Raw genomic sequence first — 56,524 nt, 5'->3', positions numbered from 1 at the left:
GATGAGCGCGTAGATGCCAGACCCCAGGACGTCGCCGACGACGTAGAAGAAGAGCAGCCGGCCCGTGATGGACCGCTTGAGGTCCTCGTCGTCCCGCTCGTCCACTGCTGACTCGGTCACTGCCGACCTGCTTCCCGAGAGGGGACCGGCGGTCCCGCGTGCGTGACAGGGAACCCGCGTTCGCCGTGGCTGTCAACGACGGTGGCCTCGTCCGACACGACGATTCGCCGCGCAGTGCCGGTGCCGGTCGCTGCGCCGACGCGGACATCGGCAAAGTCGTTGGCGGCGGCACGACGACCACTGCTAGCGTCCCTCAGGCCGTGCGAGAGAACGAGGAGGTGGTACCCGTGAACGAATCGACGTGGGTGCTCCTCTTCGGGGTCACGGTCGGGCGGTAGGTCGTCCGGGAGCGCCGTTCAACGAGCACTCCCGAAAGGCACGACCATGCACTTCACTTCGCAACAGCGCCTCGCCGACGGCATCCTCGAACGCGAGTTCGACCTCGGCGAGATCCCCGGCGTCCTGTGGACGCCCACCTCGTCCCCAGCGCCGCTGATCCTGCTCGGCCACCCGGGCGGACTGCGCAGGATGTACCCCCGGCTCGCGGGGCGAGCCCGGCAGTCCGCGGCGTACGGCTTCGCCACGGCCACCATCGAGCTCCCCGGGAGCGGTGACCGGACTCCATCGGCCGACGCCGAGCAGGCCCGCACCGATCTGCACCGGGCGCTCGCGGCCGGAGAGCCGGTCGACGAGATCGTCGACCGGCTGGTCCTCCCGCTGGTCGAGAGGGCGGTCCCGGAGTGGCAGACCACCCTGGACGCACTCCTCTCCCTGCCCGAGATCAGCGGTCCGGTCGGGTACTCGGGCGGGGTGATCGCCATCGGAGTCCGGCTGGCGCTGGTCGAGCCGCGCATCGCGGCCGCCGGCCTCTTCGCCGGGAGCTTCGTGCCCCGCGTCATGTTCGACGAGGCCCGTCGGGTCATGATTCCGCTGCACGTCCTGCTGCAGTGGGACGACGAGGGAAACGACCGGCAGCAGGCACTTGACCTGTTCGACGCCTTCGGGTCCCGGGAGAAGACGCTGCACGCCAACATGGGCGGCCACACCGGCGTCCCGCACTTCGCGGGGGACGACGCGGCCAGGTTCTTCGTCCGGCACCTGAGGAGCTAGGGGCTGTGTCGTCCCGCGGGCGTGCCGGCCCCGGTCCGGCGGCGCCGGTACGTCACCGCGGCGAACCCGGCGACCAGCCTCGTCGCCGCCGGAGCGACCTGCCGGACGAGAGCAGATCGTCGTCGCGCTGCCCTACTGGCGGGCAGTCCCGGCAGAAGCACCACACGACACGGCTACGCGACAGCACAGAGTCCACTACTCTCGCCTCATGTCATCGCCCCTGTCGCCCCTGCCGGCGTCCTCGGCGGTGATCGAGACCGAGGGGCTGACCAAGGACTACGGCCAGGTGCTCGCGCTCGACTCCCTCGACGTCCGCGTCGGCGCCGGCGTCACCGGCCTGGTGGGCGCCAACGGTGCCGGCAAGTCGACGCTCATCAAGATCCTGCTGGGCCTGCTCGACCCCACCGCCGGCAACGCCAGGGTGCTGGGCCACGACATCGCGACCGACGGCGCGCAGATCCGGGCGCTGGTGGGCTACATGCCCGAGCACGAGTGCCTGCCCCCTGACGTGAGCGCGAGCGACTTCGTCGTGCACATGGCGCAGATGTCGGGCCTGCCGCACGCGGCGGCACGCGAGCGCGCGGCCGACGTGCTCCGCCACGTCGGGCTGGCGGAGGAGCGCTACCGGCCCATGGGCGGCTACTCCACCGGCATGAAGCAGCGCGCCAAGCTCGCCCAGGCACTCGCCCACGACCCCCGGCTGGTGCTCCTCGACGAGCCCACCAACGGGCTCGACCCCGCAGCCCGCGACGACATGCTCGAGCTGGTCCGCCGGATCGGGCAGGACTTCGGGATCGCGGTGCTCGTCACCTCACACCTCCTCGGCGAGCTCGAGCGGGTCAGCGACCACGTCGTCGTGCTCGACGGCGGCCGGCTGCTGCGCTCCTCGGCGACCAGTGAGTTCCTCGACAACACCGGCACCCTGCTGGTCGAGGTGCTCGGCGGTCCCACCGAGCGCGACCGGCTGGGCAAGGCCCTGTTCGACGCGGGCTTCGCCTGCCAGCCCCGCGGCAACGTGGTCGCCGTCGACCCGCCGCCGTCGGAGGAGAGCCGCAACGTGCACGACACGATCCGCGACACCACGGTCCAGCTCGGCCTGGGGCTCGTGCGCATCCAGCCCGACCACCGCCGCATCGAGGACATCTTCCGGGAGGAGGTCGCCGGTGCCACCCAGCCGCACTGACGGGCCGACCGGTGTCATCCACGACATCGGCTACCGCCCCTACTCCGGCCCGCGCGGCGGGCACGCCGCGATCGCGTGGTCGCTCTACGCCACCGGGTTGCGCAACGTCTTCGGCCTCGGCCGCTCCGGCAAGTCGAAGATCCTGCCCTTCGCCCTGCTCGCGCTGAACATCCTCCCGGCGCTCATCATCGTCGGCGTGGTCACCCTGACCGGGCTCACGGAGCTGCCGCTGGCCTACCCGGAGTACGCCGCCACCACGACCATCCTGCTGGGCACCTTCGCCGCGGCGCAGGGCCCGATCCTCTTCAGCCGCGACCTGCGTCACGGCACGATCTCCCTCTACCTGGCACGGCCACTCTCCGCCACGGCGTACGCCCTGGCGCGGTGGGGCGCCCTGGCGACCGGCATCTTCCTGTTCGTGATGGCACCGCTCCTGGTGATGTACGTCGGCGCGCTCCTCGCCTCGATGGACGCCGGCGAGCAGACGGGCGACTTCCTCACCGCCACCGTCGTCACGGTCCTGCTCGCCGGGATGCTGGCCAGCGTCGCCGGCCTGTTCAGCGCGATCGCGCTGCGCCGCGGCTTCGCGGTGGTAGGCACGATCGGCACCATCCTCTTCGGCTACGGCGTGATCGCGGCGATCCAGGGCATCTCCTTCGATCAGGACCAGCACCGGGTCGGCGAGATCGCCGGCCTCTTCCACCCGATGACGCTCTACGCGGGGGACGTCGCGGCGCTCACCGACTCCGACAGTGCCATCACTCCCCCGACCGGCACGGGCATGGAGCTGCTCTACATCCTCGTGTCCGTCGTGCTGGCGCTGGGCGGCCTGGCCCTGCTTCTGCTCCGCTACCGGAGGTTGGCGACGCGATGACGATCATCACCTTCGACAAGGTCTCTCGCTGGTACGGCAACGTCGTCGCCGTCAATGACGTCTCGATGGAGATCGGCCCCGGCGTGACCGGCCTGCTCGGCCCCAACGGCGCCGGCAAGTCGACGCTCATCGCCCTGATGGCGGGGTTCCTCGCGCCGTCGGCCGGCTCGGTCCGCCTCGACGGCGCACCGGCCTGGCACAACACCGAGATCTTCCGGCAGATCGGGCTGGTGCCGGAGCGCGAGGTCGCGTTCGGCTACCTCACCGGCCGCCAGTTCGTGCTGGCCAACGCCGAGCTGCACGGCCTCTCGGACCCGGGGGCGGCCTGCGAGGCGGCCCTCGACACGGTCGAGATGAGCGACGCCGCGGCGCGCCGCATCGGCACCTACTCCAAGGGCATGCGGCAGCGGGTCAAGCTCGCCTCGGCTCTGGTCCACGACCCCGGGGTGCTGCTGCTCGACGAGCCGTTCAACGGCGTCGACCCACGCCAGCGCATGCACCTGATGAGCCTGCTCACCCGCTTCGGCTCGGAAGGCCGCACCGTGCTTTTCAGCTCCCACATCCTCGAGGAGGTCGAGCAGGTCGCCCGGCACGTCGAGGTGGTCGTCTCCGGACGGCACGCGGCGTCCGGCGACTTCGGCGCGATCCGCCGGCTGATGACCGACCGGCCCAACCGCTACGTCGTACACACCAGCGACGACCGCGCCCTGGCCTCCGCCCTGATCGGCGAGCTGTCGGTCGTGGGAGTGGTGCTCGGCCGCCGCGGCGGGCTCGAGATCGAGGTCGGCGACTTCGGCAGCTTCGCGGTCGCCCTCCCGCGCATCGCTCGGGACCTCGGCGTGCGGCTGCTCGAGGTCTCGCCCACCGACGAGTCCCTGGAGAGCGTGTTCTCCTACCTGGTGTCGTCGTGAACGCCACCATCATGCGGCTGTCAGCCCAGGCGCTCTTCGGCAGGCGCCGTGGGTCGATGATGCTGGTCATCCCCCTGATCCTGCTGGCGCTCGCCCTGATCGTCCGCCTGCTCACCGAGCCCGGCACCGCCTACACCGAGATCGTCGGCGAGCTCGGCCGCGACCTCGCCCTGCCCCTGGTCGCCCTGCTCGCGGCCACCGCCGTGCTCGGCCCTGAGGTCGACGACGGGTCGATCGTCTACCTGCTCGCGAAGCCCGTGAACCGCTACGGCGTGGCGCTGAGCAAGTACGTCGTCGCGCTGGTCGCGGTGCTCGGCTTCGGGGCGCTGCCCGTGCTGCTCGCCGGGCTGATCAACGACGCCGGCAACCCCGGCACCGCCGTGGCGATGCTGGCCGGTGCCGTGCTGGCCGCGGTGGCCTACACGGCCCTCTTCCTGGCTCTGTGCGCGTTCACCCGGCATGCTGTGGTGGTCGGGCTGCTGTTCGTCTTCCTGTGGGAGGGCGCGGTCGGCAACCTGCTCGACGGCGTGCGGTGGCTCAGCGTCAGCGCCTGGGCCCGCGACATCGCCGCGGCCCTGTCGGACCGCATCGACGAGGCGGCGCCGGTCGGGACGGCGTACGCCCTGGTCGCCGCGCTCGTCGTCGTGGTCGGCGGCATCGTCTTCGCCGGCTGGCGGCTCTCCACCTTCTCGCTCACCGGCGAGACCTGAGCCAGGGGCTCGCGCACCGAGACGCCGTCTTGGTCATCGGTCTGGACGAGCGGCGAGTGGGTACTGGAGAGTCTCACCAGGAGGTTCACCCATGCCCGTTCGCCTGTTCATCGGTTCCCTCGCCCTCGGCCTCGCCGTCACCGGGGCGATCGTCTCGACACCGGTCAGTGCAGCGGCCGGGCCTCCCCCACCAGGCGACCGCGGAGCCCGCAGCACCTGGACCGAGGCCGACAAAACCGGTTTCGGGACGGCGCGCACGCGTGGGAGCAACGTCTGGTTCACGCTCCAGGGGGGCCGCACCAGTGAGGTGTTCTACCCCGACCTGTCGACGCCGAGCGTCCGCAGCCTGCAGCTGACCGTGACCGACCTGGCGCGCTCGTTCGTGGACCGGCCGGCGCGCGACATGACGACGACGGTGAGCCGCCCCGACGCGCGCAGCCTGCGTTTCACCCAGGTACACGTGGCGGACTCGGGGCGCTACCGGCTGGTCGAGGAGCACGTGACCGACCCACGGCGCGACGCCTACGTCGTCCGGGTGCGGCTGGTCTCGCTCGACGGCGGCGCCTACCGCGTCCGCGTGCAGTACGACCCCGCGCTCGACAACTCCGGGATGGACGACCGGGGCCGCCGCACCGGCCGGGCCCTGGTCGCCACCGACGGCCGGGTGAGCACCGCCCTGGTGGCGCGACCCGGGCTGGCCGACCTGAAGCCGGGGGGCGACCGGCCGCACAACCTCCGTCAGTCGGCGACCATCCGGGGACTGAACGGGCGTGCCGGGCACCGCACCGCGACGCTGAGCCTGGGGTTCGGCGAGCAGCCGGCCCGCGCGCTGCGCGTCGCCACCCGCGCCCGCACCGCCGGCTGGACCAGGTCGGCCGCCTCCTACGACCGCGGCTGGCACCGGTACGTCGGCTCGCTGCGCGGGGTGCCGGCGAGCGCCGCGGCGGTCCGCACTGAGTACCTCGCCTCGACGCTGGTGCTGGCCGCGGCCGAGGACAAGCTGAACCCCGGCGCGTTCGTCGCCTCCCCGTCCGCGCCGTGGGCGTGGGGCAACGAGCTCAAGGACCTGTCGTCGCCGTCGGATGCCTACCACCTGGTGTGGTCGCGCGACGCCTACGAGTTCGGCACTGCGCTGTGGGCCGCCGGCGACGAGCGGGCAGCCAGGCGCATCGTCGACTGGCTCTTCGAGGTGCAGCAGAGGCCTGACGGGTCCTTCCCGCAGAACTCCGACGTCAGCGGGACGCCGGCGTGGGAGGAGCTGCAGCTCGACGAGGTCGCGCTGCCCATCGTGCTCGCCCGACTGACCGGGCGCACGGGCCCCGCGACCTACCGCGGTGTGAAGAAGGCGGCGAACTTCATCGCCGGCTTCAAGGACGAGGAGACCGGGCACCGCGCCCCGTTCTCGCCGCAGGAGAGGTGGGAGAACCAGTCCGGCTACTCCCCCAACTCCATCGCCGCCCAGGTGGCCGGGCTCGTCAGCGCCGCCGACATCGCGCGGCGCAACGACGACCGGCGGGCAGCCCGCCGCTGGCTCCGGCTCGCCGACCGCTGGGAGGGCCGGCTCCAGGCGTGGACCGTCACCACCACCGGCCCGCTGAGCGCCGCGCCGTACTACCTGCGGATCACCAAGGACGGCAACCCGGACGCCGGCACGACGTACGCCATCGGCGACGGCGGCCCGTCGGCGGTCGACCAGCGCCGCGTCGTCGACCCGAGCTTCCTGACTCTGGTCCGCTGGGGCATCGAGGCCCCGGACGACCCGACGATCCTGAACTCGCTGGCGGTGGTCGACCAGGACCTGAGGGTCGAGACGCCGAACGGGTCGTTCTGGCACCGCTTCAGCTTCGACGGCTACGGCGAGACGCGGACGGGCGGCGAGTGGACGACCAGCGAGGACGACACCTTTCAGACCCTGGGTCGGGCGTGGCCGCTGCTGACCGGTGAGCGCGGGGAGTACGCCGTCGCCGCTGGGCAGGACGGCACTCCCTACCTGGCGGCGATGGCTGCCGCCGCCGGACCCAGCGGGCTGATCGCCGAGCAGCTGTGGGACGGCCGGGAGCCGACGGGCCGGGCCTGCTGCCCGGCCGGCGAGAACACCCGGGCCGCCACCCCGCTGACCTGGTCGCACGCCGGCCTGGTGCGGCTCGCCTGGACCATCCAGCGCGGTCGCCCCGCCGACCGGATGGGTCTGGTCGACGACCGCTACCCCCGTTGAGTCGCGCCCCCGTACCCGTCGAGTTGCGCCCCCGTCCGGCGACGTGGGAGCGCCGGGCCCGAGCCCGGCGCTCCCACAGCGCGGATCAGCGCACGACCACGCGACCGCCCTTGCGCACCAGCAGCCTGCGGACCTCCATCTGCCCCCTGACGCGCACCCGCAGCGAGTAGCTGCCCCGCGTCAACGGGCGTACGGCGCGCAGGTCGCGCAGAGTGCCGCGGGCGTAGACCAGGCCGTCGCGCTTCAGGACGGCGCGTCGGTCGGACTTGCCCTGGGTGACCTTGCACTGGACCTGGGCCTTGCCCTTGGCCTGCCGGATCACGCAGGTCACCTTGGCGTCACGGCCACGGGGACCCTGCGGCCCGACTGCGCCCGGGAGGCCCGGAAGGCCCGGAAGGCCTGGGACACCCTGGGCGCCCTGCGGGCCCTGGGGACCCGTGGCGCCGGGCGTCCCGGACTCCCCACCCGGTCCCTGCGGACCCGCGGGCCCGATGGGCCCGGTCGGCCCGGCCTCGCCGGGCTCACCCTGCTCACCCGTCGGCGGGCCGGTGCTCAGGCCCGTCAGCGAGACCTCGACCTGACCCTCGGGGGTGTTCGCCTGCAGCACCAGCTCCCCGGTCGACGTGCGGTCGGCCTGCGACGGGGAGAACCGGACGAGCGCCTCGCACGAGGCACCCGGGGCGATCTGGACCTCGACACAGGTCTGGCCTGCCAGCACGAACTCCCCGGCCGGGCTCGTCCCGCTCGCTTGCACCGCCAGCTTGGTGATCTCCAGCGGCCGGTCGCCACTGTTGGTCACCGTCACTGTCTGCCCGACCCCCGTCGTGCCGACGGCCTGCGTCGGGAAGACCGGCGCCAGGGCGTCCACACGCGCGCCGGGACCCTGGTAGGCCACGACCTGCACGGTGCGCTCGGCCGTGACCGGAGCCAGCGACGCCTCGTCGACGTACTCGCGCATCGACTCGTTGGTGACCGACAGGGTGACCTGACCGGTGCGTAGGCCCGTCAGCTGCCGGGTCTCCGGGTCGAGGATCGCGACCTTGCGGGCGGCGCGCGCCGCTGCCACGGCAGCCTCACCGGATCCGACGGCCAGCTTCGCGTCACCGGACCAGTGGACCGACATCGGGTAGGCCAGCGGCACGACACGGGTGCCTGCGTCGACCCCTGACGGCTGGATGATGCGCCCGCCCACGGTGGCCGTGCGAGTCACCTCGACGGTCTCGGGGGCGTCGATGACCGTCTCCTGCGAGAACGCCCGCACGTCGGCGGTGAGCCACTGCTGGCCCGCCGCCGCGTCACGGTCGACTCCCCACTGAAGCCAGCCCGTGATCCCGCCACGGTCCGGGGTGCCGTACGGCGCCTTGCCGGACGAGGGGAGCACGACGTACGGCACGCCCTCGATCCGGTGCACGTCGGCGATCTGGGCGTGCGAGCCCACCATCGCGACGCCCTTGTCGCTCTGCTCGCGGAAGTCCGAGAGGAGCTTCTCGACCAGGCGCACCTCGATGCGGTCGTTCAGCTGGCTGGCCTTGGTCTCCGCCGGGTCGTCCACCGGGTGGTGGGCGAACACCATCACGTTGCTGATGGCCGGGTCGGTCGCGGCCGAGGCGAGCGCGTCGCGGAGCATCGGCAGCTGGTCCCACACGGAGCCGCGCAGCGAGCCGATCGCGCTGTTGAGCAGGATGAAGCGGGTGCCCTTGTGGTCGAAGGTGCGGTAGGGCTGGCCGAACTCCGCCGTCCAGTTGTCCAGGGTCGACTGCGTGTTGTTGAGCCCGTAGGACTCGTGGTTGCCCGGGACGTAGTAGCAGGGGACGGTGCCCGTGGATGGGTCCGGGGTGCTGTCGGCGGGCGGCTCCTGACCGACCTCGATCAGGTCGCAGCCGCCGGCCTCGAGGGTCTGGCGAGCGAGGGCGATGTCCTCGGGCAGGCCACGGTCGACGATGTCGCCGTTGAGCACGACGAGGTCGGGGTGCTGCGCCCGGATCCGCGCCAGGGCGGCGACGGCGACCTTGGTGAGGTCCGGCGACGCAGCTGTGAACTGCACGTCCGACAGCGTGGCGAAGCTCCAGTCCTCACCAGCGCCGAGATCGCCGTCGGCCGAGACGAGCGGGTCCGCACGCAGGGGCTCCTGCGCAGGCAGCTCGATCTCGGAGGGTACGTCGGCCTCGATGCCGCCGAAGATGAACCGTCCGGGCTTCTGCTGGTCCGCTGCGGTGTTGATGCCCTGGAACGAGTTGAACTTCAGCGGGAACGTGGCGTTGGACGGGATAGTGAAGGTGACGTACTGCCACCCGCCGGACGGCTCGAGGCCGGTGCCGTAGAGACCCAGGGACTTGCCGGAGCCGTCCCAGAACCCGGCGTAGGTGAGGCCGGAGGGAATGAACACGTCGGACTTCATCTTGAGACGGACACGCAGCGGCTGGCCCGGGATCTCGACCCATCGCGTCGGGACGCTGGCGGCGGTGATGCCCTTGTTGCGGGCCGCGTTGAACTCCAACCGCAGACCCTCGGGGTCCTTCACGATCGCGATCGTGGAGCCCGCCGTCCCGTTGCTGGTCCAGCGGCCGGTGCCGGCGTACTCGTCGTCGAAGGCGTAGGGCCGGACCGTCTGCACGCCGACGGTGATCGGCAGCTTCGCCGTCTGTCCGCCCGCTTTCACGGTGAGAACCGTGCCGCCGTTGGCCAGCGGGGTGATCTCGAGACCGGTGCCCGAGGGGGCGATCCTGATCACGCCGTGGTCGTAGTCGAGGTCGAGGTCGGCCGGGTCGACGGGGGCGGTGAAGCCCTGGCCGTCGCGCCCGGTGACCGAGAGCCGGACGGCGTTGGCCGGGACGGGCTCGGCGATGGACAGCCGGCTGCTGGAGAGCTCCAGGGAGCGCAGCGGGCGCAGCACCTTCACCGTCGCGTCGCCCTGGGCCCCGTCCATGGTGCCCTTGACCCTGATCGTGCCGGCCGCGTCCGTGGGGGCGGCGAGCAGACCGTTGTCGATCGTGCCGGCAGACGTGCTCCACCGGACGTCGCCCCGCGTGAGCGGGACAGGTGCCAGGTGGTCGTCGATCGCCTTGGCCGACAGGGTGCGGTGCAGACCGGGGAAGACGCGAGCGTCACCGGTGCCGGGCTTGATCACCAGCTCCTCGGCCCGGCCGTTGCCCGGCGTGACGAACACGCCGACGCCGTTGGGGTCCAGCCGCTCGCTGCCGTCGGAAGGCTTGTTGCGAAGCGACACCTCGGTCTCACCGAGCGAGCGCGCGACCATGGTGGTCGATCCGCCGCCGTCCAGGTTCCACGCGGTCTCGGCACCCTGCCCGACCATGAACGCGGCGAGCTCGCGCATCGTCATCCCGAGGATCGGGGACTGTCGGCCGTCGTTGGTGACCAGCAGCATCGTCCGGCCACCATCCTTGAAGCCGATGACGGTGCGCGGGTGCAGGTCGTTGTCGAGCTCGGAGTCCGGGCGGGCGACGCCGTCGCGGACCAGCTCCCGGTTGGTGCCGATGGCGAACTTCATCTGCTGGGCGATGCTGTCTCGCAGGTTGTAGCCCAGCGTCGCGGGGTCGCCCGGCGTGAGGGCACGGAGGGCGGCGGCGCCGGCTTCCCGGCCGACCAGGACGAATGCACCAGCGGGGATCGATCCCTCTCCTGCGGAGGCCGGGTCTACAGCGGCGACCGTGCCGTCCTGCACCAGCACCGACGCCACGTCGGTGGCGCCCCTGACCCCGACCGCCCGGTTGGTCTCTCCCCAGACGGAGGTGTAGGCGACGATCGCGTCAACCGGGGAGCCGGCGAGCGCGTTCGCGGAGTTCAGCGATGTGACGACGTGGTCGGTGCCGCCGAAGGTGGCGGTCGCGTCCACCGTCATGTCGACGGCTCGACCGATGCCGTCCATCCCCACCCCGACGTGCGCCCAGTTTCCGTAGTCGGAGGACTTGAGGAGCTCGCCGTTCTTCATGGCCGCCCCCAGGGGCGCGCCCGAGGCGTCGATGTCGAAGAAGTCGCCGTTGACGCCCGCGACGGCGCCGGCGGCATCGGCCTTGGCGGAGATCGCAGCCCGGTCGGTCACGTGCTCGCCCGAGAGCAGGTCGCTGGTGACAGCGGGGTTGGCCAGGTCGACCGACAAGACCTGCTGGTCGTACCAGCCGGTGGGTGTCACGGTGGTGAGCGCGCGAAGCGTGATCCCGGGACCGAGCCTCTCCGTGTCGTCGACCAGCGCGAGGGAGGTGGCGGAGTCCGGGTCGGCGCCCACGGCCTGGGCCGGAGGCACCAAGGCGAGGACGCCGGCCGCGACGGCGGTCGCGGCGACGACGGAGAGCGATGACCTGAGCCGTCGACGGCTCGGTCGGGGGCGGTTGGGGGGCATGCGTGACCTGTTCTACTGGTTCGGTTCACCGCGATCGCGGGGCACGCGTATTTCGGTCAGCGGCGCCCCACCAGCAGATTTCCAGCGCCAACTTCCCGAAGAACTCTGGGTGAAGTCCGGTCTCCGGAGCAGACACGCTCGGGTGGCGACGACGATCCCCCACCGCAGTTTCGGCCGCCGCGCGGCAGCGTGCGGTCACCCGACGCGCACCTTGCCGGGGATCGCGAAAGCGTGATCGCTCACTGATGCCCTACTGTGGTCTTGTTGAAGCGACGGCTCTGTAAGCCGTCCTGGTCGCACTCGATGTCGCGGCTCGTATCTAGTACTCCTGGTTTTCGGTTCGCTGGACATCAGTACAGATGGGTGTCTTCAGCGGCTCGGGGCACAGTGCCCCCGGCACGTGAACGAAGGAAAAGATCATGGCTTCAGGCACCGTCAAGTGGTTCAACGCCGAAAAGGGCTTCGGCTTCATCGCTCAGGATGGCGGCGGCGAGGACGTTTTCGTCCACTACTCCGCCATTCAGTCCAATGGCTACAAGTCGCTCGACGAGAACCAGAAGGTCGAGTTCGACCTCGCTCAGGGCCCCAAGGGTCCGCAGGCGGAGAACGTCACCGTCTCCTGACGTGATCACGAAGAGCCCCGACCGCGTGCGGTCGGGGCTCTTCGTGCGTGGGTCAGACCGTTGCTGCAGCATTGTCGTATCGAAGTCGTCCTGTTCGTTGCACGGGTGAGATGCCGCCCACGACGGCAGCCACGAGCACAGGAGATGATGTAGGTGCCGCATTCGCAGCCGGTCGCCCGCCGCCTCTTCGACCTCACCGAGCCGATCTCGCTCGTCAACTTCTTCGCTCCCGAACCCCACGAATCGATGGTGAGGCTCGGCTTCCTCAATTACTGGGACGGCTACTTCGCAGGACGCGCTGCGCCGCTCGGCGTGGCCCCGGCCGAGGTGGTCCACGCGGCGTTCTACAACTTCGCGGACGGTGAGGTCGCGCGTCACATCCCGAAGGTCTGGGAGGTGACCACACCCGAGGCGGCGCACGCCGCCCGTCAGCGGGGCTGCGTCACGGCGTTGCGGCGGATCCTCGGTGGCCTCGTCGAAACGCCCGAGCTCGCTCGCGTCGCCGACCTCCTGACGAAGGCCTCGATCAGCGCCCCGACCGCCGGACGGGTCATGTACGCCGGCCTACGATCGCTCCCGATGCCCGAGGAGCCCGTGGCCCGGCTCTGGCACGCGGCCAACATGCTGCGCGAACACCGCGGAGACGGCCACATCGTGGCACTGGCGTCCGAGCGCATCGGCGGCACGGAAGCCCACGTCTTGAGCGCCCTCGACAGCGGTATCCACCCCGCTGAGTCGTTCGGCCGGATCCACCACCTGCCCGCATCTCGGCTCGCCGAGGTCATGAGCGGCCTGCGCGACCGAGGCCTCATCGACGCCTCCGGCCACTTCACCGAAGCCGGCCGCGCTACTAAGGCCCGCATCGAGTCGTTGACCGATGCCCTTGCCGAAGCGCCCTATGAGGAGCTGGAGCCGTCGGAGATCGACGAGCTGATCTTCCTGCTCGAGCCGATCTCTGGACGGCTTCAAGCCACCGGATCGCAGTAGCACGCGGCTGCACGGTGCTTGGGCATCCGCGTGGGCTATGTCGACCTCAGTCGTCGAGACCACGAGCAGCGAGGGCGTCGCCCAAGTCGTCGGCGCGATGCAGAGCCCCTACCAGAAGCGGTACGACGAAGGCGCGGGTGCTGAGCTCCAGACCCCTGGCCCGTTGGGCGTCTCGCACCTCTCCGGCCAGGTCGGCCATCAGCGGCACGCATCGGATGGCGAGGTTGAGCACCAGACCCACCCGTAGTGGGTCGACGCCGACGATGCGTAGCGGTCGGCAGGCGGCGACGACCACGTCGATCAGCTCCGTCGTGCGGGTTGTCAGCGTGACCACGTTGGCCAGCAGGACCAGGGCGAGGATGACTCCGACGAGGGCGACGGTGCGGGCCCAGCCGATGAACACGATCTGGAAGACGGCGAGCGGGACGAGCACCCACAGCAGCGGCCGCACCATGTCCAGGAGAACTCGGACCGGCACCCGGCCGACGGGGTAGAGGGCGAGAGCCGATGCTACGAACGCGGCGGCCTGCGCCGGCGTGTCGACGAGAACCGAGCCGGCACCGGCGACGGCCAGCCCGATCAGCTTGACGCCAGCCGGCAGCCGGTGCAGCGGCGACGTACCAGCCCGGTAGAGCCCGAGTGAGCCCGTCATGCCATCAGGTCCCGGTAGATCTTCACCGACTCCTCGGGCGAACCGTCGTGCACCAGCCGCGTCCGGTCGAACACCAGGACCCGGTCGAAGCCGGCGACCATCTCGAGGTGATGGGTCACGAGGACGACCTGCTGGGGCAGCCTGGCCACGGTGTCGGCCACCATGCGGCTGTTGCGGAGGTCGAGCAGGGTGGTCGGCTCGTCCATGACGAGCAGCTCGGGCTCGGTGACGAGGACGGACGCCAGCGCCAGGAGCTGCTTCTGACCTCCCGAGAGCCGGTGCGCGGCGTGGTCGGCATGCGCGTCCAGGCCGTAGGCACGGAGTACCTCGTCGACGCGGGTCGTGGACTCGGCCCTGGACAGACCGCGTCGGCGGAGACCGAAGGCGACATCCTCGGCCACCGTGGGCATCACGATCTGGGAGTCGGGATCGGTGAAGCAGAAGCCCACCTTCCTGCGCACCTCGCGGCCGTCCCGTGCGGTGTCCCATCCGCCCATGCGGACGGTCCCGCGGGAGGGGACGACCAGGCCGTTGAGCAGCCGAGCGAACGTGGACTTGCCCGATCCGTTCGCGCCGATGACGCCGATCCGGTGCTCGTCGAGACGGACGTCGACGTCGGTCAGCGCCGGGTCCTCCCGGCCGGGGTAGACGTGGGAGACACCGGTGACGTCGATCAGCACGACTCCACCACCATCGCCACACCCTGTCCGCCTCCCGCGGCCACGGCGGCCAGGCCCACCGAGCCCTCGCCACGTGCGAGCAGCTGGGAGAAGAGCCTCACCACGAGGATCGCACCCGACGCCCCCCAGGGGTGGCCCAGGGCCAGCGCACCCCCCTGGGTGCACACCCGGTCGGGGTCGAGTCCCAGCTCGTCGCAGCACGCGAGCACCTGCCCGGCGAACGCTTCGTTCAGCTCGATGACGTCGAGCTGCTCCTGGGATGTTCCGGCCCGTTCGAGCGCGAGTCGTACGGCGGGGACCAAGCCCCGCCCCGGGCGCGCGGCCGCGACGCCGGTGGTGGCGCTCGCCAGCACGCGCAGACCGGGGATGCCCGAGCGGCGCTGCACCTCGGCGCTGACGACGGCCACGGCCGCGGCTCCGTCGCTGACGCCGCACGCGTTGCCAGCGGTCACCGTGCCGCCAGGTCTGAAGGCCGCGGGCAGTCGCGAGAGTCGTTGGGGCGTGAGGCCAGCACGCGGTCGCTCGTCCCGCCTAGCGTCTCCCACCGGGATGATCTCCTCGTCGAACACGCCCGCGTCCCTGGCGGACGCGGCCAGCCGGTGCGACCGGGCGGCGTAGGCGTCCTGGCGCGCGCGGGTCACTCCTGCCTCCTCGGCAAGCAGGTCGTTGGCCAGGCCCATGTCGAGGTCCTCGGCGGCCGGGGCGAAGGGAGCGCGCGCGTACCTCACCGGCTCAGCTCCCGCCTCCGGCGGCCAGAACCTCCACGGCGCCGTGCTCGCGGACTCGGCGCCGCCGGCCAGGACGACGCCCGCCCCGTTCCGTACGAGCTGGGCGGCGAGTTCGATGGCGGTGAGCCCGCTTGCGCACTGACGGTCGACGGTGAGTGCCGGGACCGAGGGCGGGAGTCCGGCGGCGAGAGCCGACAGGCGGGCGACGTTCCCGCCGGGACCCATGCAATTGCCGAGCAGCACCTCGTCCACGTCGGCCGCGTCCAGGCCGGCACGAGGTAGCAGCGAGATGAGGACAGGCGCGGCCAGCCGCTCCACCGTGAACTCCTTCAGGGCGTGCCCAGCGGTGCCGATCGGGGTGCGCGCGGCCGCGACGATCACGGGTGCGGCGTCAGCTCTCATGGTCCACGCCTTTCGCCACCGCGCGCACGATGGCCGCCTTGTCCACCTTGCCGTTGCCGGTCAGCGGCAGGGACCGCAGGTGCAACCAGCGCCTCGGCTGCTGCTGGGGAGCCAGGACACGTCGACTCACCTCCTGGAGGTGGGCCACGTCGTCCGGGTGCGTGACCACGGCGGCGACTACCTGCCCGAGGTCGGCGTGCGGGACGCCGACCACCGCCACGTCGCCCGACGCCTCCAGGCGCAAGGCGTGCTCGATGTCAGCCTCGAGGACGGTCGCTCCGGCAGTCGTGACGCCGCCCGAGCGACCGAACACCGTCACGCGACCGCTGTCCTCAGGCTGTACGTCCCCCCGGTCCCCGACGGTCAGCCAACCCTCCGGGTCACCGCGGAGCACGTGCTGCGGCTCGGCGTACCCCTCGCACACGAAGGGCGAGCGGACCCAGAGCTCGCCGTGGCGGGCCGCCACCTCGACGCCCGGGAACGGCCGCAGCGACCCCGCGTGCTCCCCCCAAGCCACGAACGAGAGCTCGGCGGCACCGTAATAGTGGCTCACCCGTGCACCCATGCTCACGGCGGTGGCGCTCAGCGAGCTCGGCAGTCGGTCGCCGGCCACCACGAGATGAAGACCGGACAGGACTGCCGGGTCGTCGGCGAGCTGACGACGCAGCAGCCACGGCGTCAGGTGCGCATGCGTGGCATCCGACGGCTTCGCCACCACCTCCGCCCCAGCCCATGACGCGTGGGCGGCGGCGAAGAGGTTCATCGAGGCACTGAGGGGTCCTGGCACCCACACCCTGCTGGCACGCGTCATGCCCAGCAGGGTGGACACGTGGGGGTACGACGCCGTCCACGAGCGACTGGTCCGCAGGACCGTCCGCACCTGTCCCGCCGTCCCGGACGTGCGGAATGCCAGGAGGTCGTCCGGGGCCGCGGCGGCGAGAACCCTCAGCGGGTCGGGCGCCGCCAGGACGTCGAGGACGTCAGGCGCTGGCATCGGCTGCGGAGCGACGTGAGGTGCCCCGACGTTGGGGGAGCAGATCGGGGTACGCGGCGTGCACGCCGCGGGCCACGACGGCGCACACGACGGCCTTGACCACGTCACCAGGCACGAACACCAGCGCCGCCGCGGTCGCCTCCCTGACGCCGAGGTCCGCCCGGAGCACCAGACCGGTGATGCCCAGCACGTTCACGACGACCACTCCGCCGACCACACTCGCCACGAGGCCCCATGTCAGGCGGTAGGGAGCCCCGAAGGCGTACGTCAACGCGCCCACGGCGTAGGCGGCGACGGGGAATCCCAGCAGGTAGCCGACAGACGGCCCGGCGAAGACGCCCAGCCCACCCCGACCGCCCGCCAGGAGCGGCAGGCCGATCGCCACCAGGGCAAGGAACACGACCAGCGCCAGGGCGCCACGTCGAGGTCCCAGGATCGCCCCGGCGAGCATGACGCCCAAGGACTGAGCGGTGATCGGCACCGCGCCGCCGAACGCAGAGATCGCCGGGAACAGGCCAAGTGCCGCGACCACCCCCGCGAAGACTGCGATGAGTGGGATGTCGCGACGGGTCTGGAGGTGGGGCTGCGTAGTCATGACGGAACCTCGCGGATCGGTGAGCGGGCCTCACAGGAACGACGGGACGGAACTGAACGGTGTTCAGGTTACGAGGCCCGGCGAACTCCGGCACGAGGCGTCCCACCTGTCGAACACCCGTCGACGACCGTTTCAGCGCGCTTCGCCGGTCGCACCCGTGCGCACGTCCTGCCACTGGGACCCTTGTAGTGCCGGTACCGCGCGGGGATGCTGGTCGTATGAGGCCCATCGAGTTCGAGCTTGAGCGCACGATCCGGGCACCGATCGGGCAGGTCTTCGCACGGCTTGTCGACATCGAGGGACACAACGACTGGATGGCCGACTCGGGAAGCATGCTCAAGCGCACCCGCCAGACCTCTCCCGGAGAACCCGACGTAGGTACGACGTTCGTCGACGAGACGAGCCAGGGCGCCATGCCCGGGGAGATAGCCGACCTCAAGGCGCCGCACACGATCGTCTACCACTGGTGGGAGAAGTCGAAGTCGGGCAAGCTCAAGTTCGAGGGGTGGCCGAGTTACCACCTGCAGCCCTCCGGTGACAACGAGACGCTGGTGCGCCATCACGCCACGTTGGTGTCATACGGCGTGTGGCGTTTGGGCACCCCGATCTGGCGGCGGTTCGCCGTCAAGGAGCGCACCATCACGGTCGACGCGCTCAAGGCGTCATTCGAGCGGACCCAGAGCTCTACCCCTGAGTGATCGTCCCCTGGGTGATCGTCTCTGCACGCTCAGGATCGCGCAGAACGGGCTTGTCCCACCTAGTGATTCTCCGCTGGCTCAGGCACCTTGGTCGCCGTGCACAGGAACACGCCGAACTCACGGTCGCCCTTGAGGATGGTCGTGGCGTCAACGAAGCTGACGTCGGCGAAGCCGGCGCGGGCCAGTTGCTCGCCAAGGTGTTGCCTGTCGAATCCGTGATGTCCGTCGAAGTCTGCCTTGCCGGCGTGGAAGGCGCCGTCGGCATCCTCGTCAAGGTCCGCGATGGCCAGCCGGCCACCGTCGACCAGCAGCCCCGCCACGGAGCGCAGAAGCCCGTCCAGGTCGTGCACGTGGTGCAACGCCATCGAGCTCCACACCACGTCGTAGGCCCCCCCGAGCCGGTTGACCGTCAGGTCTGCCTGGACCGCGCGTAGGCGGTCACCGAGTCCGGCCGCCTCGATCCGCTCCCGTGCGACCTGCACCATTCCGGAGGAGGGGTCGGTCACCACCACCGAGCCGACCCGGTCGGCGAGCAAGATGCTCAGCCGACCGGTGCCACCGCCGACGTCGACAACGCTCATGCGAGGGCTCAGGCTGACGGCCTCCTCGATGGCCCGGGCCACCGCAAGCTGCCGCTCTTCGTGGCCGGGGTCGTCGTCCCACGTCGCTGCTTCGTCGTCGAATCCCTTGTGTTCGTGCACGTGCCCGACCCTAGTCCGGGCGCTGCCAGCCGAGACCATGCACCGGGCGGGTCGGGCCGAGATGGTGGTTGGACACAGGCACTGGCGGCGGTACGACGCACCTTCCCGGGTAGCCGATTGGCTGCTCGTTCAGGCGACAAGGCCGGTGAGGAAGGGCACGGCGTCGGTGGCCGGCGGAAGGTTGTCCAACCCCGCTGCGATACGGCGCGCCGCGGCGGCGTACCTGGGATCCTCAAGAAGTCGAGGAACCTGTGCTGACGCGGGTGCAACTGATGCAGGACCCCTCCCGACACTGAGTCCGGCGCCGACAGCCGCGACATGCTCGCTATTGACGATCTGATCGAAGCTGAAGAGCGGCACGACGACCTGAGGGATGCCCGCCGCCAGCGCGCCCATGGTCGTGCCGAATCCGCCATGCCCGAGCACCGCCGCCGCGTGCTTGAGCACGGCATTCTGCGGGCACCACTGCTCCACCTGCGCGTTCGGCGGCCAGGGTTCGAGGTCGGCGGGGTCGAGCTTGCGCCCAACCGTCATCAGGACCCGCGCCTCGACGTCGGCGAGCGCGTCCAGCGCTTCACGGAAGACACCTGCAAACGTAGGCAGCGAGCCGGTGACCGATCCGAAGGTGGCGTAGACAAGCGGTGCCTCCGGATCGCCCCAGTCGGGAAGGCGGTGGCTGCTGATGGGTGGGGAAGGTTCGTGGAAGCGCATGAAGCCGTCGCTGCCCGCAGCCTGGCCACTCGCCCGGTCGAGTACCTCGGGCACCAGACTGAGGATCGTCTCGGAAGCGAGCGCCGCCCTCAGCCGACCGTCGACCAAACCGGCCAGGCGACCCAACTCATCCAGCGGGTCGCCGATGGCCTCCGCGAATCGAGACACGACCTCGTGCATGCCGATGCACACGTGCACGTGGGGCACCCCGGCGCGCTCGGCGGCAGCGAGCGAGGCGAGCTCGGCAGACTCTCGAATCACCAGCTCGGGGCGCCAACGTTCGATCGTCGCGATGAGCGAAGGTAGCGCGGCCTGCGCGTCGATCCGAGCGAACACCTCACGGATGACCAGGTCGTCAGCCTCCTCGAATGCCAAGGTTGGCAATCTGCCCATGACGGGACCTATCAGCTCGGGCGGAGCATCGGCGCATGGTTCGTGTGCAAATCCTGCCCTCGTTACGGCGCCTGCGTACGACGCGGGCGCGGCCACCCGAACCTCGTGTCCCGCTGCGGCCAGAGCGCGCGCGAAGGGCAGGAGCGGCCCGAAGTGGCCGTCGTTCGCCGTCGTCGCACAAAGCACGCGCACGTATCGAGGCTGCCACCAGGCCTCCCTCTCGGCAAGGCCGGTCGTGCGTTGACTGCGAGGTTGAGGTCCCCAGCAGGTGCCCGACGCTTGGGGCGTGCTTCCCGCGCCGAAGCGGCGAAGTGGGGCGCCCCATCCGGGCGGCACAGCGCCACGGATGCGGAGTGGCGCTCAGAGAAGCCGGCGGTCGTTGGCCCAGCGGGTCAGCTCGTGGCGCGAGGAGAGCTGCAGCTTGCGCAGCACCGCCGACATGTGGGTCTCGACGGTCTTGATGGAGATGAACAGCTCCTTCGCGACCTCCTTGTAGGCGTAGCCGCGGGCGATCAGCCGCATCACCTCGCGCTCGCGCTCGGTGAGCCGGTCGAGGTCCTCGTCGACGTGCGCGACGTCGATGGAGCCGGCGAACGCGTCGAGCACGAAGCCGGCCAGCCGCGGGGAGAACACCGCGTCGCCCTCGGAGACGCGGCCGATCGCGGACACCAGCTCGGGGCCGGTGATCGTCTTGGTGACGTAGCCGCGGGCCCCGCCACGGATGGTCCCGATGACGTCCTCCGCCGCATCGGAGACGCTGAGGGCCAGGAACCGGGGCGCCACCATCGCGGTCGGGGACGACGCGAGTCTCCGCATCACCTCGACTCCTCCGCCGCCCGGCAGGTGCACATCGAGGAGTACGACGTCGGGCTGGTGCGCACGGATCGCGGCGACCGCCTCGTCCACGTCGGCGGCCTCCGCCAGGATGTCGACGAGGCCGGCTCCCGCAGTGGCCAGCTCGGACCGCACCCCCGCACGGAACATCGCGTGGTCGTCGACGATGACCACCCGGACCGGTCCGACTGCCTCAGACATCGTGCTCTCCTCTCGCGGTGCGGGGCATCCGCAGCCGGACGTTGGTGCCGTTGCCCGGCGACGAGTCGATGACGGCGGTGCCACCATGACGGGTCATCCGGTCGATGATGCTGTTGCGGACGCCGAGCCGGTCGTCGGGCACCGCCGCCGGGTCGAAGCCGACGCCACGGTCGCGGACGAACACCTCGACGGCGTCGTCGAGCACCTCGGCGTAGATGTCGACGCGCCCGGTGCCGGCGTGCTTGGCGGCGTTGGTGACCGCCTCGCGGGTCGCGTGCACCAGGGGCCGGATCGAGTCGTGCACCACTAGGTCGCCGACCGCCACGACGTCGACGACGACGACGTACTCGTCCTCGGCCCGCGCCGCCATCTCGCGCAGCGCCCCGGCCAGGGTGGTGGCGTCGGTGGACTCACCGGCGTACAGCCACGACCGCAGGTCACGCTCCTGGGCCCTGGCCAGCCGGGCGACCGTGGCGCCGTCGTCGGCGTTCCTCTGGATCAGCGCGAGGGTCTGCAGCACGGAGTCGTGGAGGTGGGCGGCCATGTCGGCGCGCTCCTGGGTGCGCACGCGCTCGGCACGCTCCGCGCCGAGGTCGCCGACCAGCCGGACCATCCACGGGCCGATGACCAGCGCCACGCCCACGATGCCGAGCAGGCCCGCGACCACGACGTCCCGAGCGGCGCCGACCTGGCCGCTGGTGAGGGCGAAGGCGGCGAAGGCGGAGATGACCAGGGTGAGGCCAGCGGCGATCCTGACGTACGACGCCCAGCCGCCGGTGCCGAAGACAGCTCGGTACCAGTCGATCCGGCCGGTGGTGTCGAGCCAGCGCTCGCGCTGCACCTCGTCGGCCTGCCGCCACAGCAGGGCGATGCCGGCCAGCCCGATGACGACCGGCCAGAACAGCGCGCCGCGGCCGAAGAACGCCTCGACCACGAGCATCACGCCGAATCCGAGCGCGCCGAGAGCGATGGCCGGGCCGACGTCGGTCAGCCGCGGCACACGGCGCGGTCGCTTGCCGGTGCGCGACGCGCTCTCCAGGCCGGGCGCCGAGGTCTCGAACGACGCGTCGGAGGGCAGGAACACCCACAGCGCGGCGTACAGCGCGATGCCCATGCCGCCCATCGTCGCCATCAGCACGAACGCCGCACGCACCCAGAGCACGGGCAGGCCGAGGTGCCGGGCGAGACCGGAGGCGACGCCGCCCACGAAGGGTTCGGCCGAGTCACGGGCAGCCCGGCGGACTGTGCGCGGGAGGTCGGTGGCGTTGCTCATGTTGGTGCCATCGTCGCAGAGGCCCGGGGTCCCGACCATGAGGCAAGACCCCTAGCCGACCCTGAGGGTGGACCCGGCCCGCCTCGTGCGAATCAGGGTCCTCCCCGATGGTGTCGGGGCCGGCGACGCCGCAGGCTGTGGACATGACCTCTTCAGACCTTCCTCCGCAGGGCGACGCCCAGCAGGGACCTCCCCCCGCAGCCCAGCCTGGAGCCCAGGAGGCTGCGCCCGGTGTCACGGCCGTCGACGACGGTCCGCGGGTGACCCGCGACGACATCACCGACCTGGGCCGTCTCCGCCGCTCTCGCACCGACCGCCACGTCGCCGGAGTCTCCGGCGGGCTCGCCCGGCACCTCGACATCGACCCGATCATCGTGCGGGTGGCCTTCGTCGTCACCGCGTTCTTCGGCGGTGCCGGGCTCTTCGCGTACGGCGCCCTGTGGCTGCTCGTCCCGGAGGAGGGTGAGGACCACGCGCCGGTCAACCTCGACGAGAAGGCACGCGGGGTCGCGCTGATCGTCATCGGCGTGCTCGCCGCGATCGCCCTGCTCGGCGGGACCTGGGGCGGCAACTGGTTCCCCTGGCCGCTCGCGCTGGTCGCGCTGCTGGCGTGGTTCATGCTGAACCGGCGCCACGAGCGCCGCATGCGGCACGGCACTGTCCAGCAGGGCTGGGTGCCAGCCGTGCCGACCGCCGAGCCGGCGCAGGCACAGGCACAGGCGAGCTCGTACGACGCGTCGTACTCGCCGCCGCAGTACTCCTACGTGCCGTCGCCGCGGCCGCGCGACCCGCGCAAGGGCGGGCCGATCCTCTTCTGGTTCACGCTCGCGCTGATCGCGCTGGCACTGGGCACCCTCGGGATCGTCCAGCTCTCCGGTGTCGACGTGGTCGACAGCGCCTACCCGGCGCTCGCCGTGGGCATTACCGGCGTGATGCTGGCGGTCGGTGCCTTCTGGGGCCGCGCCGGGGGCCTGATCCTGCTGGGCCTGCTGATCACGGTCCCGCTGGTCGTCACCACCGTGATCTCCAACATCGACGACCGCACCGTCGTCTACAGCCCGGACACCGCCGCCGAGGTGCAGGCCCGCTACTGGAACGACGCCGGTGAGATGACCGTCGACCTGACCGACGTGGCCGACCCGGACGAGCTGGACGGCCGCTCCGTGGTCATCGAGGGCGGCGCCGGCCGGATCAACGTCATCGTGCCGCCCGGCGTCACCGTGACGGCCGAGGGCACCGTCGACGGCCCCGGCTCGGTCGAGGTCTTCGGACAGGAGACCGGGGGGATCGACACCACGATCAGCGGCAGCCGCAGCGCCGGCGCGGACCAGCCCACCATCGACGTGGACGCCAAGCTCGGCGTCGGCCAGATCATCATCAGCCAGTGAGGAACGAGACCATGAGCACCGACATCACCACCGAGAGCACCACCTCCGGGTCGTCCACCGGGCGGCACCCGATCAACGTGGGCCACCTCGTGATGGGCATCGCCTTCCTCGGTCTCGCCGGAGTGTGGGCGGCGATCGAGGGCGACCTCATCGAGGGCGGCGACATCCGCTGGCTGCTGCCCGTGCCCTGGGTGCTCGGGGGCGCCGCCGGACTGCTCGCGATCGCCCTCGGCGGGCGTCGCCGGGCGGCGGCCGCCGAGCGGCCCGGCTACCAGGCGTACGCGGCCACGTATCCCACGCCGTACGCCGCGCCGTACTCCACGCCGTACTCCTCACCGGCCGCCTCACCGGCCGCTCCGGCAGGCGAGCCCGAGGCCGACACCACCAGCAGCCACACCGCACAGGACGAGGAGGACTCCCGGTGACCGGGCAGCCCGCACCGCAGAACAGCCAGTCGTACGTCCCACCGGCCACCGCACCGAGGCGGCGGCTCACCCGCAGCCAGGACGACCGGATGGTCGCCGGCGTCTGCGCGGGCCTGGCCCGGCACCTGGGCCTCGACCCGACGCTCGTGCGCCTGCTGACAGTGCTCGGCGTGGTCTTCGGGTTCGGGTCGGTGGCCATCGCCTACCTGGTCGCCTGGGTGGTGCTCCCCGAGGACTGAGCGTCGGCCGCCTTCCATGTAACGCGCAGTTATGACCACTGGGACCCCCGTAGACCGGGCGCCCAGTGGTCATAACTGCGCGTTACATGTGCGCGAGGTCCCCCACCACCGGGATCACCTGGTCCGGGTGGTCGGTGATCAGCCCGTCGACCCCGGCCGCCAGGTGGGCCCGCGCCTCGGCGGCGAGGTCGCCGTGCTGGCGCGGGCGGCCGGGACCGCGGAAGTTGACGGGCAGGTAGGCGTTCTCGGCGCGCAGCGTCCACACGTGCACGGTCAGCCAGTGCCGGTGCGCGTCGCGCACGAGATTCGAAGGAGAGCCGGTGCGGCCCGTGGCGTCGCGGGGCAGCACCAGGCCCTTCATCACGCCCAGGCCGTCGGCGTACTCGTCGACCCAGCCCAGCCCCTCGGGCGTGACCAGGTCGGCGTACGTGCGGCGGTCACCGACGGCCACGAGGTCGGCCGGGCGCTCGCGCCGTGCTCCCACGAGCTGGATCAACGGCAGCCGGCACTCCGTGGCCAGCCGGCGCAGGATCGTGGTCTCGAAGGCCATCACGCTGACACGCGACCGCGGATGGTCGAGGCCGTGGTGGGCGAGGTCGGCGAGCAGCGGCACGTCGAGCGGCAACCCCAGCATGTCGAAGTACGACGCGTGCTTGAGCTCGACCATCACGCCGACGCCGCGGCCCCGGCGTACCGACTCCGCCTGCACCATCGCCAGCACCTCGCTCAGCGTCGGCACCGCCTCGCGCCCGTCGTAGGAGGTGTTGGCGGAGCGGAGCTTCGGCAGCCGCTCGCGCGCCGTGAGCTGCTTGAGCTCGTCGAGCGTGAAATCCTCGGTGAACCAGCCCGTCAGGCTCTCGCCGTCGATCATCCTGGTGGTCCGCCGGTCGGCGAACCGCGGGTGGTCGGCGACGTCGGTGGTGCCGCCGATCTCGTTCTCGTGCCGGGCCACGAGCACTCCGTCACGGGTGGCCACCACGTCGAGCTCGATGTCGTCGACACCCATCCGGATGGCGGTGCGGTAGGCGTCGAGCGTGTGCTCGGGGCGGTGGCCAGAGGCGCCGCGATGGGCGACCACGGCCGGGGTCACGACCAGGCTGGTCTCGCGGCCGCGCGACGGCGCGAGCTGGGTGAGGGTCACCGCGCCAGCGTGGGCTGCCCCGACCACCGGGCGGTGACGCCGACATGAATGGGCGATGATGACGCGATGACGTCGACCACGCCTGCCCTGGGCTCCGTGACCACAGTGCCCGCTCTCGACCGGCCCGACCTGCTCGCACCCGCGGTGGCCGCGGCGCTCGACGGCTGGTCCGGCGCGGCCGGGGTGGGCGTCTTCGAGATCGACCCCGAGCTCGCCGACACGGCGGCTTGCAGCGCGGCGTACGACCTGCCGCTCGCCTCCGGCGCCAACTGCGTCGTCGTCTCCGGCCGCCGCGACGGCGAGGAGCGGGTGGCCGCGTGCGTCGTCCGCGCCGACACCCGTGCCGACGTGAACGGTCTCGTCAAGCGCACCCTCGACGTCCGCAAGGCCTCGTTCCTCGACATGGATCGGGCCGTGGCCGAGTCGGCGATGGAGTACGGCGGCATCACCCCGCTCGGCCTCCCGCCGGCGTGGCGCGTGCTGGTCGATGCCGGCGTGCTCGACCTCGAGGTCGCCGTGATCGGCTCAGGCGTACGCCGTTCGAAGCTGCTGCTGCCCGGCCGCCTGGTCGGCGAGCTGCCCGGCGCCGAGGTCGTCGAGGGCCTCGGCCGCTAGCCGCCCATCGGATCGCAGATCCCGTCCCACCACTAGATTGGCCCACCGTGAGCGACTCGCAGAGCGGCACCTGGTCGGCCCCGGGCCGGGTCAACCTCATCGGCGACCACACCGACTACAACGGCGGCTTCGCGCTGCCCTTCGCCCTTCCGTTGCGCACCACGGTCACGGCCGCCCGGCGCGATGACCGCACCGTCGCGGCGGGCTCGGTCGGTCACGACGCCATCGAGTTCGAGACCCCCGGGGAGCCCGGCGCGGTCGACGGATGGGGCGCCTACGTCGCGGGCGTGGCCTGGGCGCTCGCCGAGTCTGGCGTCGAGGTGCCCGGAGCGGACCTCGAGATCGCGACCGACGTGCCGCTCGGCGCCGGACTGTCGTCGTCGCACTCGCTGGAGTGCTCGGTCGCCCTCGCCCTGACCGGGCTGGCCGGCCTGGACATCGAGGCCACCGAGCTGGCGAAGATCGTGCAGCGCGTCGAGAACGACTACGTCGGGTCGCCGACCGGCCTGCTCGACCAGATGGCGATCCTGCACTCCCGCGCCGGGCACCTGAGCTTCTTCGACGCCCGGGCGCTGACCGTGGAGCCGGTCGAGTGCGACCCGGCGGCCGCCGGGCTCGAGCTCCTGGTCGTCGACTCGCAGGCCCCACATGAGCTGGTCGACGGCGCGTACGCCGAGCGGCGCCGGGCCTGCGAGGCGGCCGCTCGACGGCTGGGTGTGGAGACGCTGCGCGAGGTCGACGACGTCGGCGCCGCGCTCGATGCCCTGGCAGACGACCCGGAGACGCAGCGTCGCGCGCGGCACGTGCTCACCGAGAACCAGCGGGTGCTGGACTGCGTCGAGCTGGTGCGCGGCGGGCAGCTGGCCGACATCGGGCCGCTGCTGTCGGCCTCACACGCGTCGATGCGCGACGACTTCGAGAACACGGTGCCCGCGGTCGACCTCATCGTCGAGACCGCGGTCGAGGCCGGTGCCCTCGGTGCCCGGATGACCGGTGGCGGCTTCGGAGGCGCGGTGATCGCGCTCGTGCCCGTCGAGCGCCGCGCGGCGGTCGAGCGCGCCGTCACCACGGCCGCGCTGGGAGCCGGCCACCCGGCGCCGTCGTACCTCCCCGTCGTGCCCTCCCCCGGCGCCGGCCGAGACACCTGACCCGCCCCATGTAACGCGGTGTTATAGCCACTCCTGCGGGCCTGCAGACCCGCGCCAGTGGGCACAACACCGCGTTACATGAGCGGTGACGAGGCGAACCCCACTCGCCAGGAAAACCCATGGCAGGGCGACCGCCCACTCCGTAACGTTGGGGGGTGCGCCTACTTCCGCTCGACGACCCCGGCATCGCCGACCATCGCTCACCGGGGCGGTTCCTGTGGTGGCTCGCCAAGGGGCAGTGGCGCACCCTGGCCGGCGGGATGGCGTTCGGCGTCGTGTGGATGGGCGCGCAGGCGGTCATGCCCGCCGCACTCGGCCGCGCGATCGACAAGGGCGTGGCGGCCAAGGACTCCGACGCCCTGCTGAAGTGGGCGCTGATCATGCTCGCCATCGGCCTGGTGCAGGCGGTCAGCGGGATCATGCGGCACCGCTTCGCCGTGACCAACTGGCTGACCACCGCCTACCGCACGGTCCAGCTCGTCGGCCGCCAGGCCGTGCACCTCGGCGGCACCCTGCCGCGCAAGGTCTCGACCGGCGAGGTGGTCGCGATCGGCACGTCCGACCTCTCCCACCTCGGTCAGGTCATGGACGTCACGGCGCGCTTCGCCGGCGCCATCGTCTCGTTCCTGCTGGTCTCGGTGATCCTGCTGAGCACCTCGGTCACGCTCGGCCTCGTGGTGCTGGTCGGGGTTCCGCTGCTGATGCTCCCGGTGGGGCCGCTGCTCAAGCCCCTGCAGACGCGCAGCGCCCACCAGCGCCAGCTCATGGGCGAGCTCTCCAACACCGCCAGCGACATCGTCAGCGGCCTCCGGGTGCTGCGCGGCATCGGCGGCGAGCAGGTCTTCCTCGGCCGCTACCGCCGCCAGTCGCAGACCACCCGCCGGGCCGGCGTGGAGGTCGCGCGCGTGCAGTCCGTGCTCGACGCGCTCCAGGTCCTCCTGCCGGGTGTCTTCGTGGTGCTCGTGGTCTGGCTCGGCGCACGCTACGCCGTACAGGGCCAGATCTCGGCGGGTGAGCTGGTCGCGTTCTACGGCTACGCCGCCTTCTTGATGATCCCGCTCCGCACCGTCACGGAGTTCGCCAACAAGCTCATCCGCGGACGGGTGTCGGCTCGCCGCGTCTGCACCGTCCTGGCGCTGACCCCCGACTACTCCGGCCCTGCCGACCCGGCTCCGTCGCCGCCGACCGGCTCCGACCTGTACGACGCCCGCACCGGCCTGCTGATCGCCGCCGGCCGGATCACGGCGATCGTCTCGGAGCAGCCCGACGCGGCCGCCGAGCTCGCCGACCGGCTGGGCATGGCGCACGCCGAGATCGACGACGACGTCACCCTCGGTGGCGTACCGCTCACCCGGCTCTCCCGCGAGGAGGTACGCCGGCGCATCGTGGTCTCCGACACCGGCACTGCCCTCTTCTCCGGGCGCCTCGGCGACCGCCTCGACGTCACCGGCACCGGGGGCGAGGAGCGGGTGCGGCGCGCCCTGGCCACCGCGAGCGGCGACGACATCATGGACGCGCTGCCCGACGGGCTCGACACGGTGGTCACCGAGCGCGGCCGATCCTTCTCGGGCGGCCAGCAGCAGCGCCTGGTGCTGGCCCGGGTGCTCACCAGCGACCCCGAGGTGCTCGTGCTCGTCGAGCCCACCTCGGCCGTCGATGCGCACACCGAGGCCCGCATCGCGTCGCGGCTGCGCGCGCACCGGACCGGCCGCACGACCGTGATCACCACCAGCAGCCCGTTGATGCTCGACGCGGTCGACGAGGTCGCCTTCCTGGTCGACGGCCGGATCACGGCCACCGGCACGCACGCCGAGCTGCTGCGCGACCACCCCGGCTACCGCGCCACGGTGACCCGGGTCGCGGGCGCCGCCGAGGAGGTGGCCCGATGAGCACCAAGCTGCCCGTCGCCGACGGTCCCGCCGTACGCCGCTACGCCGTCCGGATCGCCCGCCGGCACCCCCGGATGCTGTGGGGCGCGCTCTCCCTGCACGTGCTCGCCGCGCTGGCCGCGCTCGCGGCCCCGCGCCTGATCGGCGACCTCGTCGAGGCCGTGGAGCAGGGCACCACGCTCGGCCACGTCAACCGGATCATCGCCCTGCTGGCCGGGTTCCTGCTGCTCCAGACGCTCGTGACGCGCTACGCGCGGCTGATCAGCCAGGTGCTCGGGGAGACCGTGCTGGCCGAGCTCCGCGAGGACTTCGTCGACAACGCCCTGCAGCTCCCGGTCGGGGTCGTCGAGTCGGCGGGCTCCGGTGATCTGCTCACCCGCACCAGCCGCGACGTCGACCAGCTGGGGTGGTCGGTGCGGTGGGCGCTGCCCGAGTGGACCATCGCCGTCGTCACCGCGATCCTCACCTTCGCGGCCGCGCTCAGCGTCGGATGGTGGGTGGTGCTGCCGTGCGTGATCGGCATCCCCCCGCTCGTGATCGGCCTGCGGTGGTACCTCGCCCGCGCCAAGGACGGCTACCTCCGCGAGAGCGCGACGTACTCGGAGATCAACGCGACCCTCACCGAGACCGTCGAGGGCGCGCGCACGGTCGAGGCGCTCGGGCTGGAGGACGAGCGGATCCTCCAGATCGACGAGGACTGCAGGGCGTCGTACTGGGCGGAGCGCTACACGCTCTACCTGCGCACCGTCTTCTTCCCGAGCATGGAGGTCTCCTACCTGCTGCCCACGGTCACCACGCTGCTGTTCGGTGGCTGGCTCTACACGCAAGGGACCGTGTCCCTGGGCGAGGTGACCACGGCGACGCTCTACGTGCAGATGCTGATCGATCCCGTCGACCGGATCGTGTCGATCCTCGATGAGCTGCAGATGGGCGCGGCGTCGCTGGCCCGCCTGCTCGGTGTCGCGCAGGTGCCCGACGACCGGGTGGCCACTGGCGCCCAGCCGGAGAACGAGAAGCTGGACGCCGACGACGTGCGCTTCTCCTACGTCGACGGGCGCGACGTGCTGCACGGCGTGTCACTGGACGTCGGGGTCGGCGAGCGGATCGCCATGGTCGGTCCCTCCGGCGCCGGCAAGTCCACCCTGGGCCGGCTGCTGGCAGGCATCCACCCGCCACGCACTGGCTCGGTCACCGTCGGTGGTGTCGGGCTGGTCGAGCTGCCGCTGGCGGACCTGCGCGGCCATGTCGCACTGGTCACCCAGGAGCACCACGTCTTCGTCGGGTCGCTGCGCGAGAACCTCGCGCTCGCCGCCCCGCCGGGTGCCGGGGACGCGCAGATCCGGGCGGCGCTCGACGCCGTGGACGCCCTCGACTGGGTCGAGGCCCTGCCCGACGGGCTGGACACCGTCGTCGGCTCCGGCGGCCGATCGGTGAGCGCCGCGCAGGCGCAGCAGATCGCGCTCGCCCGGCTGGTGCTGGCCGACCCGCACACGCTCGTGCTCGACGAGGCCACCTCTCTCATCGACCCGCGCGCGGCTCGCCACCTGGAGCGCTCGCTGGCCGCCGTACTCCACGGCCGCACCGTCATCGCCATCGCGCACCGCCTCTTCTCCGCCCATGACGCCGACCGGGTCGCGGTGGTCGAGGACGGCGTGATCTCGGAGTTCGGCTCCCACGACGAGCTGGTCGCAGCCGGTGGCTCGTATGCCGCGCTCTGGGACTCCTGGAACGGCGGCAGCGGGAGCTGACGCACCCGAGTCGCCGTTGTTGGAACGTTCGCGCAACCCGCGTTGCTGGAACGTTCGCGCCAACGAGGGCGGCCGTTGCTGGAACGTTCGCGCAACCCGCGTTGCTGGAACGTTCGCGCCAACGAGGGCGGCCGTTGCTGGAACGTTCGCGCAACCCGCCCTGGTACCAACGTTCCAGCAACGGCGCGGACCGGGTCTGCCGACCGGCCCACCCGCAAAGCCGCACGCAGGGCCGCACGCAGGGCCGCACGCAGGGCCGCGCGCAGGGTCACGCGGGGGGCACGCGAGGGCACGCACGGATACCCGGCCGACACCCAAGGTTGCGATTGTGACAGTGAAGGTGTCACGATCCGGGCATGAAGCTCTCCATGCCACTGATGTACTCCGGGAACCCCCGTGAGGCCGCCGACCAGGTGACCGCGCTCGAGCGGGCCGGGCTCGACACGGTGTGGGTGGCCGAGGCCTACGGCTTCGACTCGCCGACCCTGATGGGCTACCTCGCCGCGCGCACGGAGAAGGTCGAGATCGCCTCCGCGATCATCAACGTCTTCTCGCGCACCCCCGGCGCGATCCTGCAGACGGTGGCCGGCCTCGACAACGTCTCGGGCGGCCGCGCCATCCTCGGCCTCGGTGCGTCCGGACCGCAGGTGATCGAGGGCTTCCACGGCGTCCCCTACGACAAGCCGCTCGCCCGCACCCGCGAGATCGTCGACCTGGTCCGCCGCGGCCTGCGCCGCGAGACGCTGGTGCACGACGGCCTGTTCACCCTTCCCCTCCCCGAGGGCCAGGGCACCGGTCTCGGGAAGCCGCTCAAGCTGCTCACCCGCCCCGAGCGCACGAGCGTGCCGATCTACGTCGCCGCCCTCGGGCCCAAGAGCGTCGAGGGCGCGGCGGAGTACGCCGACGGCTGGCTGCCGTTCCTGTTCCACCCCGAGAAGGCGAGCACCGTGTGGGGCGAGGCCCTCGCGAAGGGCACCGCCAAGCGCCAGGAGGGGCTGGCACCGCTGGAGATCGCCGCCGGCGGCATGGTCGCCATCGGCGAGGGCCCCGAGACCAAGGCGCTCCTGGACTTCGCCCGGCCGCTGTACGCGCTGTACGTCGGCGGCATGGGCGCGCGGGGCAAGAACTTCTACAACGACCTCGCCTGCCAGTACGGCTACGAGAAGGAGGCCAAGGAGATCCAGGACCTCTACCTCGGTGGCAACAAGCGCGACGCCGAGGCGAAGGTCCCCCTGGAGTGGCTCGAGGCGGGCAACCTCGTCGGCCCGGCGTCGTACGTCAAGGAGCGCATCGCAGCCTTCAAGGAGGCCGGCGTCACCAACCTGCAGGTGAGTCCAGCCTCCGACGACCCGGCCGCCACCGTCGCCCAGGTCAAGGAGTGGCTCGAGTGACCCGCGCCGTCTTCGACGCCGAGCACGAGTCGTTCCGCGAGGCGGTCGGCACGTTCCTCGACAAGGAGATCGTGCCCCGCCACGCGCAGTGGGAGACCGACGGCGTCGTCGCCCGGGACGCCTGGACCAGGGCCGGCGCGCAGGGGCTGCTCGGACTCCAGCTCGAGGAGGAGTACGGCGGGGGCGGCACGCCCGACTTCCGCTACAACGCGGTGATCGGTGAGGAGATGGCCCGCCGCGGTGTGTACGGCGCGGCGTACCCACTCCTCAACGACATGATCGTGCCCTACTTCGTCGCGTGCGCGAGCGACGAGCAGAAGCAGCGGTGGTATCCGGGTCTCTGCTCCGGCGAGCTGATCGCGGCCATCGCGATGAGCGAGCCGGGCGCCGGGTCGGACCTGCAGGGCATCCGCACCGCTGCGGTCGACGCGGGCGACCACTACGTGCTCAACGGCCAGAAGACCTTCATCTCCAACGGCATCCTCGCTGACCTCGTCGTCGTGGTCGCGCGCACCGACCCCGACGCCGGCCACCAGGGCATCTCGCTGCTCGTCGTGGAGCGCGGCATGGCGGGCTTCGAGCGCGGCCGCAACCTCGACAAGGTGGGCCAGCACGCCCAGGACACCGCCGAGCTCTTCTTCTCCGACGTCCGCGTGCCGAAGGAGAACCTGCTCGGCGAGGCCGGCGCCGGCTTCGTCCACCTGATGACCAACCTGTCGCAGGAGCGTCTCTCGATCGCGGTCTCAGCCGCGACCGCCTGCGAGTCCGTCTTCGACGAGTCACTGTCCTACGCCAAGCAGCGAACCGCCTTCGGCAAGCCGATCGGATCCTTCCAGCACAACCGCTTCGTGCTGGCGGAGATGGCCACCGAGGCCCACATCGCGCGGGTCTTCGTCGACGACTGCCTGGCCCGCCACGTCCGCGGCGAGCTCGACGCCAAGACCGCGTCGATGGCGAAGTGGTGGACCACCGAGCTGCAGAAGAAGCTCGTCGACCAGGGCGTGCAGCTCCACGGCGGCTACGGCTACATGATGGAGTACCCCATCGCCCGGGCCTACGTGAACAGCCGCGTGCAGACGATCTACGGCGGCACCACCGAGATCCAGAAGGAGATCATCGGCCGCAGTCTCGGCGTCTGAGCCGTACCGCTAGCGTGCTGGCAGTGAGCACCCGGCTGGTCGAGCGCTTCGACGTACAGGCCCATCGCGGCGGCAGCGGGCTGGCGGCCGAGAACACGCTGACGGCGTTCGGTGCGGCACTCACCCTGGGCGTCTCGACGCTCGAGTGCGACGTGCACGTCAGCAGCGACAACGTGCTGGTGGTCTCCCACGACCGAGAGATCGTCTCCGGACCCCTCACCGGACGGCTCATCCGCCAGCTCACCCACGACGAGCTGCGCACCGTCGACGTCGCCGGCCTGCGCGCGGCCGACTTCCCCGACCGCCCGGTCGCCACCGGCCTCCTCATGCCGGAGTTCGCAGACGTGCTGGCGCTCCTCGACGAGCGCGGGGCCGACGAGGTCGGCGTCAACGTCGAGATCAAGTACGACGCCGCCGCGCCGGAGGCGGGTGCCCCGCGCGAGGTGTTCGTCGAGCTCCTCGTCGGCGCCATCCGGGACGCCGGACTGACGGACCGGGCATCGATCCAGAGCTTCGACTGGGGCGCCCTCGAGCGGGTGCGCAGGGCCGACTCGGACATGAGGCTCAACCTGCTCTTCAACCCGAAGTACCTCAAGGACGTCGGGTCGATGCCCTCGCCGTGGCTCGACGACGTCAGGCTGGCCGACCACGGCGGCGACCCGATCGCGACGGCGGCGGCGTTGGGGTTCAACGCCGTCTCGCCCATCCACGGCACCCCCTACACGTCGGGCATCGGGGTTCCGGGCTACCGGCCCCGGGTCACGCCCAAGCTGGTCGAGCACGCGCACTCCCTGGGCCTGCGGGTCGTGCCGTACGTCGTCGACGACCCCGCCACGATGGCGCACTTCGTCGACCTCGGGGTGGACGGGCTCATCACCGACTATCCCGACCGCCTCCGTGCCGTGCTCGCCGACCGGGGCGAGCGCCTTCCCACGGCGTACCCGCCCGGGTGATGCCCCGTCCGGCCTGACGACGAGCACACCCCTCCGGCACACGCCCAATTTGGGGGAAACACCGAGCGGGGCTCCGTATATCGGGCGGCGGAGTGACGGCTGCACGTATCAGGGGAAACCCCGATGCGTGATGTCGGTGGGTTCTGATGCACTACCCCCATGCATCGTCAGATCGCCGGTCGGCTCACCGGCCGCGTCACCAAGTGGATCGTGCTGGCCTTCTGGATCATCGCCATGGTGGTGGCCAGCGGCTTCGCCGCCAAGCTGACCGACGTCCAGAACAACGAAGCCTCCTCCTGGCTGCCCGGCAGCGCCGAGTCGACCAGGGCACTCGAGAAGCTGGGCCCGTTCCAGGACCCCAACGCCATCCCGACCCTGGTCGTCTACGAGCGCGAGGGCGGGCTCACCGATGCCGACCTCGCCGCCATCGAGGAGCAGGCCACCGAGTTCGCCGGGATCGAGGGCATCGCAGAGGCGGTCGAGGGTCGCACCCCACCGGTGGTGAGCCCGGCTACCGCCGAGCAGCTCGGCTTCACGGCCGTCTCCGAGGACGGCGAGGTCGCCCAGACCCAGCTCACGTTCAACTTCGGCGCCGACGGGTGGGAGGCCCTCCCCGACGTCGCCGACGAGCTGCGTGACATCGCCGACATGGACGGTGTCGACGTCTACATCGCGGGCGCGGGCGGTCAGGCAGCCGACGCGGCCGAGGCGTTCGGCGGCATCGACACCACCCTGCTGTTCGCGACCCTCGGCGTAGTCATCTTCATCCTGCTGTTCACCTACCGCAGCCCGATCCTCTGGATACTGCCGATCATGTCCGCCGGCGTCGCCCTGTTCGTCTCCCAGGGCATCATCTACGGCCTCGCCAAGAACTTCGACCTCACGGTCAACGGGCAGTCCCAGGCCATCTTGACCATCCTGGTCATCGGCGCCGGCACCGACTACGCACTGCTGCTGGTGGCCCGCTACCGGGAGGAGCTCCGTCGCCACGAGGACCGGCACGAGGCCATGGCGTTCGCGCTGCACCGGGCCGCCCCGGCCATCCTGGCGAGTGCGGCCACGGTGGTGCTGGGCATGCTGTGCCTGCTGTTCGCCGACATGAACTCCACAGCCGGGCTCGGCCCGGTGGCTGCGATCGGCATCGGGGTGACGTTCCTGGTGATGGTCACCTTGCTGCCCGCGCTGCTCGTGATCACCGGCCGGTGGATCTTCTGGCCGCGGCGCCCCGACTTCGGCTCCCCCGAGCCCACCCAGGCCGGTGTCTGGGCCCGGGTCGGCCGGTGGATCGTGCCGAAGCCACGCGCCGTATGGGTCGTCACCAGCGTGCTGCTGGCCATCGCCTGCCTGGGTCTCCTGCGGCTCGACACCAACGGCCTCTCGACCGAGGACACCTACACCAAGGAGTTCCAGTCCATCACCGGACAGAAGGTGCTGGTCGACCACGGCCTCGTCGACCAGTCCAACACCGTGATGGTGGTGGCCAACGCCGACCGAGCAGATCAGGTGGCCGAGGCGATGACCGGGCTCGAGGGCGTCGAGGCACCGAAGCCACCCGTGCTCGCGGAAGAGGTCTCCTTCGTCGAGGCGACGATCGACTCCGATCCCTCCTCGCCGGCCGCCTTCGCGACGGTCGAGCGGGTCCGCGATGCCGTGCACGCGGTCGACGGGGCCGATGCCCTGGTGGGCGGTGGCTCGGCGTTCTACCTCGACACCAAGGACGCCGCCAACCGTGACAACAAGGTGATCATCCCGATCATCTTGGTCATGGTCTTCCTGATCCTGATGCTGCTGCTGCGGTCGCTGTTGTCACCGTTGCTCCTCGTCGCAACGGTGGTGCTGTCCTTCGGGGCCGCCTTGGGCATCTCGTCGCTGCTGTTCGAGTACGTCTTCGGGTTCGCCGGCTCCGACCCGGGGTTCCCGCTGTTCGCCTTCGTGTTCCTCGTGGCGCTCGGCATCGACTACAACATCTTCCTGATGACCAGGGTCCGCGAGGAGACCATCAACCTGGGCACCCGCAAGGGCTCCCTGGTGGCGCTGATGTCCACGGGAGGCGTGATCACCTCGGCAGGTCTGGTCCTGGCCGCGACGTTCCTGGTGCTGGGCACCATCCCGGTGGTGTTCCTGGCCCAGCTCGGCGTCGCCGTGGCACTGGGCGTCCTGCTCGACACCATGATCGTGCGCTCGGTGCTCGTGACGGCTCTCAACCTGGATCTCGGCGGCAAGATCTGGTGGCCCAGCAAGCTCGACCGGGCCAACGAGCAGGTGGAGGCCGAGGACGTCGACGAGCTGGAGATCGTGCACTGAGGCCCCGAAGACAGCAGATCGGCAGGATCCCGGGCAGTCCGGGGTCCTGCCGATCCTGCCTCAGCCTCGACCGCTGGAGGAGCGAGCCCGTCGCGAGATCGAGTCGATGGCGACGGCAAGCAGCAGCACCGCTCCGGTCACCATGAAGCGCACCGACGAGTCGACGCCGACCAAGTTGAGGCCGGACTGGATCGCCTGCAGCACGATGATGCCGAGCATGGCGGAGTACGCCGACCCGCGGCCGCCGAAGAGCGACGTACCGCCGATCACGGCCGCCGCGATGGCCTGCAGGTTGGTGTCGTTGGTGCCGCTTGCCTGCGAGACCGACGTCTGGAGACCGGCGGCCAGCAGGCCGCCCACCGCCGCCAGCGTTGAGCACAGGGCGAAGACGGTGAAGTAGATCCGGTCGACCTTGATGCCCGACCTCCGGGCCGCTTCCTCGTTGCCGCCGACGGCGTAGACGTGGCGTCCCCAGCGGGTACGCCGCAGGACGAAGTCCATGATCACCACGAGCAGCACGAAGAAGACCCATAGGTAGGTCCAGCCGCGGTCGATGTTGACGTAGTAGGTCAACAGTCCCAGGGCCAGGACCAGGGCGCCCGCCTTGACGGCCACCATGGCCAGGGACGGCGCGCTCAGCCCCGCCGTGGTGCGCTGCCGGATCGTCCACACCTGGGAGAGCACGAAGATGACGGCTGTCAGCAGGATCAGCACGTAGGACATCGTCGGCCCGACGAACTCGGAGCGGGTGAACTGCACCAGGAAGGAGTCGGACGGCAGGTTGCGTGTGCCGTTGTCGCCCAGCACGAAGAGCAGTGCGCCCTGGAAGCCGAGCAGGCCGGCGAGCGAGAAGACGAAGGACGGCACCCCGAGCTTGGTGTAGAGCACGGCGTACAACGCGCCGATCGCCACGCCCACGAGCATGCCGGCGATGATCGCGACGATCATCGACTGGCCGTGGTCGAGAAGGGTGACGGCCATGACGGCCGCCGCGAACCCGCTCACCGAGCCGACCGACAGGTCGATCTCACCCAGCAGCAGGACGAGCACGATGCCGAGCGCGATGATGCCGATCGGCGCCGCGAACTGGGTGATCGTGACCAGGCTTCGCGACGACAGGAACCGCGGCTCCGCGCTGTAGAACCCGACGCTGATGATCAGCAGGCCCACCACGACCGGCAGGCTGCCGAGCTCACCGGAACGCAGCCGGTTCCACAGGTACCGTCCGTAGCCACCGATGCCCTGGGTGGTGACGAGCCGCTCGTCGACCAGGTCGGCGGCGACAGCCGAGGTCGGCGTCTCCTGGCTGCTCATGGGGTTCCTCCGTCGGTCTGGGTGCCGGCGCGCCGATGGGCGCGGCTCGCGACGACGTTGTCGGAGGCTCCGGTGATGGCCGCGACCAGCTCCTCGGTCGTGGCGTCCTCGACCCGGAACTCGGCGGCGTTCCTGCCGAGGCGGAGGACGACGATGCGGTCGGCCACCGCCTGCACGTCTGCCATGTTGTGGCTGACCAGGATGACGCCCAGCCCGGTCTCGCGGAGCCGCTCGATCAGGTTGAGCACCTCGGCCGTCTGGGCCACGCCCAGGGCCGCGGTCGGCTCGTCGAGCATGACCACCTTCGGGCTGCCGACCAGGCTGCGCGCGATGGCGACGGTCTGGCGCTGGCCGCCCGACAACGAGGCGATCGGGATGCGCACCGAGGGGATCTTGGCCGACAGCGTGCGCAGCAGTCGCCACGCCTCCTTCTCCATGCCGACCTCGTCGAGCACCGGACCGAAGCCCCGCTCCTGACCGAGGAAGAGGTTGGCGACCACGTCGAGGTTGTCGCACAGCGCCAGGTCCTGGAAGACGGTGGCGATGCCGAGGGCCTGCGCCTCCGCCGGTCCGCTGACCGTGATCTTGCGCCCGGCGAAGGTGATCTCCCCCTCGTCGGGGGCGTAGACGCCCGAGATCACCTTGACCAGGGTCGACTTGCCGGCGCCGTTGTCTCCGACGAGGGCGACGACCTCGCCGGCGCGCACGTTCAGCTGCACGTCGGCGAGCGCCTGGACCGCGCCGAACCGTTTGGCGACGCCGGTCAGGGACAGTACGACGTCCCCGACCGGCGCCTGGGTAGCAGTGGACATCAGCTGATGTCAGCCGCCGCGCACGCCTTGGCGTACTCGCCGGCGCAGATGTCGTCGACCGAGTAGAACTCGTCGGCCACGACGGTGTCCGCCACGTTGTCCTTGGTGACGACGATCGGGTCGAAGATGAACGACGGGACGCCCTGGAAGTCGGTGGTCTCACCCACCTCGTCACCGTTGACGAGCGCGACGGCCACCTCGGCGGCCTTCTCGGCCTCCACGGGGATCGGCTTGTAGATCGTCATGGACTGCTCGCCGGCGATGATCCGCTGGATCGCGGCCAGCTCCGCGTCCTGACCGGTGATCGGCGGCAGCGCGTCGGGCTCGAACCCGCCGCCGGTGAGGGCGGCCACCACGCCGCCCGCCTGACCGTCGTTGGCCGCGTAGACGCCCTTGATGTCGGAGGCGTCGTACTTGCTGAGCTGGTCAGTCACGAACTCCTGGGCGTTCTCGGGGCTCCAGTCGGGGTTGTCGTACTCCTCGAGGATCTCGACGCCGCTGTCGTCGAGCACGCTGTGCGCGCCCTCCTTGAACTGCGCGGCGTTGGGGTCGTCGGGCGAGCCGTTGAGCATCAGGATGCCGCCCTGGTCGCCCATCGCCTCGACGAGGGCCTCGGCCTGCATCTTGCCGACGGTCTCGTTGTCGAAGGACATGTAGTAGTCGGCTTCCTTGATCAGCCGGTCGTAGGCGATGACCTGGGCACCGGCGTCCTGCGCCGACTGCACCATGCCGCCGGCGCCGGCGCCGTTGACCGGGTCGAGCACGATGACCGAGGCGCCTTCGGAGATGGCGGTCTCGACCTGCTGGGACTGCTTCGTCTCGTCCTGGTCGGCGTTGTAGTAGAGGACGTCGTCGCAGTCCTCGCAGAGCTCCTTCACCTTGGCCTCGAACAGGGGCCGGTCGAACGCCTCGTAGCGCGTCGTCTTGGACTCGGGGAGCAGCAGGGCGATGGTCTTGCCGCCGCCACCGGAGGCGGAGTCGCCGTCGTCGCCGCTCTGGGCGTCGTTGGCCCCGCAGGCCGACAGGCCGGCGACGCCGATGAGCAGAGCAGCGCCTAGTGCTGCGTAGCGATGCAGGGTGGTGGACATGGGGGTGCCTCCTCGATAACTGGGCCGCCCGCAGACAGCACCTGGTCTGGGTCGAGTGTGCTGAGTGATCGCCCTAGTCGTCAAGAGGTGAACACAAACTGGTCAATTCTGGGTATTCGACGTCTCTTGTGCGTTTCTCTTGACGACTAGTGACCGGCTCGTCCACAGTGTCAGCCATGTCCGCACGGGAGAGCGCGCCGGGTTCCACGGCATCGCTCCGCACCGCCAACCAACAGCGCGTCCTCGATGTGCTCCGCCGCGGCATGCCCGTCCCCGAGGACGGGGTGGTCGTCTCCCCCGTCACCCAGGCCGAACTGGCGCGGCTCACGGGCCTGGCGCCGGCCACGGTCTCCAACATCGTGCGTGACCTCTCTGCGCACGGCCTGGTCGACACCGAGCCCGGCAGCGGCAGGCGGGGTACGACGGTCCGGCTGGCGCGCACCGCCGGGCTGGTGGCCGGGATCGACTTCGGCCACAGTCACGTCGCGGTGGCGCTCGGCGACCTGACCGGCGCGATGGTCGCCGACCGGCGCCGCCCCCTCGACGCCGGACACCCCCACGAGGAGGGTCTCGACCTGGCCTCGACGCTGCTCGACGAGCTGCTCGACGAGGCCGGGGTGGCCCCCACCATTCTGCGCGGCATCACGATGGGCCTGCCCGCCCCGATCACCGACGGCGTGGTCCGCTCGTCGGCGATCCTGCCCGGCTGGGTCGGCGTACACGCCCAGGACGCCGCCGAGAAGCACTTCGGCGTGCCCATCCACGTCGAGAACGACGCCAATCTGGGTGCGCTCGCCGAGCACCGCGTCGGGGTGGCGCGCGGACACACGTGCTCGGTGTTCTTGAAGATCTCGTCAGGTGTCGGCGCCGGCATCATCATCAACGACGCGGTCTACCACGGGAGCCTGGGTGCGGCCGGCGAGGTCGGGCACCTGACCCTCGACGAGCAGGGCCCGATGTGCCGGTGCGGCAGCCGGGGCTGTCTCGAGGCCTACGCCGCCGTCCCGGCGGTCACCGCGATGATGGCCGGGCAGCTGCCCGGCGCGGGCATCGACGACATCGTCGAGGCGGCGCTGTCCGGCAACGTCGCGGCGGTCCGCACCTTCGAGGACGCCGGCCTCCACCTCGGCTGGGGGCTCGCGAGCGTGGTCAACCTGCTCAACCCCGGACTCGTCGTCGTCGGCGGCGACATGGCCAGGGCCGGTGAGCTCCTGCTCGAGCCGGCCCGCATCGGCCTGCGCCGGCACGCCCTCGACGCGGTGGCCGCGACCCCGGTCGTCGCCAGCCAGCTCGCCGAGCGCGCCTCGCTGACGGGCGCCGTACTCCTGGCCGCGGAGCGCACCGAGCTCCTCGCGTCCTGAAGCCTCCCCGGGGCGCGCGGGGTAGTCCGGTGCAATCCAGGGCCTCGAGGGCGTCGCGAGCCCTGATCTGCACCGGACTACCCCCTCAGGCGGGGTCCACCACGACCTCGACCTCGAAGCCCTCGGAGCTCTCCAGGTAGAGCGCGGTGTGACCGTCGCCCCCGGCGTGGGGGTAGCGGTCGGCGAACAGCTCGTGCCAGCCGTGCGCCGACGACTCCGCCCGCATCCGGTCGAGCAGGTCCCGGCCCTCGCAGGACAGCGCGACGTGGTTCACCCCGGGCCGCAACCGGTCGTGCGGCTCGTCGACCAGGTCGGCCGAGCGCTCCAGGAAGAGGTAGGTGCCGTCGGGGTGCATCCACGCGGTCATCCCGCTCTCGGCCTCCCAGCCGAGCTCGCCGAGCAGCCACGCCCACTCCCCCTCGGCGGTAGCCGCGTCGCTCACCCAGACGTCCAGGTGGTGGATCGCCCTCATGTCCGGCCCCTCATTCCCACTCGATGGTCCCGGGGGGCTTGGACGTGATGTCGACGGCGACCCGGTTGACCTCGGCCACCTCGTTGGTGATCCGGGTGGAGATCCGCTCGAGCACGTCGTAGGGGATCCGCGCCCAGTCGGCGGTCATGGCGTCCTCGGAGGTCACCGGCCGGAGTACGACGGGATGGCCGTAGGTGCGGCCGTCGCCCTGCACCCCCACGGAGCGGACGTCCGCCAGGAGCACGACCGGGAACTGCCAGATGTCCCGGTCGAGGCCGGCGCGGGTGAGCTCCTCGCGGGCGATGGCGTCGGCCTCCCTCAGGATGTCGAGGCGCTCGCGGGTGACGGCGCCGATGATCCGGATGGCGAGGCCGGGTCCTGGGAAGGGGTGCCGCCAGACGATCTCCGCAGGCAGGCCGAGCTGTTCGCCGACGAGCCGCACCTCGTCCTTGAAGAGGGTGCGCAGCGGCTCGACGAGCTCGAACTCGAGGTCGTCGGGCAGGCCGCCCACGTTGTGGTGGGACTTGATGTTGGAGGTGCCGGCGCCTCCGCCGGACTCGACCACGTCGGGGTAGAGGGTGCCCTGCACCAGGAAGGCGACCTTGTGCCCCTCGCCGTCGGAGCCCAGGTCGGCGCCGGCGAGCACGTCGGCCTCGGCCGCCTCGAACGTGCGGATGAACTCACGCCCGATGATCTTGCGCTTCTGCTCGGGGTCGCTCACCCCGGCGAGCGCATCCAAGAACTGCTTCTCGGCGTCGACGACGTGCAGCTTCACTCCGGTGGCGGCGACGAAGTCGCGCTCGACCTGCTCCGCCTCGCCCTTGCGCAGCAGTCCGTGGTCGACGAAGACGCAGTCGAGCCGGTCGCCGATGGCCCGCTGTACGACGGCGGCCGCGACCGCCGAGTCCACGCCGCCGGAGAGCCCGCAGATCGCCCGGCCGTGCGGCCCCATCTGCTCGCGGATCCGGTCGATCTGCTCCTCGACGATGTTGACCATGGTCCAGGTCGGGCGGCAGCCGGCGATGTCGTGCAGGAAGTGCTCGAGCACCTTCTGGCCGTGCTCGGTGTGCAGCACCTCGGGGTGCCACTGCACGCCGGCGAGCCGGCGGTCGATGTTCTCGAACGCCGCCACCGGAGTGGTGAGCGTCGACGCCAGCACGTCGAAGCCGGCGGGTGCGGCCTGCACCGAGTCGCCGTGCGACATCCACACGGTGTGCGCGTCGGGGATCTCGGCCAGCAGCGTGCCGGGGGCGGTCACCGTGACCGGGGTGCGGCCGTACTCCCGGGCACCGGAGTGCGCGACGGTGCCGCCGAGACCCTGCGCCATCAGCTGGAACCCGTAGCACATGCCGAAGACCGGGACGCCTGCGTCGAAGATGGTGTTGTCGAGGGCGGGGGCGCCCTCGGCGTACACGCTGGAGGGGCCGCCCGACAGGATGATCGCCGCGGGCCGGCGCTCGAGGATCTCCGCCACGGGCATCGTGTGCGGGACGATCTCGGAGTAGACGCGCGCCTCCCGGACGCGCCGCGCGATCAGCTGGGCGTACTGCGCCCCGAAGTCGACCACCAGGACCAGATCGTGCTCAGCGGGGGCTGTCATGGGCAGCAGCCTAATGCGCTCGACCTCCCGCGCCATTCCCTGACCAGCATGCTGCACACCCGGCTGAGGAGGCCGAAATGCATCAGGGCCCGGCAGGGAGGGAGGCGCCGGGCCCTGACCGCCCGAGCGACTGCTTCGCAGTGCTGGGACGTGCGTCCGGCAGGCGGGAGGGAACTTGTCTCCGGACGCTTCACGGACCCCAACGACCCCCGCGCACCCAGGGTTATGGGCCCGATCGACCTCAATCTGCGGTGGTCTAGCCGGCCGACTTGATGGGCAGCCGCAGCGCCCCCGGCGCCGAGGTGGGTACGGCGGGACGCACCGGCGCGACGGGCGAGATCCGCTCGTACGGCTGCCCCAGCGGCGGGCGCGGGTCCGGCTCCCCCTGGTTGGGCCACAGCGCCATCGCCCGCTCGGCCTGGGCGGTGATCGTCAGCGACGGGTTGACGCCCAGGTTGGCCGAGATCGCCGAGCCGTCGACGACGTGCAGGCCCGGATGCCCGAAGACGCGCTGGTAGGGGTCGATCACTCCGGTCTCCGCGGAGTCGCCGATGGTGCAGCCTCCGATGAAGTGGGCGGTCAACGGACGGTTGAAGGGCTCACCGATCGACCCGCCGGGCTTGCCGCCGATGAGCTCCGCCATCTTGCGCACCACCTGGTTGGCCACCGGGATCCAGGTGGGGTTCGGGACGCCGTGCCCCTGCCGGGAGGTCAGGTAGCGGCGACGCGTGCCCGGAAGTCGCTTGGTGTAGGTGGTGATCGAGTTGTCGATGGTCTGCATGACCAGCGCGATCACGGTGCGCTCCGACCAGTGCCGCAGGTCGTAGAGGTCGCGGACGTTGCGTCGCTCCTTCCACATCTCCCTGAGCCACGTCTGCCAGCGCGGCGTGGGCCCGTCGCCGTCGGTGAGCACGGTCTGCAGCAGGGACATCGCGTTGCTTCCCTTGCCGTAGCGGACCGGTTCGACGTGGGTGTCCTCGTCGGGATGGAAGGACGAGGTGATCGCGACGCCGCGCGAGTAGTCGACGGTGGTGTCCGGCGCGATCGCGCCGAGGATCGACTCCGAGTTGGTGCGGGTCAGCACGCCGAGCCGGTCGCTCAGCCGGGGCAGGTGGTGCTCGTCCCTCATCCGATGCAGGAGCCGCTGGGTGCCGAGCGCGGAGGCCGACACCACCACCTGCTGCGCGGTGATCGTGCGGGTGGCCGTACGCCGACGCAGCTTCGCCTTGGTGAAGCGCACCCCGACGTCGTACCCACCTTCGGGGCGGGGGCGGACCACGGTGACGGTCGTCAGCGGGTGCACGACGGCGCCGTTCTGCTCGGCGAGGTGCAGGTAGTTCTTGACGAGCGTGTTCTTGGCGTTGTGGCGGCAGCCCGTCATGCACTCGCCGCACGCCCGGCACGGGCTGCGGTCGGGGCCGGCGCCGCCGAAGTAGGGGTCGGGGACCGGGCGGTCCGGGCTCTGCCCGGGCCCGCCGAAGAAGACGCCCACAGGCGTGGGGTGGAACGTGTGCCCGACCCCCATGTCGTCGGCGACCTTCTCCATCACCTCGTCCGACGGCGTGCGGAGCGGGTTCTCGACGACGCCCAGCATCCGCTTCGCCTGGTCGTAGTAGGGGACGAGCTCGGCCTTCCAGTCCGTGATGTGCGCCCAGGAGGGGTCGCGGTAGAACGCGTCGAGCGGCTCGTAGAGCGTGTTGGCGTAGACCAGCGACCCCCCGCCAACCCCTGCGCCGGACAGGATCATGCAGTCGCGCAGCATGTCGATGCGCTGGATGCCGTACATGCCGAGAGCGGGCTTGAAGAGGAACCTCTTCCGGTCCCAGGACGTGCCGGGGAGGTCGTCGTCGGCGAACCGCGCCCCGGCCTCGAGCACGCCGACGCGGTAGCCCTTCTCGGTCAGCCGCAGCGCGGCGACGGAGCCGCCGAAGCCCGAGCCGATGACCAGGACGTCGTAGTCGAAGGGCCCTCCGGTCACGCGCGACCCAGCTTCTTCAGCAGCCTCAGGTTGGCGGTCATCACCGTGGCGTAGGCCTGGTCGGACATCCCGAACATCGGCGCGAAGCGCACCAGTCGCTGGGTCGCCACCGCCTGGCTCTCGGTGTAGCGGTGGATGCCCTCGCTGCCCTGGCGCCGGCCGAGGCCCGACTCCCGCATGCCGCCCATCGGCGAGTCCACGGAGCCGAACGTCGCCCCGAACGCCTCGTTGATGTTGACGGTGCCGCACTTGATCTGCCGGGCAACGGCTCGGCCCCGGGCGCCGTCGCGGGTGTAGATCGAGGCGTTCAACCCGTACTGGCCGTCGTTGGCGCGGGCGATCGCGTCGGCCTCGTCGTGGAAGCGGTAGAGGGCGATGACGGGTCCGAACGTCTCGTCGCCGAAGCACGTCATGTCCGGCGTGACGCCCTCCAGGATGGTGGGCTCGAAGAAGTAGGGGCCGAGGTCGGGACGCGCCCGGCCGCCGGCGAGCACCCGGGCGCCCTTCGCGACGGCGTCGTCGACGTGCTTCTGCACGGTCTCGAGCTGGGCGGCCGAGATGAGCGAGCCCATGTCGACGCCCCACTCGAGGCTCGCCCCCAGGGTCATCGCCTCGGTCCGGGCCACGAACCTGTCGACGAACCGGTCGTAGACCTGGTCGGCGACGAACATCCGCTCCATCGACACGCACAGCTGGCCGGCGTTGGAGAAGGAGGCCCGGACGGCCCCTTCGGCGGCCTTCTCGAGGTCGGCGTCGCGCAGCACGAGGAGGGGGTTCTTGCCGCCGAGCTCGAGGGAGCAGCCGATCAGCCGCTCGGCGCACTGCTGGGCGATGAGCCTGCCGGTGGCGGTCGAGCCGGTGAAGCAGACGTAGTCGGAATGCTCGATCATCGGCCCGCCCAGCTCGCGCCCCGGGCCCGCAACGACCTGCCACACGTCGGCGGGGAAGCCGGCCTCCTCGAGGAGCTGGGCGCCGAGCAGCGCCGACAGCATGGTCTGTGCGTCGGGCTTGGCGACGACGGCGTTGCCGGCCATCAGGGCGGGGAGGCCGTCACAGAGCGCCATGGTGAAGGGGTAGTTCCACGGCGAGATGATGCCGACGACGCCCTTGGGGACCCGGTTGACCTCGACCCGGGTGAGTAGGGGGATCACACCGAGCCTGCGGTGTGTGTCGAGGTACTCGTGCGCGGTCCGGGCGTAGTAGCGGGCCGTCAGCGCGACGTGCAGCGGTTCGTCGAAGGCGTGCTTGCGGGCCTTCCCGGACTCCAGCACGATCAGGTCGAGGATCTCGTCCTGCCGGTCGAGCACGAGGTCGTGCAGCCGCAGCAGGCAGCCGGCGCGGTCGTCCAGCGAGGTGCGCGCCCAGGCGACCTGCGCGACCCGGGCCCGCTCGTAGGCCGTGGCCACGTCGTCCGCGCTCGACTGCGGGATGTGGGCCAGCGGCTGACCGGCCAGCGGAGAGCGCACCGGCTCGGTCTGCCCGGTGGTGCTGACGACGCGGCGGGTGAGGTTGTCGACGTACGCCGGCTCCAGGGCGTACGACGCCCGCGGGTCGTGCTCCGGGTCGGCCGGGCCGCCGGCGTGCAGGCCCGGGTGCGGGTTCGAGGCGCTCATGCTGGCGAGCGTAGGTGACGCGCGAAGCGCCAACCACCCTCCGGGAGGTTGACACGACAGATGCGTCTGTCAGGCGTCCGGGACCGCGCTCAGGCCGCGTTCGGCGAGGAAGGCGAACGCCGCCGCGTTGAAGGCCCGCGGGTTGTCGGTGTTGAGCCGCTGGCCTCCATCGACCTGCTCGTAGCGGGCGCCGGCGATGCCGGCGGCCAGCGCGCGGTCGCCCGGACGGCCCGCCCGGTCGGTGCTGCCGTGGACGACCAGGGTCGGCGCCACCACCTGCGGCAGGTCCTCGCGCAGGTCCAGGTCGCGCAGTGCGCGCACGACGGCCATCACCCGCGCCCGGTTGATGCCCTGCGACTGCATCCGCTGGTCACTCACCCGGCCGAGCAGCCGCGGCTGGAGCCAGCCGGCCAGCCCTGACTGGCGCACCTGGCCACCGCTGAGCACCATCCGGTCGACGCGGGCGGCGAACCGGGCGGCCAGCCTGGTCGCGACGACCGCACCCAGCCCGACGGCGACGACGTGCGCACGGCGTACCCCACCGGCGTCGAGACCGGTGACCACCGCCGCCACCGCCGCGTCCACGTCGAAGTCGTGGCTGCCGGCGAGGTCGAGGCCGTGCACCCAGGGTGCGCTCGCGGTCCAGCCCTGCGGCAGCGCGACGACCTGCTCCTGCCAGGACTGGGGGGTCTGGCCGAGACCGTGGAGGAAGACGACGTGGTTCATACGGGTCAGACGATGTCCGGGGCCTGCACCCGGGCCTCGTCGGCCTCCTGGTCGGTCAGCTTCAGCTGGCTCTGGCGCTCGGCCTCCACCCGGCGCAGGTAGTGGTCGACCTCCTCAGCCAGGGTCGCGTCGTCCCAGCCCAGCTCGGCGGCCATCAGCGTGGCGGCCTCCTGGGCGACCAGGGTGCCGCGGTCGAACGTCTCGATCGAGATGCGGGTACGCCGCGTCAGCACGTCGTCAAGATGCCGCGCTCCCTCGTGGGTGACCGCGTAGACCACCTCCGCGGCGAGGTACTCGTCGGCCTGCCTCAGCGGCAGCCCGAGCTCGGGACGGTGGGCGATCAGGTCCAGCACCTCGTCGACGAGGCCGCCGTAGCGGCCCAGCAGGTGGTCGACCCGGCCGATGTCCAGGCCCGCCGAGCGGCTCAGCGCGACCCGCTGGTTGGTGCGCGTCTCGAAGCCGTAGGCACCGACGAGGGGCACCCGGTCGGTGATGCTCGGGCGGGCGTCGCCGAAGTCGGCCACGGCCATGCCGACGGCGTCCCTGGCCATCACCCGGTACGTCGTGAGCTTGCCGCCGGCGATGAGCACGAGCCCGGGCGCCGGTGCGGCGACCGTGTGCTCGCGGGAGAGCTTCGTGGTTTCCCCACCGGTCTTGCGCACCGACTTCAGCAGCGGCCGCAGGCCGGCGTAGACGCCCTGGACGTCCTCGTGGTCGAGGGGGTCCTTGAGCAGCGTGTTGACGTGGCCGAGCAGGTAGTCGATGTCCCTGCGGCTGGCCGCCGGGTGGGCGAGGTCGAGGTCCCACGGGGTGTCGGTGGTGCCGATGATCCAGTGCCGGCCCCACGGGATGACGAAGAGCACCGACTTCTCGGTCTTGGTGATGAAGCCGCACTCGGAGCGGATCCGGTCACGCGGCACGACGAGGTGGATGCCCTTGCTGGCGTCGACGTCGAGCGTCGCGTCACCGCCGATGAGCTCCTGCACCTGGTCGGTCCAGACCCCGGCGGCGTTGATGACCGTGCGGGCGCGCACCTCGAAGTCGACGCCGTTCTCGAGGTCCCGGGCGGAGACGCCGACGACCCGGTCGCCCTCCCGCAGGAAGCCGGTGACCTTGGTGCGGGTCGCGACGTGCGCGCCGTTGTTGGCCGCCGTACGAGCCAGCGTCATCACCAGCCGAGCGTCGTCGACCTGGCAGTCGTAGTAGCGGATCGCGCCGTGCAGCTGGTCGGTGCGGATGTCGGGCGCGATGCGCGCGAGCTGCTTGCGGAAGAGGTGCTTGTGCTTCGGCAGGCCCATGTCGTGCCTGCCCGCCCTGGCACCGAGCACAGCCATGCCGTCGTAGAGCATCAGGCCGGCACCGACGTAGGGCCGCTCGTAGGCCTTCTTCAGCGGGTAGAGGAAGGGCACCGGTCGCACCAGGTGCGGCGCGAGGCGTGTCAGCAGCAGGCCGCGCTCCTCGAGCGCCTCCTTGACCAGCGCGAAGTCGAACATCTCGAGGTAGCGCAGGCCGCCGTGCACGAGCTTGCTGGACCGGCTGCTGGTGCCCGACGCGAGATCGCGCTGCTCCACCAGGCCGGTGGACAGGCCGCGGGTCACCGCGTCCAGGGCGGCGCCCGCGCCGACGACACCGCCGCCGACGACCAGCACGTCCAGCTCGGCCCGCGACATCGCCTCGATCGCGGAGGCCCGTGAGGCGGGGTTCAGCGCAATGGGCGTGGTCATGGGTTCATTCAACCAGCGGTGCGGCCAGGGCGAGCGCCGGCGCGACCCCCGACCGGGTGGCGCCGAGCGCCTCACTGACCTCCCACGCGACCTCCACGCAGCGCCGGCCGAGCTCGTCGGCGCGGCGGTCGTCCATCCGGACCGTCGGGACGGACAGGCCCAGGGCACCCACCACGGTGCCGGTGTGGTCGAAGACCGGGGCAGCCACGGCGCGGATGCCCGGCGTGCGCTCGCTGTCGGACCCGGCGTAGCCGCGCTGCCGCGCCAGGGCCAGCTCAGCCGCGAGCCGGTGGGGGTCCGTGATCGTCTGGGCCGTGATCGAGGCGATCGGCACCGCGAGGGCCTGCGTCTGCCGGGCCCACGGGAGCACCGACAAGATGGCCTTGCCGGGGGCGCCGTGCGGGAGCGCGATCGGGGTGCCGATGTCGGTGTAGTGCCGACGCAGCTCCTGCCTCGACTCCACCTGGTCGACCACGACGCGCTCACCCGAGGGCAGCAGCTCGTGCAGCCCGACGGTCTCGTCGACCTCGTCCCGGAGGGCGGTCATGAAGGGCATGGCGGCGTCCTTCAGCGTCGAGGGCACCGCTCCGCTCCTGCCGAGCTGGACCAGCAGCGGTCCCGGCCGGTAGCGACGGTCGGCGGCCTGGGCCAACAACCGGTTGTCCGTCATGGCATGCAGCAGGCGGTGGGTGGTGCTCGTGGACAGGCCGGTCATGCGGGCGATCTCGGAGATGCCGAGAGAGGTGTGCCGGGCGTCGAAGCACCGCAGGATCGCCACCGCCCTGTCGATCGACTGCACCCCGCTGCGGGGGGCTGCCGCAGCAGGCGGCTCGAGAGGCGCGTGGGCAGGGCGGTCTGCGCTGGGGTCCATGTTTTGCCATCGAATCTCTTGACGTGACCCAGACCACATGTCTAGGTTTTCCACATGACGGCATCATATCCCACGATGCGGGAAACCACAACAGCCCTTCCGCTCACCGGCTTCCGCGTCCTCGACCTCACGAGATTCCTGTCCGGCCCCTACTGCACGATGGTCCTGGCCGAGCTCGGCGCCGACGTCATCAAGGTCGAGCAGCCGCACACCGGTGACGACTCCCGGCGGCTCGCCCCGAAGGTCAACGGCGAGAGCTACCCCTTCGCCATGCCGAACCGCAGCAAGCGCTCGGTCTCGCTCGACCTCAAGACCGACCGCGGTCGAGAGCTGTTCCTGCGCCTGGTCGCGGAGGCCGACCTCGTGATCGAGAACTTCCGGCCCGGCGTGGCCGACCGGCTCGGCATCGGGTACGACGACGTCCGCAAGGTCCGCGAGGACATCCTCTACTGCTCGATCAGCGGGTTCGGCCAGACCGGCCCGTACCGCGACCGGCCCGGCTTCGACATCATGGCCCAGGGCACGGTCGGCTTCCTGCGGATGACCGGTCCTCCCGACGGCCGGCCCGCGAAGGTCGGCATCGCCATCAACGACATCGCTGCCGGCGCCACGGCCATCTACTCGATCATGGCGGCCCAGATGGTCCGCACCCAGACCGGGACCGGCCAGTACATGGACATCTCCCTGGTCGACGCCGGGCTGGCCTGGACGGTGTGGGAGTCCGGGGCGTTCTTCGCCTCGGGCGAGGTCCCGCAGCCGACCGGCACCCGGCACCGTCGGTCCACGCCCTACCAGGCCTACCGCACCAGCGACGGGTTCGTCACGATCGGCGCCGCCAACGACCGCCTCTGGGAGCGGCTGGCCACGTCGGCGCTCGAGCGGCCCGAGTGGCTCGAGGACGCCCGCTTCCGCACGCTGCCCGACCGGATGGACCACATCGGCGAGCTCGAGGCGGAGATCGAGGCGATCACGATCACGCGCACCACGGACGAGTGGATCAAGATCATCGACAAGGCGGGCGTGCCGTGCGGGCAGGTGCTCACCTACGACGAGACGCTCAGCGACCCCCACGTGATCGCCCGCGACATGATCGCCGAGGTCGAGCACCCGATCATCGGCCCGATGAGGACGATCGGCCCGCCGACCAAGTTCTCGAACCTCGACTTCAGCGTCCGCGGCCCGGCGCCGTGGCTGGGCCAGCACACGGCCGAGGTCCTCCGCGAGACCGGCCTGACCGACGCCGAGATCGCCACGCTGTTCGACGACGGCGTCCTGTTCGACTCCCACCCCGACCTCGAGAGGGACCCACGATGACCGACCACCTCCTCGTCGAGCACCGCGACTCCGTCGCGACGATCGTGCTCAACCGGCCGGAGAGCCACAACGCCATCAACGTCGCGATGTACGGCGCCCTGCCTGACCTCGTGCGCGGGCTCGACGCTGACCCCGCCGTGAAGGTCATCGTGGTGCGCGGAGCCGGCCGGCACTCCTTCGCGTCCGGCGCCGACATCAGCGAGTTCGAGCAGGAGCGCGGCAGCGCCGAGCGGGCCCGCGGCTACAACGAGAAGGTAGCGGCCGCCGAGCACGCCATCGAGGAGCTGACCAAGCCGACCATCGCCATGGTCCACGGCTACTGCATCGGCGGTGGTGCCGGCCTGGCCCTGGCCTGCGACCTCCGGTTCGCCGACACCGACGCCAGGTTCGCCATCACCCCGGCCAAGCTGGGCCTGGTCTACAGCCTGGAGTCCACCAAGCGCATGGTCGACCTGGTCGGGCCCTCCCGGGCCACGTGGGTGCTCACCTCCGGGCTGCACATCCCGGCGCAGCGTGCCTACGAGCTGGGGCTGTTCGACGAGCTCACCGAGCCCGAGGAGCTGGAGAAGCTGACCTACGAGTTCGCCGACACCGTGGCCGGCCGCGCGCAGCTCAGCGTCCGGGCCGGCAAGGCCATGGTCCGCCGGGTCACCCAGGGACAGGTCCGCGACGACGACGAGACGACGCAGATCCGCAACAGCTCCTTCGACACCGAGGACTACGCGGAGGGCGTGCGCGCCTTCCTCGGCAAGCGGGCTCCCGAGTTCCGGTGGTCCTGATGTCCCACACGACTCCAGCTGCCGTCGACGTCGAGCTCGTCGTCGCGCGCGCGCAGGCTGCCGCCACGGACCCGGCACGCGAGTTCGGGTCGTTCTTCCTGACGAGGTTCCTCGACCTCGACATCGACTACGACGACGACGAGCAGACGTGCACCGTCACGCTGCCGTACGCCGTGCACCTGTGCAATCCGCAAGGCTCGGTGCACGGCGGCGTGATCACCACCGCCATCGACATCTCGATGGGTCACCTGTGCCACCGGTTCCTCTCCACCGCCGTAACGATCGAGATGCAGATGCGCTTCCTCCGCCCGCTCACCGGCACCGGCACCTGCACCGGGCGCGTGATCCGCGCCGGCCGGCGGATCGTCCACCTGGAGTCCCGGATGACCGACGACGACGGCCGACTGGTCGCCATGGGGACCGGCTCGTGGCACCGGCTGGACGTGCCGTCATGAGCTCCCCGCCCTTTGCACGACGCGCGCCCGCGCACCGCAACACCTGCCAGCAACGAGGAGATATGCCATGAAGCCGAACAAGATCGCCGCCCTGGCGACGGTGTCAGTACTCGCCCTGAGCGCCTGTGGAGGCGGCAGCGGATCCTCTGGCGGCGGGGACTACCCGTCCGAGGACATGGAGTGGACCATCGCGTTCGGTCCCGGCGGGGGCAACGACATCATGGCGCGCACGATGGTCGACATCATCCAGAAGTCGGACATGTACCCGGAGAACATCGTGGTGGAGAACCGCGAGGGCGGCAGCGGGGCCACCGGGTGGGGCTACCTGCTCGGCCAGTCCGGCACCGGCTACGGCATCTCCACCACCTCGGGCTCGTTCCTCACGACCCCGCTGCAGGCCGACACGGGCTGGACGCACGAGGACTTCACGCCCGTCGGCCTGCTCGCCGCTGACAACGCCCTGCTCCTCACTGCCGGCGACTCCGGCCTCGACGACTTCGAGTCGTGGGTGGCGCACGCCAAGGAGAAGGGCCGGGTCGTGGTCGGCGGGATCGGCACGATCAACGTCGACTACATCCTCCACCAGCTGATCGCCGACGCGGAGGGGTACGAGATCGAGTACATCCCCTACAACGAGGAGGGCCAGGTGCAGACCTCGCTGCTCTCGGGAGCGCTCGACGCCATGGTCTCCAACCCGGGGTCGATCATGGGCCAGATCGAGGCCGGCGAGATGAACCCGCTGCTGTTCACGGGCCCCGAGCGGCTCGACGACCTGCCGGACGTGCCGACCGGTGAGGAGAAGGGCATCACGGACCTGCCCTCGATGCCGCGCGGGCTGATCCTGCCCCCCGACGCGCCTGCCGAGGCGCAGGAGTGGTGGATCGACACCATGAAGGAGGTCATCGAGACCGACGAGTGGCAGACCTACCTCGACGAGAACCAGCTCGTCGAGGACGTCCGCTGGGGCGATGACTTCACGACGTACCTGGACGACACCACGGCCGCACTCAAGGAGACGCTCACCAGGGTCGGAGCGCTGTGACCACGATGACCGCGCCGGATGCGAGCCGAAGAGCGGAGGGCCCGACGCTGCCGTCCTGGGTCCGCCCCAAGGTGGTCTTCCTCCTCCTGGTCCTGGCGGTCCTCGCGGTCTACAGCGAGATGGCCTTCGAGCTCGAGTGGCGCACCGCCGCCGGCCGCATCGGCCCGGGGTTCTTCCCCCGGGTCGTCGGAGGCCTCGGCATCGTGCTGACCCTGGTGGCGCTCGTCCAGACGGTGCGGGCTCCCGCGGCGACCGACGAGACGGTGCCCCTGGAGGACGAGGTCGGGGACGCCGACCTGGGCCACCACCCGGTGCCTCTGGTGCTGCTGCTGGCCGCCTGCGTGGTCCTGGCCTCGACCCTGGTCGCGCTCGGCGCGATCGTGGCCTCGGCGATCTTCATGGTCGCCGTGCTCACGCTGCTCAACCGGGGGCACCTGGTCTTCAACCTGGTGCTCGGCCTGGGCCTGCCCGTGGCGCTCTACGTGCTGCTCCAGACCCTCCTCAACTCCGGGCTGCCCGAGGGCATCCTGCCCCGGTTCTGATCCTCATCTAGTCGGAGAGCGACCATGGACGTGTTCGACAACCTGGGCCAGGGCATCGCGGCCATCCTCACCGTGCAGAACCTGCTGCTGCTCCTCGCCGGGGTCATCTTGGGCATGGTCGTCGGAGTCATGCCCGGCCTCGGGCCCTCGGCCGGCCTCGCCATCCTGCTCCCCATCACCTTCACCCTCGACCCGACCAGCGCGATCGTCATGCTGGCCGCGGTCTACTACGGGGCGATGTACGGCGGCACGATCACGTCGGTGCTGATCAACACCCCCGGTGAGTCGGCGACGGTGGCCAGCACGTTCGACGGCTACCCGCTGGCCAAGCAGGGCCGGGCGGGGCCGGCACTGGTCATGGCCGCGGTAGCGTCGTTCGTGGCGGGGACCGTCGGCGCGGTGCTGATCAGCGTGGCCGCGCCGCTGACCGCCGCGGTCGCCGCGTCGTTCGGGCCGCCCGAGCTGTTCCTGGTCGTCGTCGCGGGCCTGCTGACGCTCATCGTGATCATCGGCGACAACAAGCTCCTCGGCCTGCTCTCCGCGCTGGTCGGCTTCGCCATCGCTACCGTGGGCATCGACATCGGGACGGGCCAGCAGCGCTACACGTTCGGCTCGGTCGAGCTCATCAACGGCATCGACTTCATCCCGGTCGCCATCGGCCTCTTCGGTGTGGGCGAGATCCTCTACACCCTGTGGCGTGGTGGTCACCTCGAGAAGCTGGGCTACTTCAAGGTCTCGCCGCGCGACCGGGGCTTCTGGCCCAACAGGGCCGACTACCGCGAGTCCGCCGGGCCGATGGCCCGCGGGTCCTTCCTCGGGTTCTTCGTCGGTGCCACGCCCGGCGCGGGCGCCACGGTGGCCTCGCTGATGTCGTACAACCTGGAGAAGTCGATCTCCAAGACTCCCGAGAAGTTCGGCAAGGGCGCGATGCCCGGGCTGGTGGGGCCGGAGGCGGCGAACAACGCCGCGTCGGCCGGCGCGATGGTGCCGCTGCTGACGTTGGGCATCCCCGGCTCGGCCGCGACGGCGGTGCTCATCGGAGGCTTCCTGATGTGGGGGCTGCAGCCCGGTCCGCTGCTGATGGAGCAGAACCCGGAGTTCGCCTGGGGCCTGATCGCCAGCATGTACCTCGGCAACGTGATGCTGCTCCTGGTCAACATCTTCTGCATCCCGGCCTTCGCCAGCATCGCCCGGGTCCCGTTCCGGCTGCTCGCCCCGATCGTCATCGTGGTCTGCGTGCTCGGCACGTTCACGGTCAACGGCAGCATCATCGAGGTCCAGATCATGCTGGCCTGCGGGGTCCTCGGCTTCTTCATGCGGCGCTTCGGCTTCTCGCCCGCCGCGCTGGTCATCGCGCTCGTGCTCGGGCCGATGGCCGAGGAGACCCTGCGGCAGACCCTGCTCATCTCCGACGGCAGCTTCGCGATCTTCGTCGAGCGCTCGACGTCGCTGGTGCTGCTGGTCGTGATCGGGCTGCTGCTCGCGCTGCCGCTCATCTCCCGGCTGATCAAGCAGGCGGCCGCGGCCCAGGTGCGCGAGATCGGCCGGGCCCGGCGGACCCGGGCCCGCCAGCGCCGCCACGACGTACCGGAGACGCCCGGCTCCGACGGCACGGACGACCGCGAGGACGACCGAGTGGAGTCGCCGTGATCCTGCACCTGGTCAGCACCGCAGGAGCAGCGCTCGCGGGAGCGGGGATCGCGACCCTGCTGCGCCTGCCCGCGGCACCTCTCCTCGGGGCCATGGCCGGCGTCGCCCTGCTCGGGCTGTTCTCGACCATGTCGTGGAGCATCCCCTCGACCGGGCGGTGGCTGGTCTACTGCCTGGTCGGGTGGCTGCTCGGTCAGACCATCACCCGCGAGGCGCTGGGGGTCCTGCGCACCGCCGCCGTGCCGATCCTGGTTACGGTGGGCCTATTCCTGCTCTTCGGGATCGTCATGGCCCTCGGGCTGTGGCGGTTCACCGATCTCGACGGACACACCGCCCTGCTCGCGACCGCACCGGGAGGCATCGCCCAGATGGGAGTCTTCTCGGCCGAGGCGAGGGCCAACGTGCCGGTGGTGCTGGCCATCCACCTGCTGCGGGTCACGTCGGTGATCGTGCTGATGAGCGTGGGACTCAAGCTGATGGGAGAACGTCCTTGAGCGCGACGTCGTACGCCGTCGTCGGCGGCGGGATCATCGGGCTGGCCGTCGCGGCCCGGCTCCAGGAGGTCGACCCGGACGCCTCGGTCACCGTCCTGGAGAAGGAGGACACCCTCGCCAGCCACCAGACCGGCCGCAACTCGGGCGTGGTGCACGCCGGCCTCTACTACGAGCCCGGGTCCCTCAAGGCCCGGCTCTGCCGGCGTGGTGTCGGGCTGCTGCGCGACTTCTGCCACGCGCACGACATCGCATACGACGAGATCGGCAAGGTGCTGGTGGCGCTCGACGAGCAGGACCGGTCGCGGCTCGGCGCGATCGAGGACCGTGCGCGTGCCAACGGCGTACCCGGTGTCCGACGCGTCGACGGCGCCGAGCTGCGCGAGATCGAGCCCCACGTGCAGGGAGTCGCCGGGCTGC

At 71.1% G+C, this 56,524-nt stretch carries 51 protein-coding genes (2 of these 51 running past the window's edge); 29 read left to right on the top strand and 22 right to left on the bottom strand.

Annotated elements, in window-relative coordinates; genetic code table 11:
* Nucleotides 1-120: the 5' end (the start) of an APC family permease gene (locus ACP7BP_RS19150; RefSeq protein ID WP_426246956.1), read on the bottom strand. The gene continues 1,296 nt to the left of window position 1, outside the view; the window shows 120 of its 1,416 coding nt (coding positions 1-120); it begins with the start codon at nt 118-120; its stop codon lies off the left edge, out of view.
* A gap of 324 nt (nt 121-444) precedes the next feature.
* Here ACP7BP_RS19150 and ACP7BP_RS19145 point away from each other — a divergent pair, with 324 nt between their 5' ends.
* The 6 genes from ACP7BP_RS19145 (at nt 445) to ACP7BP_RS19120 (ending at nt 7,063) form a co-directional block, all read left to right on the top strand.
* Nucleotides 445-1,170 carry a dienelactone hydrolase family protein gene (locus ACP7BP_RS19145; protein WP_426246954.1) on the top strand — a complete coding sequence of 242 codons (726 nt, stop codon included), beginning with the start codon at nt 445-447 and terminating at the stop codon, nt 1,168-1,170.
* Nucleotides 1,171-1,378: 208 nt separating this feature from the next.
* A complete protein-coding gene (locus ACP7BP_RS19140; RefSeq protein ID WP_426246952.1) occupies nt 1,379-2,353 on the top strand; it encodes an ABC transporter ATP-binding protein in 975 nt (324 codons plus the stop codon).
* Nucleotides 2,334-3,227, top strand: a complete 894-nt coding sequence (locus ACP7BP_RS19135) for an ABC transporter permease (protein WP_426246951.1) — start codon at nt 2,334-2,336, stop codon at nt 3,225-3,227. The genes ACP7BP_RS19140 and ACP7BP_RS19135 overlap by 20 nt, the downstream gene beginning before the upstream one ends.
* A complete protein-coding gene (locus ACP7BP_RS19130; protein ID WP_426246950.1) occupies nt 3,224-4,138 on the top strand; it encodes an ABC transporter ATP-binding protein in 915 nt (304 codons plus the stop codon). The genes ACP7BP_RS19135 and ACP7BP_RS19130 overlap by 4 nt, the downstream gene beginning before the upstream one ends.
* A complete protein-coding gene (locus tag ACP7BP_RS19125) occupies nt 4,135-4,848 on the top strand; it encodes an ABC transporter permease (RefSeq protein ID WP_426246948.1) in 714 nt (237 codons plus the stop codon). Before ACP7BP_RS19130 ends, ACP7BP_RS19125 begins: the two co-directional genes overlap by 4 nt.
* A 91-nt stretch (nt 4,849-4,939) precedes the next feature.
* Nucleotides 4,940-7,063 carry a glycoside hydrolase family 15 protein gene (locus ACP7BP_RS19120; RefSeq protein ID WP_426246947.1) on the top strand — a complete coding sequence of 708 codons (2,124 nt, stop codon included), beginning with the start codon at nt 4,940-4,942 and terminating at the stop codon, nt 7,061-7,063.
* An 85-nt stretch (nt 7,064-7,148) separates the two neighbouring features.
* Here the strand turns inward: ACP7BP_RS19120 and ACP7BP_RS19115 are convergent, their stop codons facing one another.
* Nucleotides 7,149-11,420, bottom strand: a complete 4,272-nt coding sequence (locus ACP7BP_RS19115) for a phosphodiester glycosidase family protein (protein ID WP_426246945.1) — start codon at nt 11,418-11,420, stop codon at nt 7,149-7,151.
* 419 nt (nt 11,421-11,839) lie between these two features.
* Here ACP7BP_RS19115 and ACP7BP_RS19110 point away from each other — a divergent pair, with 419 nt between their 5' ends.
* A complete protein-coding gene (locus ACP7BP_RS19110) occupies nt 11,840-12,043 on the top strand; it encodes a cold-shock protein (protein WP_426246943.1) in 204 nt (67 codons plus the stop codon).
* Nucleotides 12,044-12,196: 153 nt separating this feature from the next.
* Nucleotides 12,197-13,030: an SCO6745 family protein gene (locus ACP7BP_RS19105; protein WP_426246942.1), complete on the top strand. Its 834-nt coding sequence runs from the start codon at nt 12,197-12,199 to the stop codon at nt 13,028-13,030.
* Nucleotides 13,031-13,076: 46 nt separating this feature from the next.
* Here the strand turns inward: ACP7BP_RS19105 and ACP7BP_RS19100 are convergent, their stop codons facing one another.
* From ACP7BP_RS19100 to ACP7BP_RS19080, 5 genes are read right to left on the bottom strand one after another with little or no spacing between them, the layout of a single operon-like run.
* Complete coding sequence (locus ACP7BP_RS19100) at nt 13,077-13,682, bottom strand: energy-coupling factor transporter transmembrane component T family protein (protein ID WP_426246940.1); 606 nt, start codon at nt 13,680-13,682, stop codon at nt 13,077-13,079.
* On the bottom strand, nt 13,679-14,362 hold the full coding sequence (locus ACP7BP_RS19095) for an energy-coupling factor ABC transporter ATP-binding protein (RefSeq protein ID WP_426246938.1): 684 nt from the start codon (nt 14,360-14,362) through the stop codon (nt 13,679-13,681). The genes ACP7BP_RS19100 and ACP7BP_RS19095 overlap by 4 nt, the downstream gene beginning before the upstream one ends.
* On the bottom strand, nt 14,356-15,492 hold the full coding sequence (locus ACP7BP_RS19090; protein WP_426246937.1) for a thiolase family protein: 1,137 nt from the start codon (nt 15,490-15,492) through the stop codon (nt 14,356-14,358). The genes ACP7BP_RS19095 and ACP7BP_RS19090 overlap by 7 nt, the downstream gene beginning before the upstream one ends.
* Complete coding sequence (locus ACP7BP_RS19085; RefSeq protein ID WP_426246935.1) at nt 15,482-16,486, bottom strand: AMP-binding enzyme; 1,005 nt, start codon at nt 16,484-16,486, stop codon at nt 15,482-15,484. Before ACP7BP_RS19085 ends, ACP7BP_RS19090 begins: the two co-directional genes overlap by 11 nt.
* Nucleotides 16,473-17,081 carry a biotin transporter BioY gene (locus ACP7BP_RS19080; RefSeq protein WP_426246933.1) on the bottom strand — a complete coding sequence of 203 codons (609 nt, stop codon included), beginning with the start codon at nt 17,079-17,081 and terminating at the stop codon, nt 16,473-16,475. The genes ACP7BP_RS19085 and ACP7BP_RS19080 overlap by 14 nt, the downstream gene beginning before the upstream one ends.
* 218 nt (nt 17,082-17,299) lie before the next feature.
* Here ACP7BP_RS19080 and ACP7BP_RS19075 point away from each other — a divergent pair, with 218 nt between their 5' ends.
* Nucleotides 17,300-17,779 carry a hypothetical protein gene (locus tag ACP7BP_RS19075; RefSeq protein WP_426246931.1) on the top strand — a complete coding sequence of 160 codons (480 nt, stop codon included), beginning with the start codon at nt 17,300-17,302 and terminating at the stop codon, nt 17,777-17,779.
* Nucleotides 17,780-17,838: 59 nt separating this feature from the next.
* Here the strand turns inward: ACP7BP_RS19075 and ACP7BP_RS19070 are convergent, their stop codons facing one another.
* The 4 genes from ACP7BP_RS19070 to ACP7BP_RS19055 all read right to left on the bottom strand — a co-directional run bounded on the left by ACP7BP_RS19070 (nt 17,839) and on the right by ACP7BP_RS19055 (nt 21,892).
* Nucleotides 17,839-18,480, bottom strand: coding sequence for a class I SAM-dependent methyltransferase (locus tag ACP7BP_RS19070; protein ID WP_426246930.1), 642 nt, complete (start codon nt 18,478-18,480; stop codon nt 17,839-17,841).
* 129 nt (nt 18,481-18,609) lie between these two features.
* Nucleotides 18,610-19,770, bottom strand: coding sequence for a glycosyltransferase (locus ACP7BP_RS19065; RefSeq protein WP_426247186.1), 1,161 nt, complete (start codon nt 19,768-19,770; stop codon nt 18,610-18,612).
* Between the two features lie 174 nt (nt 19,771-19,944).
* Nucleotides 19,945-20,619, bottom strand: coding sequence for a LuxR C-terminal-related transcriptional regulator (locus tag ACP7BP_RS19060; protein WP_426246928.1), 675 nt, complete (start codon nt 20,617-20,619; stop codon nt 19,945-19,947).
* On the bottom strand, nt 20,612-21,892 hold the full coding sequence (locus ACP7BP_RS19055; RefSeq protein WP_426246926.1) for a PspC domain-containing protein: 1,281 nt from the start codon (nt 21,890-21,892) through the stop codon (nt 20,612-20,614). Before ACP7BP_RS19055 ends, ACP7BP_RS19060 begins: the two co-directional genes overlap by 8 nt.
* 143 nt (nt 21,893-22,035) lie before the next feature.
* On the opposite strand from ACP7BP_RS19055, the gene ACP7BP_RS19050 reads away from it, so the two are divergent.
* The 3 genes from ACP7BP_RS19050 to ACP7BP_RS19040 are packed head-to-tail and all read left to right on the top strand — an operon-like array spanning nt 22,036 to nt 23,944.
* The gene (locus ACP7BP_RS19050; RefSeq protein WP_426246924.1) at nt 22,036-23,280 is read left to right on the top strand and encodes a PspC domain-containing protein; all 1,245 of its coding nucleotides are present in this window, start codon (nt 22,036-22,038) and stop codon (nt 23,278-23,280) included.
* Between the two features lie 11 nt (nt 23,281-23,291).
* Nucleotides 23,292-23,705, top strand: coding sequence for a hypothetical protein (locus tag ACP7BP_RS19045; protein WP_426246922.1), 414 nt, complete (start codon nt 23,292-23,294; stop codon nt 23,703-23,705).
* Entirely contained in the window at nt 23,702-23,944 is a 243-nt protein-coding gene (locus tag ACP7BP_RS19040) for a PspC domain-containing protein (protein WP_426246920.1), read from the top strand. The genes ACP7BP_RS19045 and ACP7BP_RS19040 overlap by 4 nt, the downstream gene beginning before the upstream one ends.
* An 82-nt stretch (nt 23,945-24,026) precedes the next feature.
* Here ACP7BP_RS19040 and ACP7BP_RS19035 read toward each other — a convergent pair whose 3' ends face one another.
* Nucleotides 24,027-25,085, bottom strand: a complete 1,059-nt coding sequence (locus ACP7BP_RS19035) for a glycerophosphodiester phosphodiesterase family protein (RefSeq protein WP_426246918.1) — start codon at nt 25,083-25,085, stop codon at nt 24,027-24,029.
* Between the two features lie 66 nt (nt 25,086-25,151).
* Between ACP7BP_RS19035 and ACP7BP_RS19030 the strand changes: the two genes are divergently transcribed.
* The 8 genes from ACP7BP_RS19030 (at nt 25,152) to ACP7BP_RS18995 (ending at nt 36,272) form a co-directional block, all read left to right on the top strand.
* The gene (locus ACP7BP_RS19030) at nt 25,152-25,700 is read left to right on the top strand and encodes a YbaK/EbsC family protein (RefSeq protein WP_426246916.1); all 549 of its coding nucleotides are present in this window, start codon (nt 25,152-25,154) and stop codon (nt 25,698-25,700) included.
* A 47-nt stretch (nt 25,701-25,747) separates the two neighbouring features.
* Nucleotides 25,748-26,848, top strand: coding sequence for a galactokinase (gene galK, locus ACP7BP_RS19025; protein ID WP_426246914.1), 1,101 nt, complete (start codon nt 25,748-25,750; stop codon nt 26,846-26,848).
* A 155-nt stretch (nt 26,849-27,003) separates the two neighbouring features.
* Entirely contained in the window at nt 27,004-28,737 is a 1,734-nt protein-coding gene (locus ACP7BP_RS19020; RefSeq protein WP_426246912.1) for an ABC transporter ATP-binding protein, read from the top strand.
* On the top strand, nt 28,734-30,485 hold the full coding sequence (locus tag ACP7BP_RS19015; RefSeq protein WP_426246910.1) for an ABC transporter ATP-binding protein: 1,752 nt from the start codon (nt 28,734-28,736) through the stop codon (nt 30,483-30,485). Before ACP7BP_RS19020 ends, ACP7BP_RS19015 begins: the two co-directional genes overlap by 4 nt.
* Nucleotides 30,486-30,841: 356 nt before the next feature.
* The gene (locus ACP7BP_RS19010; RefSeq protein WP_426246908.1) at nt 30,842-31,876 is read left to right on the top strand and encodes an LLM class F420-dependent oxidoreductase; all 1,035 of its coding nucleotides are present in this window, start codon (nt 30,842-30,844) and stop codon (nt 31,874-31,876) included.
* Nucleotides 31,873-33,015, top strand: coding sequence for an acyl-CoA dehydrogenase family protein (locus ACP7BP_RS19005; RefSeq protein WP_426246906.1), 1,143 nt, complete (start codon nt 31,873-31,875; stop codon nt 33,013-33,015). Before ACP7BP_RS19010 ends, ACP7BP_RS19005 begins: the two co-directional genes overlap by 4 nt.
* 23 nt (nt 33,016-33,038) lie before the next feature.
* On the top strand, nt 33,039-33,968 hold the full coding sequence (locus ACP7BP_RS19000; RefSeq protein WP_426246904.1) for a glycerophosphodiester phosphodiesterase family protein: 930 nt from the start codon (nt 33,039-33,041) through the stop codon (nt 33,966-33,968).
* 159 nt (nt 33,969-34,127) lie between these two features.
* Nucleotides 34,128-36,272, top strand: coding sequence for an MMPL family transporter (locus ACP7BP_RS18995; RefSeq protein ID WP_426246902.1), 2,145 nt, complete (start codon nt 34,128-34,130; stop codon nt 36,270-36,272).
* Between the two features lie 60 nt (nt 36,273-36,332).
* Here ACP7BP_RS18995 and ACP7BP_RS18990 read toward each other — a convergent pair whose 3' ends face one another.
* Genes ACP7BP_RS18990 through ACP7BP_RS18980 form a run of 3 tightly spaced genes read right to left on the bottom strand, consistent with a single transcriptional unit; the run spans nt 36,333 to nt 39,486 of the window.
* Entirely contained in the window at nt 36,333-37,586 is a 1,254-nt protein-coding gene (locus ACP7BP_RS18990; RefSeq protein WP_426246900.1) for a sugar ABC transporter permease, read from the bottom strand.
* Nucleotides 37,583-38,398 (bottom strand): ATP-binding cassette domain-containing protein, encoded by an 816-nt coding sequence (locus ACP7BP_RS18985; protein WP_426246898.1) that lies wholly within the window; start codon nt 38,396-38,398, stop codon nt 37,583-37,585. The genes ACP7BP_RS18990 and ACP7BP_RS18985 overlap by 4 nt, the downstream gene beginning before the upstream one ends.
* The gene (locus ACP7BP_RS18980; protein WP_426246897.1) at nt 38,398-39,486 is read right to left on the bottom strand and encodes a sugar ABC transporter substrate-binding protein; all 1,089 of its coding nucleotides are present in this window, start codon (nt 39,484-39,486) and stop codon (nt 38,398-38,400) included. The genes ACP7BP_RS18985 and ACP7BP_RS18980 overlap by 1 nt, the downstream gene beginning before the upstream one ends.
* A 176-nt stretch (nt 39,487-39,662) precedes the next feature.
* Here ACP7BP_RS18980 and ACP7BP_RS18975 point away from each other — a divergent pair, with 176 nt between their 5' ends.
* On the top strand, nt 39,663-40,847 hold the full coding sequence (locus tag ACP7BP_RS18975; RefSeq protein WP_426246895.1) for an ROK family protein: 1,185 nt from the start codon (nt 39,663-39,665) through the stop codon (nt 40,845-40,847).
* Between the two features lie 85 nt (nt 40,848-40,932).
* Here ACP7BP_RS18975 and ACP7BP_RS18970 read toward each other — a convergent pair whose 3' ends face one another.
* The 7 genes from ACP7BP_RS18970 to ACP7BP_RS18940 all read right to left on the bottom strand — a co-directional run bounded on the left by ACP7BP_RS18970 (nt 40,933) and on the right by ACP7BP_RS18940 (nt 49,831).
* The gene (locus ACP7BP_RS18970; protein ID WP_426246893.1) at nt 40,933-41,319 is read right to left on the bottom strand and encodes a VOC family protein; all 387 of its coding nucleotides are present in this window, start codon (nt 41,317-41,319) and stop codon (nt 40,933-40,935) included.
* Between the two features lie 10 nt (nt 41,320-41,329).
* Complete coding sequence (guaA, locus tag ACP7BP_RS18965; RefSeq protein WP_426246891.1) at nt 41,330-42,919, bottom strand: glutamine-hydrolyzing GMP synthase; 1,590 nt, start codon at nt 42,917-42,919, stop codon at nt 41,330-41,332.
* 256 nt (nt 42,920-43,175) lie between these two features.
* Nucleotides 43,176-44,897 (bottom strand): GMC family oxidoreductase N-terminal domain-containing protein, encoded by a 1,722-nt coding sequence (locus ACP7BP_RS18960; RefSeq protein WP_426246890.1) that lies wholly within the window; start codon nt 44,895-44,897, stop codon nt 43,176-43,178.
* The gene (locus ACP7BP_RS18955; protein WP_426246888.1) at nt 44,894-46,510 is read right to left on the bottom strand and encodes a succinic semialdehyde dehydrogenase; all 1,617 of its coding nucleotides are present in this window, start codon (nt 46,508-46,510) and stop codon (nt 44,894-44,896) included. The genes ACP7BP_RS18960 and ACP7BP_RS18955 overlap by 4 nt, the downstream gene beginning before the upstream one ends.
* Before the next feature lie 69 nt (nt 46,511-46,579).
* Nucleotides 46,580-47,236, bottom strand: a complete 657-nt coding sequence (locus ACP7BP_RS18950) for an alpha/beta fold hydrolase (RefSeq protein WP_426246886.1) — start codon at nt 47,234-47,236, stop codon at nt 46,580-46,582.
* 5 nt (nt 47,237-47,241) lie between these two features.
* Complete coding sequence (locus ACP7BP_RS18945) at nt 47,242-48,960, bottom strand: glycerol-3-phosphate dehydrogenase/oxidase (RefSeq protein WP_426246884.1); 1,719 nt, start codon at nt 48,958-48,960, stop codon at nt 47,242-47,244.
* 4 nt (nt 48,961-48,964) lie between these two features.
* Entirely contained in the window at nt 48,965-49,831 is an 867-nt protein-coding gene (locus tag ACP7BP_RS18940; protein WP_426246882.1) for an IclR family transcriptional regulator, read from the bottom strand.
* Nucleotides 49,832-49,885: 54 nt separating this feature from the next.
* On the opposite strand from ACP7BP_RS18940, the gene ACP7BP_RS18935 reads away from it, so the two are divergent.
* The 8 genes from ACP7BP_RS18935 to lhgO form a co-directional block, all read left to right on the top strand.
* Nucleotides 49,886-51,145, top strand: coding sequence for a CaiB/BaiF CoA transferase family protein (locus tag ACP7BP_RS18935; RefSeq protein ID WP_426246881.1), 1,260 nt, complete (start codon nt 49,886-49,888; stop codon nt 51,143-51,145).
* On the top strand, nt 51,142-51,924 hold the full coding sequence (locus tag ACP7BP_RS18930; protein ID WP_426246879.1) for an enoyl-CoA hydratase-related protein: 783 nt from the start codon (nt 51,142-51,144) through the stop codon (nt 51,922-51,924). The genes ACP7BP_RS18935 and ACP7BP_RS18930 overlap by 4 nt, the downstream gene beginning before the upstream one ends.
* Entirely contained in the window at nt 51,924-52,379 is a 456-nt protein-coding gene (locus tag ACP7BP_RS18925; RefSeq protein WP_426246877.1) for a PaaI family thioesterase, read from the top strand. Before ACP7BP_RS18930 ends, ACP7BP_RS18925 begins: the two co-directional genes overlap by 1 nt.
* Nucleotides 52,380-52,446: 67 nt before the next feature.
* On the top strand, nt 52,447-53,421 hold the full coding sequence (locus ACP7BP_RS18920; protein ID WP_426246875.1) for a Bug family tripartite tricarboxylate transporter substrate binding protein: 975 nt from the start codon (nt 52,447-52,449) through the stop codon (nt 53,419-53,421).
* Nucleotides 53,422-53,426: 5 nt separating this feature from the next.
* A complete protein-coding gene (locus ACP7BP_RS18915; protein ID WP_426247184.1) occupies nt 53,427-53,963 on the top strand; it encodes a tripartite tricarboxylate transporter TctB family protein in 537 nt (178 codons plus the stop codon).
* A gap of 24 nt (nt 53,964-53,987) precedes the next feature.
* Nucleotides 53,988-55,613, top strand: a complete 1,626-nt coding sequence (locus ACP7BP_RS18910; protein ID WP_426246873.1) for a tripartite tricarboxylate transporter permease — start codon at nt 53,988-53,990, stop codon at nt 55,611-55,613.
* Nucleotides 55,610-56,107, top strand: a complete 498-nt coding sequence (locus tag ACP7BP_RS18905) for an AbrB family transcriptional regulator (RefSeq protein ID WP_426246871.1) — start codon at nt 55,610-55,612, stop codon at nt 56,105-56,107. Before ACP7BP_RS18910 ends, ACP7BP_RS18905 begins: the two co-directional genes overlap by 4 nt.
* Nucleotides 56,104-56,524, top strand: partial view of an L-2-hydroxyglutarate oxidase gene (lhgO, locus tag ACP7BP_RS18900; RefSeq protein ID WP_426246869.1) — the start only. It continues 815 nt past the right edge of the window; the window shows 421 of its 1,236 coding nt (coding positions 1-421); its start codon is at nt 56,104-56,106; its stop codon lies off the right edge, out of view. Before ACP7BP_RS18905 ends, lhgO begins: the two co-directional genes overlap by 4 nt.

It is taken from the genome of Nocardioides sp. LHG3406-4, assembly GCF_049897745.1.
GTDB lineage: Bacteria > Actinomycetota > Actinomycetes > Propionibacteriales > Nocardioidaceae > Nocardioides.
This window is presented reverse-complemented; position numbering and strand designations above follow the sequence as displayed.

What these genes read in the sequence shown, in the direction of transcription:
- ACP7BP_RS19145 (WP_426246954.1), top strand. Translation starts at nt 445, where the DNA reads ATGCACTTCACTTCGCAACAGCGCCTCGCCGACGGCATCCTCGAACGC.
- ACP7BP_RS19140 (WP_426246952.1), top strand. Translation starts at nt 1,379, where the DNA reads ATGTCATCGCCCCTGTCGCCCCTGCCGGCGTCCTCGGCGGTGATCGAG.
- ACP7BP_RS19130 (WP_426246950.1), top strand. Translation starts at nt 3,224, where the DNA reads ATGACGATCATCACCTTCGACAAGGTCTCTCGCTGGTACGGCAACGTC.
- ACP7BP_RS19120 (WP_426246947.1), top strand. Translation starts at nt 4,940, where the DNA reads ATGCCCGTTCGCCTGTTCATCGGTTCCCTCGCCCTCGGCCTCGCCGTC.
- ACP7BP_RS19115 (WP_426246945.1), bottom strand. Translation starts at nt 11,420, where the DNA reads ATGCCCCCCAACCGCCCCCGACCGAGCCGTCGACGGCTCAGGTCATCG.
- ACP7BP_RS19110 (WP_426246943.1), top strand. Translation starts at nt 11,840, where the DNA reads ATGGCTTCAGGCACCGTCAAGTGGTTCAACGCCGAAAAGGGCTTCGGC.
- ACP7BP_RS19100 (WP_426246940.1), bottom strand. Translation starts at nt 13,682, where the DNA reads ATGACGGGCTCACTCGGGCTCTACCGGGCTGGTACGTCGCCGCTGCAC.
- ACP7BP_RS19090 (WP_426246937.1), bottom strand. Translation starts at nt 15,492, where the DNA reads ATGAGAGCTGACGCCGCACCCGTGATCGTCGCGGCCGCGCGCACCCCG.
- ACP7BP_RS19085 (WP_426246935.1), bottom strand. Translation starts at nt 16,486, where the DNA reads ATGCCAGCGCCTGACGTCCTCGACGTCCTGGCGGCGCCCGACCCGCTG.
- ACP7BP_RS19080 (WP_426246933.1), bottom strand. Translation starts at nt 17,081, where the DNA reads ATGACTACGCAGCCCCACCTCCAGACCCGTCGCGACATCCCACTCATC.
- ACP7BP_RS19075 (WP_426246931.1), top strand. Translation starts at nt 17,300, where the DNA reads ATGAGGCCCATCGAGTTCGAGCTTGAGCGCACGATCCGGGCACCGATC.
- ACP7BP_RS19060 (WP_426246928.1), bottom strand. Translation starts at nt 20,619, where the DNA reads ATGTCTGAGGCAGTCGGACCGGTCCGGGTGGTCATCGTCGACGACCAC.
- ACP7BP_RS19055 (WP_426246926.1), bottom strand. Translation starts at nt 21,892, where the DNA reads ATGAGCAACGCCACCGACCTCCCGCGCACAGTCCGCCGGGCTGCCCGT.
- ACP7BP_RS19050 (WP_426246924.1), top strand. Translation starts at nt 22,036, where the DNA reads ATGACCTCTTCAGACCTTCCTCCGCAGGGCGACGCCCAGCAGGGACCT.
- ACP7BP_RS19045 (WP_426246922.1), top strand. Translation starts at nt 23,292, where the DNA reads ATGAGCACCGACATCACCACCGAGAGCACCACCTCCGGGTCGTCCACC.
- ACP7BP_RS19030 (WP_426246916.1), top strand. Translation starts at nt 25,152, where the DNA reads ATGACGTCGACCACGCCTGCCCTGGGCTCCGTGACCACAGTGCCCGCT.
- ACP7BP_RS19015 (WP_426246910.1), top strand. Translation starts at nt 28,734, where the DNA reads ATGAGCACCAAGCTGCCCGTCGCCGACGGTCCCGCCGTACGCCGCTAC.
- ACP7BP_RS19010 (WP_426246908.1), top strand. Translation starts at nt 30,842, where the DNA reads ATGAAGCTCTCCATGCCACTGATGTACTCCGGGAACCCCCGTGAGGCC.
- ACP7BP_RS18995 (WP_426246902.1), top strand. Translation starts at nt 34,128, where the DNA reads ATGCATCGTCAGATCGCCGGTCGGCTCACCGGCCGCGTCACCAAGTGG.
- ACP7BP_RS18990 (WP_426246900.1), bottom strand. Translation starts at nt 37,586, where the DNA reads ATGAGCAGCCAGGAGACGCCGACCTCGGCTGTCGCCGCCGACCTGGTC.
- ACP7BP_RS18985 (WP_426246898.1), bottom strand. Translation starts at nt 38,398, where the DNA reads ATGTCCACTGCTACCCAGGCGCCGGTCGGGGACGTCGTACTGTCCCTG.
- ACP7BP_RS18980 (WP_426246897.1), bottom strand. Translation starts at nt 39,486, where the DNA reads ATGTCCACCACCCTGCATCGCTACGCAGCACTAGGCGCTGCTCTGCTC.
- ACP7BP_RS18975 (WP_426246895.1), top strand. Translation starts at nt 39,663, where the DNA reads ATGTCCGCACGGGAGAGCGCGCCGGGTTCCACGGCATCGCTCCGCACC.
- ACP7BP_RS18970 (WP_426246893.1), bottom strand. Translation starts at nt 41,319, where the DNA reads ATGAGGGCGATCCACCACCTGGACGTCTGGGTGAGCGACGCGGCTACC.
- guaA (WP_426246891.1), bottom strand. Translation starts at nt 42,919, where the DNA reads ATGACAGCCCCCGCTGAGCACGATCTGGTCCTGGTGGTCGACTTCGGG.
- ACP7BP_RS18955 (WP_426246888.1), bottom strand. Translation starts at nt 46,510, where the DNA reads ATGAGCGCCTCGAACCCGCACCCGGGCCTGCACGCCGGCGGCCCGGCC.
- ACP7BP_RS18950 (WP_426246886.1), bottom strand. Translation starts at nt 47,236, where the DNA reads ATGAACCACGTCGTCTTCCTCCACGGTCTCGGCCAGACCCCCCAGTCC.
- ACP7BP_RS18945 (WP_426246884.1), bottom strand. Translation starts at nt 48,960, where the DNA reads ATGACCACGCCCATTGCGCTGAACCCCGCCTCACGGGCCTCCGCGATC.
- ACP7BP_RS18940 (WP_426246882.1), bottom strand. Translation starts at nt 49,831, where the DNA reads ATGGACCCCAGCGCAGACCGCCCTGCCCACGCGCCTCTCGAGCCGCCT.
- ACP7BP_RS18935 (WP_426246881.1), top strand. Translation starts at nt 49,886, where the DNA reads ATGACGGCATCATATCCCACGATGCGGGAAACCACAACAGCCCTTCCG.
- ACP7BP_RS18930 (WP_426246879.1), top strand. Translation starts at nt 51,142, where the DNA reads ATGACCGACCACCTCCTCGTCGAGCACCGCGACTCCGTCGCGACGATC.
- ACP7BP_RS18925 (WP_426246877.1), top strand. Translation starts at nt 51,924, where the DNA reads ATGTCCCACACGACTCCAGCTGCCGTCGACGTCGAGCTCGTCGTCGCG.
- ACP7BP_RS18920 (WP_426246875.1), top strand. Translation starts at nt 52,447, where the DNA reads ATGAAGCCGAACAAGATCGCCGCCCTGGCGACGGTGTCAGTACTCGCC.
- ACP7BP_RS18915 (WP_426247184.1), top strand. Translation starts at nt 53,427, where the DNA reads ATGACCGCGCCGGATGCGAGCCGAAGAGCGGAGGGCCCGACGCTGCCG.
- ACP7BP_RS18910 (WP_426246873.1), top strand. Translation starts at nt 53,988, where the DNA reads ATGGACGTGTTCGACAACCTGGGCCAGGGCATCGCGGCCATCCTCACC.